Annotated in this window: 50 protein-coding genes; 18 read left to right on the forward strand and 32 right to left on the reverse strand. The window is 34.6% G+C overall.

What is annotated here, in order from left to right; genetic code table 11:
- The 3 genes from I3217_RS00015 to I3217_RS00025 all read left to right on the forward strand — a co-directional run.
- The coding region (locus tag I3217_RS00015) for a fibronectin type III domain-containing protein (protein WP_435047667.1) at positions 1-2,237 on the forward strand (2,237 nt) is incomplete at its 5' end.
- A 24-nt stretch (positions 2,238-2,261) separates the two neighbouring features.
- Positions 2,262-3,668 carry a tyrosinase family protein gene (locus I3217_RS00020; protein ID WP_435047668.1) on the forward strand — a complete coding sequence of 469 codons (1,407 nt, stop codon included), beginning with the start codon at positions 2,262-2,264 and terminating at the stop codon, positions 3,666-3,668.
- A 69-nt stretch (positions 3,669-3,737) separates the two neighbouring features.
- Complete coding sequence (locus tag I3217_RS00025; protein WP_435047669.1) at positions 3,738-5,054, forward strand: CoF synthetase; 1,317 nt, start codon at positions 3,738-3,740, stop codon at positions 5,052-5,054.
- Positions 5,055-5,125: 71 nt separating this feature from the next.
- Here I3217_RS00025 and groL read toward each other — a convergent pair whose 3' ends face one another.
- The 7 genes from groL to miaB all read right to left on the reverse strand — a co-directional run bounded on the left by groL (position 5,126) and on the right by miaB (position 11,938).
- The gene (gene groL / locus I3217_RS00030) at positions 5,126-6,757 is read right to left on the reverse strand and encodes a chaperonin GroEL (protein WP_435047670.1); all 1,632 of its coding nucleotides are present in this window, start codon (positions 6,755-6,757) and stop codon (positions 5,126-5,128) included.
- A 93-nt stretch (positions 6,758-6,850) separates the two neighbouring features.
- The gene (locus I3217_RS00035) at positions 6,851-7,129 is read right to left on the reverse strand and encodes a co-chaperone GroES (protein WP_435047671.1); all 279 of its coding nucleotides are present in this window, start codon (positions 7,127-7,129) and stop codon (positions 6,851-6,853) included.
- A gap of 147 nt (positions 7,130-7,276) precedes the next feature.
- A complete protein-coding gene (gene secG / locus I3217_RS00040; protein WP_435047672.1) occupies positions 7,277-7,630 on the reverse strand; it encodes a preprotein translocase subunit SecG in 354 nt (117 codons plus the stop codon).
- Complete coding sequence (locus tag I3217_RS00045) at positions 7,630-8,634, reverse strand: hypothetical protein (RefSeq protein WP_435047673.1); 1,005 nt, start codon at positions 8,632-8,634, stop codon at positions 7,630-7,632. The genes secG and I3217_RS00045 overlap by 1 nt, the downstream gene beginning before the upstream one ends.
- 7 nt (positions 8,635-8,641) lie before the next feature.
- Entirely contained in the window at positions 8,642-9,148 is a 507-nt protein-coding gene (locus I3217_RS00050; protein WP_435047674.1) for an LptE family protein, read from the reverse strand.
- A gap of 3 nt (positions 9,149-9,151) precedes the next feature.
- Entirely contained in the window at positions 9,152-10,420 is a 1,269-nt protein-coding gene (locus tag I3217_RS00055) for a sigma 54-interacting transcriptional regulator (protein WP_435047675.1), read from the reverse strand.
- Positions 10,421-10,492: 72 nt separating this feature from the next.
- Complete coding sequence (miaB, locus tag I3217_RS00060; RefSeq protein ID WP_435047676.1) at positions 10,493-11,938, reverse strand: tRNA (N6-isopentenyl adenosine(37)-C2)-methylthiotransferase MiaB; 1,446 nt, start codon at positions 11,936-11,938, stop codon at positions 10,493-10,495.
- A gap of 146 nt (positions 11,939-12,084) precedes the next feature.
- On the opposite strand from miaB, the gene I3217_RS00065 reads away from it, so the two are divergent.
- The 7 genes from I3217_RS00065 (at position 12,085) to gldN (ending at position 21,457) form a co-directional block, all read left to right on the forward strand.
- On the forward strand, positions 12,085-12,846 hold the full coding sequence (locus I3217_RS00065; RefSeq protein WP_435047677.1) for a hypothetical protein: 762 nt from the start codon (positions 12,085-12,087) through the stop codon (positions 12,844-12,846).
- A 140-nt stretch (positions 12,847-12,986) separates the two neighbouring features.
- Complete coding sequence (gene topA / locus I3217_RS00070; RefSeq protein WP_435047678.1) at positions 12,987-15,476, forward strand: type I DNA topoisomerase; 2,490 nt, start codon at positions 12,987-12,989, stop codon at positions 15,474-15,476.
- A complete protein-coding gene (locus tag I3217_RS00075) occupies positions 15,477-16,646 on the forward strand; it encodes a formimidoylglutamase (RefSeq protein ID WP_435047679.1) in 1,170 nt (389 codons plus the stop codon). It begins immediately after the preceding gene.
- A 158-nt stretch (positions 16,647-16,804) separates the two neighbouring features.
- Entirely contained in the window at positions 16,805-18,175 is a 1,371-nt protein-coding gene (gene gldK / locus I3217_RS00080) for a gliding motility lipoprotein GldK (RefSeq protein ID WP_435047680.1), read from the forward strand.
- 79 nt (positions 18,176-18,254) lie between these two features.
- The gene (gldL, locus tag I3217_RS00085) at positions 18,255-18,902 is read left to right on the forward strand and encodes a gliding motility protein GldL (protein ID WP_435047681.1); all 648 of its coding nucleotides are present in this window, start codon (positions 18,255-18,257) and stop codon (positions 18,900-18,902) included.
- Positions 18,903-18,954: 52 nt separating this feature from the next.
- On the forward strand, positions 18,955-20,517 hold the full coding sequence (gene gldM / locus I3217_RS00090; protein WP_435047682.1) for a gliding motility protein GldM: 1,563 nt from the start codon (positions 18,955-18,957) through the stop codon (positions 20,515-20,517).
- A gap of 49 nt (positions 20,518-20,566) precedes the next feature.
- Complete coding sequence (gene gldN, locus I3217_RS00095; protein WP_435047683.1) at positions 20,567-21,457, forward strand: gliding motility protein GldN; 891 nt, start codon at positions 20,567-20,569, stop codon at positions 21,455-21,457.
- Between the two features lie 68 nt (positions 21,458-21,525).
- Here gldN and hutF read toward each other — a convergent pair whose 3' ends face one another.
- Together hutF and I3217_RS00105 are read right to left on the reverse strand one after the other, a co-directional pair.
- Positions 21,526-22,905 carry a formimidoylglutamate deiminase gene (gene hutF / locus I3217_RS00100; RefSeq protein WP_435047684.1) on the reverse strand — a complete coding sequence of 460 codons (1,380 nt, stop codon included), beginning with the start codon at positions 22,903-22,905 and terminating at the stop codon, positions 21,526-21,528.
- A complete protein-coding gene (locus I3217_RS00105; protein WP_435047685.1) occupies positions 22,905-23,696 on the reverse strand; it encodes an N-formylglutamate amidohydrolase in 792 nt (263 codons plus the stop codon). Before I3217_RS00105 ends, hutF begins: the two co-directional genes overlap by 1 nt.
- Before the next feature lie 790 nt (positions 23,697-24,486).
- Here I3217_RS00105 and I3217_RS00110 point away from each other — a divergent pair.
- From I3217_RS00110 to I3217_RS00125, 4 genes are all read left to right on the forward strand, one after another.
- Positions 24,487-25,038 (forward strand): helix-turn-helix domain-containing protein, encoded by a 552-nt coding sequence (locus I3217_RS00110; protein ID WP_435047686.1) that lies wholly within the window; start codon positions 24,487-24,489, stop codon positions 25,036-25,038.
- A gap of 181 nt (positions 25,039-25,219) precedes the next feature.
- Positions 25,220-28,150, forward strand: coding sequence for a TonB-dependent receptor (locus I3217_RS00115; RefSeq protein WP_435047687.1), 2,931 nt, complete (start codon positions 25,220-25,222; stop codon positions 28,148-28,150).
- Between the two features lie 17 nt (positions 28,151-28,167).
- Complete coding sequence (locus I3217_RS00120) at positions 28,168-29,010, forward strand: tyrosine-protein phosphatase (RefSeq protein WP_435047688.1); 843 nt, start codon at positions 28,168-28,170, stop codon at positions 29,008-29,010.
- A gap of 30 nt (positions 29,011-29,040) precedes the next feature.
- A complete protein-coding gene (locus I3217_RS00125; RefSeq protein WP_435047689.1) occupies positions 29,041-30,132 on the forward strand; it encodes a tyrosine-protein phosphatase in 1,092 nt (363 codons plus the stop codon).
- Positions 30,133-30,290: 158 nt separating this feature from the next.
- Here I3217_RS00125 and I3217_RS00130 read toward each other — a convergent pair whose 3' ends face one another.
- From I3217_RS00130 to I3217_RS00175, 10 genes are all read right to left on the reverse strand, one after another.
- Positions 30,291-33,557, reverse strand: coding sequence for a T9SS type A sorting domain-containing protein (locus I3217_RS00130; RefSeq protein ID WP_435047690.1), 3,267 nt, complete (start codon positions 33,555-33,557; stop codon positions 30,291-30,293).
- 376 nt (positions 33,558-33,933) lie between these two features.
- Positions 33,934-34,905: a family 43 glycosylhydrolase gene (locus I3217_RS00135; protein WP_435047691.1), complete on the reverse strand. Its 972-nt coding sequence runs from the start codon at positions 34,903-34,905 to the stop codon at positions 33,934-33,936.
- A 203-nt stretch (positions 34,906-35,108) separates the two neighbouring features.
- Complete coding sequence (locus I3217_RS00140; protein WP_435047692.1) at positions 35,109-35,438, reverse strand: nuclear transport factor 2 family protein; 330 nt, start codon at positions 35,436-35,438, stop codon at positions 35,109-35,111.
- A complete protein-coding gene (locus tag I3217_RS00145) occupies positions 35,419-35,631 on the reverse strand; it encodes a hypothetical protein (protein ID WP_435047693.1) in 213 nt (70 codons plus the stop codon). Before I3217_RS00145 ends, I3217_RS00140 begins: the two co-directional genes overlap by 20 nt.
- 320 nt (positions 35,632-35,951) lie before the next feature.
- Positions 35,952-36,446: a thioredoxin family protein gene (locus I3217_RS00150; RefSeq protein WP_435047694.1), complete on the reverse strand. Its 495-nt coding sequence runs from the start codon at positions 36,444-36,446 to the stop codon at positions 35,952-35,954.
- Positions 36,433-37,851 carry a sodium:solute symporter family protein gene (locus I3217_RS00155; RefSeq protein ID WP_435047695.1) on the reverse strand — a complete coding sequence of 473 codons (1,419 nt, stop codon included), beginning with the start codon at positions 37,849-37,851 and terminating at the stop codon, positions 36,433-36,435. The genes I3217_RS00150 and I3217_RS00155 overlap by 14 nt, the downstream gene beginning before the upstream one ends.
- A 129-nt stretch (positions 37,852-37,980) precedes the next feature.
- A complete protein-coding gene (locus I3217_RS00160) occupies positions 37,981-38,835 on the reverse strand; it encodes a CPBP family intramembrane glutamic endopeptidase (protein WP_435047696.1) in 855 nt (284 codons plus the stop codon).
- 808 nt (positions 38,836-39,643) lie between these two features.
- Positions 39,644-40,000, reverse strand: coding sequence for a helix-turn-helix domain-containing protein (locus tag I3217_RS00165; protein WP_435047697.1), 357 nt, complete (start codon positions 39,998-40,000; stop codon positions 39,644-39,646).
- Between the two features lie 2 nt (positions 40,001-40,002).
- Positions 40,003-40,296, reverse strand: coding sequence for a type II toxin-antitoxin system HigB family toxin (locus I3217_RS00170; RefSeq protein WP_435047698.1), 294 nt, complete (start codon positions 40,294-40,296; stop codon positions 40,003-40,005).
- Positions 40,297-40,535: 239 nt separating this feature from the next.
- The gene (locus tag I3217_RS00175; RefSeq protein WP_435047699.1) at positions 40,536-41,534 is read right to left on the reverse strand and encodes a DUF6624 domain-containing protein; all 999 of its coding nucleotides are present in this window, start codon (positions 41,532-41,534) and stop codon (positions 40,536-40,538) included.
- Positions 41,535-42,051: 517 nt separating this feature from the next.
- Between I3217_RS00175 and I3217_RS00180 the strand changes: the two genes are divergently transcribed.
- Both I3217_RS00180 and I3217_RS00185 read left to right on the forward strand, forming a co-directional pair.
- Positions 42,052-42,819: a sensor histidine kinase gene (locus I3217_RS00180; protein WP_435047700.1), complete on the forward strand. Its 768-nt coding sequence runs from the start codon at positions 42,052-42,054 to the stop codon at positions 42,817-42,819.
- A complete protein-coding gene (locus I3217_RS00185) occupies positions 42,809-43,513 on the forward strand; it encodes a LytR/AlgR family response regulator transcription factor (RefSeq protein WP_435047701.1) in 705 nt (234 codons plus the stop codon). The genes I3217_RS00180 and I3217_RS00185 overlap by 11 nt, the downstream gene beginning before the upstream one ends.
- Positions 43,514-44,085: 572 nt before the next feature.
- On the opposite strand, the gene I3217_RS00190 is transcribed toward I3217_RS00185, so the two are convergent.
- The 5 genes from I3217_RS00190 to I3217_RS00210 form a co-directional block, all read right to left on the reverse strand.
- Entirely contained in the window at positions 44,086-44,337 is a 252-nt protein-coding gene (locus I3217_RS00190) for a hypothetical protein (RefSeq protein WP_435047702.1), read from the reverse strand.
- Positions 44,338-44,577: 240 nt separating this feature from the next.
- Positions 44,578-45,249: a DUF4304 domain-containing protein gene (locus tag I3217_RS00195; protein ID WP_435047703.1), complete on the reverse strand. Its 672-nt coding sequence runs from the start codon at positions 45,247-45,249 to the stop codon at positions 44,578-44,580.
- Positions 45,250-45,417: 168 nt separating this feature from the next.
- Positions 45,418-45,987 (reverse strand): hypothetical protein, encoded by a 570-nt coding sequence (locus tag I3217_RS00200; protein ID WP_435047704.1) that lies wholly within the window; start codon positions 45,985-45,987, stop codon positions 45,418-45,420.
- A 175-nt stretch (positions 45,988-46,162) separates the two neighbouring features.
- Positions 46,163-46,873 (reverse strand): hypothetical protein, encoded by a 711-nt coding sequence (locus tag I3217_RS00205; RefSeq protein ID WP_435047705.1) that lies wholly within the window; start codon positions 46,871-46,873, stop codon positions 46,163-46,165.
- Between the two features lie 144 nt (positions 46,874-47,017).
- Complete coding sequence (locus I3217_RS00210; protein WP_435047706.1) at positions 47,018-47,845, reverse strand: hypothetical protein; 828 nt, start codon at positions 47,843-47,845, stop codon at positions 47,018-47,020.
- Between the two features lie 389 nt (positions 47,846-48,234).
- Here I3217_RS00210 and I3217_RS00215 point away from each other — a divergent pair, with 389 nt between their 5' ends.
- Both I3217_RS00215 and I3217_RS00220 read left to right on the forward strand, forming a co-directional pair.
- Positions 48,235-48,711, forward strand: a complete 477-nt coding sequence (locus I3217_RS00215) for an Hsp20/alpha crystallin family protein (RefSeq protein WP_435047707.1) — start codon at positions 48,235-48,237, stop codon at positions 48,709-48,711.
- Positions 48,712-48,803: 92 nt separating this feature from the next.
- Entirely contained in the window at positions 48,804-49,292 is a 489-nt protein-coding gene (locus tag I3217_RS00220) for a hypothetical protein (protein WP_435047708.1), read from the forward strand.
- Positions 49,293-49,457: 165 nt separating this feature from the next.
- On the opposite strand, the gene I3217_RS00225 is transcribed toward I3217_RS00220, so the two are convergent.
- From I3217_RS00225 to I3217_RS00260, 8 genes are all read right to left on the reverse strand, one after another.
- Complete coding sequence (locus tag I3217_RS00225) at positions 49,458-50,006, reverse strand: hypothetical protein (RefSeq protein WP_435047709.1); 549 nt, start codon at positions 50,004-50,006, stop codon at positions 49,458-49,460.
- Between the two features lie 358 nt (positions 50,007-50,364).
- Complete coding sequence (locus I3217_RS00230; protein WP_435047710.1) at positions 50,365-50,832, reverse strand: hypothetical protein; 468 nt, start codon at positions 50,830-50,832, stop codon at positions 50,365-50,367.
- 188 nt (positions 50,833-51,020) lie between these two features.
- Complete coding sequence (locus I3217_RS00235) at positions 51,021-51,305, reverse strand: hypothetical protein (RefSeq protein ID WP_435047711.1); 285 nt, start codon at positions 51,303-51,305, stop codon at positions 51,021-51,023.
- A gap of 174 nt (positions 51,306-51,479) precedes the next feature.
- The gene (locus I3217_RS00240; RefSeq protein ID WP_435047712.1) at positions 51,480-51,947 is read right to left on the reverse strand and encodes a hypothetical protein; all 468 of its coding nucleotides are present in this window, start codon (positions 51,945-51,947) and stop codon (positions 51,480-51,482) included.
- A gap of 152 nt (positions 51,948-52,099) precedes the next feature.
- Positions 52,100-52,477 carry a lipocalin family protein gene (locus tag I3217_RS00245; RefSeq protein WP_240574632.1) on the reverse strand — a complete coding sequence of 126 codons (378 nt, stop codon included), beginning with the start codon at positions 52,475-52,477 and terminating at the stop codon, positions 52,100-52,102.
- Between the two features lie 168 nt (positions 52,478-52,645).
- Positions 52,646-53,068 carry a hypothetical protein gene (locus I3217_RS00250; RefSeq protein ID WP_435047713.1) on the reverse strand — a complete coding sequence of 141 codons (423 nt, stop codon included), beginning with the start codon at positions 53,066-53,068 and terminating at the stop codon, positions 52,646-52,648.
- Between the two features lie 189 nt (positions 53,069-53,257).
- Positions 53,258-54,466 carry an AlbA family DNA-binding domain-containing protein gene (locus tag I3217_RS00255; RefSeq protein ID WP_435047714.1) on the reverse strand — a complete coding sequence of 403 codons (1,209 nt, stop codon included), beginning with the start codon at positions 54,464-54,466 and terminating at the stop codon, positions 53,258-53,260.
- Between the two features lie 166 nt (positions 54,467-54,632).
- Positions 54,633-55,490: an AbiJ-NTD4 domain-containing protein gene (locus I3217_RS00260; protein ID WP_435047715.1), complete on the reverse strand. Its 858-nt coding sequence runs from the start codon at positions 55,488-55,490 to the stop codon at positions 54,633-54,635.
- Positions 55,491-55,611: the final 121 nt, after the last annotated feature.

Consider the following 55,611-nt stretch of genomic DNA (forward strand, 5'->3'; position numbering starts at 1 on the left):
CTTCAGGGGAGACAAGTCTGGATATTTCAGGCTTAACATCAGAAACAGTTTATGATTTTACAGTAGAGGCTATAGATGGTTCGGGTAATCGCTCGGGACAAAGCAGTGTTCTGAGTGTAACTACTTTGATAGAAGTCGATGAGGAAAACCCTTCAGTTCCAACTAATCTTGTGGTTAGTAATTTGTCCACAACAGGTTTAACTTTAAGTTGGGCGGCTTCCATAGATAATTTTGGTGTTACGAATTATGAAGTGTTTCAGGACGGATTGAGTGTCGGTTTTACAGCGGGTTTAACAAATATAAATATAACAGGATTAGTAGAAGAAACCACTTATCTTTTCACTGTAGAGGCGTTGGATGATGCAGGAAACAGATCAGGTCAAAGTTCGGGTCTAAGTATTACTACATTAGCTGCACCAGATACCGAAAATCCTAGCATTCCAACAGCTTTGATTGAAACTAATCTAACATTTAATAGCTTAACATTAAGCTGGAATGCTTCTACGGATAATGTAGGAGTAACAGACTATGAGGTGTTTCAGGACGGTGTAGGTATAGGGTTGACTTCAGGCGTGACAAGTTTGAATATTTCAGGCTTAACATCAGAAACTGTCTATGAATTTACTGTAGAGGCGATTGATGGTTCTGGTAATCGTTCAGGACAAAGTAATGGTTTAAGTGTAACAACATTGGCGGCTCCTGATTCGGAATCTCCTACAGTTCCAGATGGCTTGATTACAAGTAATCTTACATTTAATAGCTTAACATTAAGCTGGAATACCGCTATAGATAATGTGGACGTGACTGATTATGAAGTGTTTCAGAATGGAGCTAGTTTAGGATTGACTTCAGGGGTGACAAGTCTGGCTATTTCAGGGTTAACCCCCGAAACAACTTACGTATTTACTGTAGAAGCTATAGATGGGGCAGGTAACCGTTCAGGCCAAAGTTCTGGTTTGAGTGTGACAACTTTAGAAGTTCCGGATACAGAAGCTCCAACTGTACCTTCGGGTTTGTTCGCAAGTGATTTAACTTTTAATAGTTTGACGTTGAACTGGGAGGCTTCAACAGATAATGTGGCAGTGACTAATTATGAAGTGTTTCGAGGAGGAGCAAGTCTTGGGTTAACTGCTGGATTAACAAGTTTAAATGTTTCAGGATTGATAGCAGAAACAACCTATGTGTTTACAGTAGAGGCTATAGATGCTTCAGGGAATCGGTCAGGGCAGAGTTCAGACTTAAGTGTTACTACTATAGCTGAACCCGATACAGAGGCTCCAACAGTGCCAACAGGATTACAAGAGAGTGCTTTAACGTTTAATAGCCTAATATTAAGCTGGAATCCTTCTACTGATAATGTAGGTGTTGCAGATTACGAAGTTTTTCAGGATGGTGTGAGTCTGGGGGTATCTGCTGGGTCTAATAGTTTTAATGTTACGGGATTAAATGGTAGTACAGGATATAATTTTACGGTAGAAGCTATTGATACTTCAGGGAATAGATCAGGACAGAGTTTGGCTTTGAGTATCACAACGCCTGCGGAACCGGATACGGTTAGTCCAAGTGTTCCAACGGGACTAGGAGTTAGTAATCTGGCATCTACAAGTTTGACATTAAGTTGGGATGAATCTACAGATAATGTTGGAGTGACAGATTATGAAGTATTTCAGAATGGTGTGAGTCTGGGACTTACAGGGGGGATGACAAGTATTAGTGTTTCAGGTTTAACTGAATCTACAGGATATGGTTTTGCGGTAAGAGCTTTTGATGAAGCTGGAAATGTTTCAGCAAGCAGTAGTGTGTATAATGTTACAACATTAGCAAATGAGCTTCATTATACAGAATCTAATGCTAATTTGGATTCTGTAGACTGGATAGCTAGAGATGTGTATGCATATAGAAATTTAGGAATAGGTACAGTGAATACTCAAGGATATAGGTTGGCTGTGGCAGGTAATATCATTTCTGAAGAAGTAAGAGTAGCATTGCAAACGAGCTGGCCTGATTATGTGTTTAAATCGTCTTACGAATTGCCAACATTAACAGAATTAGAATACTTTATTTCTTCCAAAGGACATTTGCCAAATGTACCGAGTGCCCAGGAAGTAGAAGAAAACGGAATTGAATTAGGAAAAATGAATGCTGTTTTATTAGAAAAAATAGAAGAATTAACACTGTATATTTTACAACAGGAGAAGAGAATTAAAGCTCTGGAGGAGGAAATTAGGAAGAAATGAAATTAATGTAAAGTATTTAAAATTATGAAATCAATTAGATGGTTGCTAGTGGTGGGGATATTGGTTTGTTGTAAAGATTATTATGCACAAAGTATTCGGAAAAATTATCAGGAAATGACTGCTTATGAGCGAGATGAATTAGTGGATGCGTTTTATGCTATGCGTTCGGGAGCAGATTTGATGAATGATTTGGCTGACTTTCATGGAGATTTTTTTAATTTCGATGGAACTTCAGATCCAACGCGTTTGGATATTCACTTTAATCTTCCTGATGAGCCGGAAAGACAGATATTTTTTCCGTGGCACAGACGACAAATGTTTGAATTAGAGCAAGCGATGCAGGATGTGAATCCAGATGTTAGTTTACCATGGTGGGATTCTTCGGTAGATCAGTCAATCAATTCGCCTTTATGGGATCAGAATTTTATGGGACAGTTTGATGCAGCGTGGGAATTAGAAAGGAATTATGCGACCGTAAATAATGTAAGTCTTTTACCTACTCCTGCCGATGTTCAGAATGTACAGGCTATTCAGGATTTTTTGTTGTATTCAGATGTAATGGAGCGGGGTAGGGTGCATACAGGGGCTCATCGCTGGACTGGGGGAGCAATGCCAACACCTGTGTCTCCAAGAGACCCAATTTTTTATCTGCATCATACTTTTGTTGATAAACTGTGGGATGATTGGGAAACAGCTAATCCTGGTGGGTCATCTCATATAATTACATCCATGTTAAGGTATGACGGGACCTACAGGTTTAATGGACAGTTGTTACCTTTGGTTGATCCGGATGATATTGTGAATAGTAGGGCTCTGGGTGTATTTTATGCCGAAAATCAATTGGCACAATTAACTAATTACACAGTGTCAAACACGTATCATAATTTGGAAAATTTTTATTATCAGTACTTGATTAATGTAGGGAATAATTTTATCGTTCCAGACGGAAGAAATTGTGTGGTTAAGTCAGTGTCAGCCATAAATCTATTGCCAGGGTTCTTAGCTGAAGAAGGCAGTTTGTTTGTTGCTGAAATTGATGCAGCTAATATGGAATCCAAAGTGAATAATGTAGGTGTTTTGGCAACAAGATTAAATAGCCGAAATCCTTATGATTATAATCCTCATATTTTAAATAAGGAAGCTTATAATCCTAAGAAACCTAAGCGAGATAAGGAAAGTGTGTCTTTAGCTCCTAATCCTTTTGAAAACAGAATGGTTTTTGTTTTACAAGAAGATAAGGCTGTACTGAATGAAGAGTATAAGGTTAGAATATTTGATGCTTCAGGAAGATTGGTTTTAGAGCGTCTGTTTGTCTCAGAAAACGGGAAATTTGAAATATCTAATCTTAGTTATTTGAAAAAGGGAGTATATGTGATTGAGGTTTTTGATTCAAAAGGAGAGATTTTTAAAGATAAGATAATTAAACAATAGAAATTTAAATTTTTTTTGTAAATTACTGATGTGCAATTGTTTATGTGGTACTTAAAAGTGTTTAGTATTATGGTGAGAAATAAAATATTCTGGACTTTAGACTTGTTGAAAGGAGGGCGGATTAAACGAGAGTATAAAGAAATAAAATTTGTCCTCGAGAATTTAAATAGCAATGCCTCAAAAGAAATACAGGAGCTACGAAAATATGAAATTCTTCAGCATGCCATTTCAACAACACCTTTCTACAAAAATAGGGTGGAACGTTGTAGCTTTAATGTATTTCCTGTGATAGATAAGAATATCATTTTAAATCATTACGACGAATTTAAATCAGAAATTTTTTTAGATAAACCAAAAGAGTCAGCATATACCAGTGGTTCTACCGGAACTCCGTTTAAAGTGTATCACAATTTAGCAAAGAAAAACAGAAATTTAGCTGATGTTATTCATTTTGCTAAGCTTTCAGGGTTTGAACTAGGTGATCAGTTGTTTTACATTAGGCACTGGGATGAATATAATAGTCGTTCTAAATTCGAAACATGGAAGCGTAATATTTATATGCATCCGGTAGCTAAATTATCCGATCATGATATAGAAACTTTAATTAATGCTATAAAATCTTCAAAAGTTAAAAAGGGTATTTTGGCTTATGCTTCAGCACTTAATGTATTAAGAGATTATATTTTAAAGTATAATTTAAGTCCATTAAAGGATAGTAAAGTTAATTCAGTTATTGCAATGTCAGAAGCTCTGAATGACAGGACAAAAGAGGTTGTTGGTCGATTTTTTGGAGTTGAGGTCGTGTCGCGTTATTCTAATGTAGAAAATGGAATAATTGCACAACAGTTAGTAGGTTCTAATGGCGCTTTTCATATAAATTGGGCGAGTTATTTTGTTGAGATTTTAAAGTTAAACAGTGATGAACCAGCTGAAAGAGGTGAGTTGGGGCGTATTGTGGTAACCGATATGTTTAATTATTGTATGCCTATGATTAGATATGATACTGGAGATATTGGGTTAATGGGATATAATCAAAGTGAAATGTCTCAAGAGTATCCTGTTTTGATGCGTATTGAAGGACGAAAAATGGATATGATTTATGATGCAGATGGTAAATTTATATCGTCTTATGCGGTATACAATATTTTAAAGTATTCAAATATTAAACAGTATCAATTTATACAGGAAGATGATAAAAAATATGTTTTTAAATTAAATGTTGAACCGGAATTTAATTGTGAAACACAGATTAAAAATGAATTCAAGGCGCTTTTAGGTAAAGATGCTGAGCTAGAAATTGAGTATGTAAAGGAAATTCCATTGTTGTCTTCGGGTAAGAGAAAATTGGTTTTAAACAGAAATAAGAAAAATAAAGTAATTAACTAAAATTAGTATCATGCAAATAACAAAAAAAGGAACCCAAAGGTTCCTTTTTTTGTTCAATATGTTTAGATGTTTTACATCATACCTGGCATTCCGCCACCACCCATAGGAGGCATAGCAGGAGCATCTTCTTTAATGTCTATTAAAGCACATTCTGTAGTTAAGATCATTCCGGAAACAGAAGCTGCATTTTCTAATGCAATACGTGTAACTTTCTTAGGATCTATAATTCCTGCAGTTAACATGTCTACATAAGTTTCTGTTTTCGCATCGTAACCAAAGTTGTCTTTTCCTTCTAGTACTTTTGATACAACTACACTACCTTCTCCACCTGCGTTTTCTACGATAGTTCTTAACGGCGCTTCTATAGCGCGTGCTACGATTTGAATACCTGTAGATTCATCTGCATTTTCAGTAGATAATTGCTCTAATATAGCTTTAGCTCTTACTAAAGCAACACCACCACCGGCAACAATACCTTCTTCTACAGCGGCTCTTGTAGCGTGTAGCGCATCGTCTACACGGTCTTTTTTCTCTTTCATTTCAACTTCACTTGCTGCACCTACATAAAGTACTGCAACACCTCCAGCTAATTTAGCTAAACGCTCCTGAAGTTTTTCTTTGTCGTAATCGCTTGTAGTTGATTCAATCTGAGATTTAATCTGATTAACTCTGTTTTTAATCATTTCCTTATCGCCAGAACCATTCACGATTGTTGTATTGTCTTTGTCTAATGAGATACGCTCTGCGTTTCCTAACATGTCGATAGTTGCATTTTCTAAAGTAAATCCTCTTTCTTCAGAAATTACAGTTCCTCCAGTTAAGATTGCAATATCTTCTAACATGGCCTTACGTCTGTCTCCAAATCCTGGAGCTTTTACAGCAGCAATTTTAAGTGAACCACGTAGCTTGTTTACTACTAATGTTGCAAGAGCTTCGCCATCCACATCTTCAGCAATAATTAATAACGGTTTTCCAGATTGTGCTACCGGCTCAAGTACAGGTAGTAAATCCTTCATTGTAGATACTTTTTTGTCGTATAATAAAATGTAAGGATTTTCAAGGTCAGTAATCATCTTTTCACTATCGGTTACGAAGTAAGGGGATAGGTATCCTCTGTCGAATTGCATACCTTCCACAACATCAACGTAAGTGTCTGTTCCTTTTGCTTCTTCAACAGTAATCACACCTTCTTTACCAACTTTTCCAAAAGCTAAAGCGATTAAATCTCCAATAACATCATCGTTGTTTGCAGAGATAGCGGCTACTTGTTTGATTTTCTCTGAAGAATCTCCAACTTCTTTAGTTTGCTTAGCTAAATCTTCAACGATAGCTTCAACAGCTTTGTCAATTCCACGTTTTAAATCCATTGGATTTGCGCCAGCGGCAACGTTTTTTAAGCCTTCTTTTACGATAGCCTGAGCTAATACTGTAGCAGTAGTTGTTCCGTCTCCTGCTAAATCGTTGGTTTTAGAAGCTACTTCTTTAACCATTTGAGCTCCCATATTTTCAAGAGCGTCTTCTAATTCGATTTCTTTAGCAACAGATACACCATCTTTGGTAACGTTTGGAGCTCCGAAAGAACGACCGATAATTACATTACGACCTTTTGGTCCTAAAGTTACTTTTACTGCGTTTGCTAAAGCGTCTACTCCGCGTTTTAAACCGTCGCGAGCTTCAATATCAAATTTTATGTCTTTTGCCATAATACTTATAAATTTTTAATGTACTTCAACCGTATTAGTTGTTTTGAGTTAATTAGCCTGGGTTGAAGCGAAAGAGTTTGAGTTTTTAATGAATTAAATGATAGCCATGATGTCGTCTTCGCGCATCATTAAGTAGTCTTTACCTTCTAATTTTAATTCAGAACCAGAGTATTTTCCGTAAAGAACAGTGTCTCCGATTTTTACAGTAAGTGGTTCATCTTTTTTACCTGCACCAACAGCAACAACGGTGCCTTTGTGTTGTTTTTCTTGAGCTGAATCCGGGATGAATAATCCAGAAGCTGTTTGAGTTTCTGCAGGAAGTGGTTCTACAAGAACGCGGTCTGCAAGTGGTGTGATGTTTACTTTACTCATGTTATTATGTGTTTTTAATAGTTTAAAATTTCTGTGGGTTATAATTCTAAAATTGTGCCAAGCTAAAGGGACTGACAAACTTTCAGATATAAAAAATGCCAACTGTAATAGTTGGCATTTTTTATATAAAGATATATGAGTTTTTGTTTATTCAGCAGCGTCTTCTGTAGTTTCAGGAGTAGTGGCAGCCGGTTCCGGAGTTGTAGTTGGTAATGGTTGAGCTGTAGATTCAGCGTCTAAAGCTTTAGATTCTACATTTCCAGCTCCTCTGTTAATAGCTACGTTAGATAATAAAATTAATACTAACATTAAAGTAGCTAATGTCCATGTACTTTTGTCTAAAAAGTCTGTGGTTTTTTTAACCCCTCCGATTTGCTGAGAGCTTCCTCCGCCTAAAGATGAAGATAATCCGCCTCCTTTAGGGTTTTGCACCATAATTACTACTATTAATAGAAATGCTACTACAACGATTAGGAATAAAAATATTGTAAACGTACTCATTAGTTTTTATTATTTTGTTCTTGTATTTTTTTTATTGCTTTAATTCGGTCTGCAAAGAAACCACTTTTTTCTGGATATTTCAAACTTAATATGTTATAAGATTGAATTGCCTTTTTATAATTTTTTTGCTCGACATAAATTCTTGCCAAGGTCTCTGTCATCAACGACTCTGGCTGAATCATATGTGATTCAGCAAGATTATGACTTGTTGTGGAAGTCGATTTTTTTGGGTCGATTTTCGGACTTGAAGAAATAAATTTATCTATCAGTTCAAATTTTTTCGCTTTTTCCGGACAAGGTTTAGGGGTTGGTTTTGCCGGTTCTTCGGGCTTAACCTCTGTGACATTTAGACTGCTTTCATCTTCTTGAGATGGATTTGAGCGATCAATCGGATTAAATTTGGCAAGTTTTAACCATTCATTAAAGGAATGTGTTTCGCTTTTGTCGAATTTTAAAGGCTTACCTATTTCTAAGATAGTTTCAGGAGAATCAGATGCTGTAGCTTGAGTCTCTATGCTTTCTTCTGTATTTGTGACTTCAGGAGTAGGGGATAGCGTTTTTTCTAGAGTAAAAGCATCAATTTTAGAAGGGGTGACTTTGGGTTGAAACAGTTCCGGGTCTAATACGCCTTCAGTTTCTTCTATTTGTTGCGTTAAACTGTCGTCTATCGATGTTTTTTTGTTTACAGAAAGATCTACCGCATCTACTTCGATGTCTTTAATATGCTCTGCATTTTGTTTTATATATTCCGAAATTTCGTTTTGCAGAAACACTTCAGACGTAATAAAATCGAAAAGAATACTGCGGTCTGTAGTATATGCAGCTGTGGTTTTTAATTCCTGATTGTATTTAAAACTATCCTGTTTTTTTAAGCCTTTTAGGAATAATGCTCGTGCTGGTTGAAAGTAAGGAAATTCATTTAAAACAGTTTGCAGCTCCTCGGTTTGCTTTGCAGATAAAGCCTCCGGGTGTTGCAAGATGTATGTAAAATCTGTACTGGTCATAAATTAATTACCACTGTGCCAGAGAGGCGTTAAATATATCCTGAGTTAAACGTTCTAAAATTTCGTCGTGAGCTGTTGCCTTTACCGAACCAACCAACTGCGCACTACCTGCATAATCGTAAAAGAAAGAAAAGCGTTTTTCAAACTCTGCATTTTCATCCTGTTTGTTGTAAAATCTTACGTTTACAGCCATAGTTAACCTGTTTTGAGCGGCTGTATTGTTTGCTGTAGCCGTGGTAGGTTCAATACGATATTCAACAATCTCTCCTTCGTAAACCAAATCGCCATTCGATTTTACCAACTGTAAATTGGTTTGGTTTAACAATAAATCGGTTAAGGCATTGGTGAATTCCAGATCTAAGCCAGGTTCTATTAAATTAGAATTATTTTGAAAATAATTAACCTGAAACGTTTTAGTGTTCGGGTTTACTTTCGCTCCGGTAAAGGAGTATACACCACAACCTATAGCACTTAATGTAATGCAAATTAATAAAATATAATGCTTAATTTTCATGTTTTATAAATCGTACTGTTTTATTTTTCTGTACAATGTGCGCTCGCTAATTCCAAGTTCGGCAGCTGCCAATTTACGTTTTCCCTGGTGGCGCTCCAACGATTTTTTTATTAATTCCAGTTCTTTGTCCTGAAGAGAAAGTGTTTCTTCCTCTTCAATTTCTTCAGCAAAATGATACTTGTCCTGGTTGCTTGAATTGGAGTCTATTACAGCAGGGCTTGATGTCTCCGGAATTGAAAGGATTTCAAGATCGTCGTCAGATTCCTCATACTGGGCATCCGATTCGTTACCATATATTTTTTGAATAAGCCCTTCGTTGTTTTTCTGAACATCTTTGTCGTTACCATGTTTCATAAGCTCCATCGTAAGCTTTTTAAGATCGTTCAAATCGCTTTTCATGTCGAATAAGACTTTATAAAGTATTTCGCGCTCACTGCTAAAATCGCTGTCCGATTTTGTGTGCGAAATAACGGCAGGAAGATTAGAACCTGTGTCCGGTAAATAACTTTTTAAGGTTTGCGAATTAATTAATCTGTTTTCTTCAAGTACAGAAATTTGTTCGGCAATATTTCGCAATTGTCTGATGTTTCCGCCCCATCGGAATTTTAAAAGAGTTATTGCAGCATCATCGGTTAATTTTATAGTAGGCATCTTGTATTTAAGAGCAAAATCGCTGGCGAATTTTCTAAATAGCAAGTGGATGTCTTCCTGGCGATCGCGTAATGGAGGAAGATGAATTTCTACAGTGCTTAGCCTGTAATACAGGTCTTCTCTAAACTTATCTTTTTTAATAGCCTCGAACATGTTAACGTTGGTGGCGGCTACTATACGAACATTAGTTTTCTGAACCTTACTGGAACCTACTTTTATAAATTCTCCGTTTTCCAGAACACGAAGTAAGCGCACCTGAGTGGTTAAAGGTAATTCTCCAACTTCGTCTAAAAAAATGGTTCCACCATCGGCAACTTCAAAATACCCGCTTCGGGTTTGGGTGGCTCCGGTAAACGATCCTTTTTCGTGTCCAAATAATTCACTATCAATAGTGCCTTCCGGTATGGCTCCGCAGTTTACAGCAATGTATTTGCCGTGTTTGCGGTGCGATAACTGATGAATGATTTTAGGAATACTCTCTTTTCCCACCCCGCTTTCTCCGGTTACGAGAACCGAAATATCTGTAGGGGCAACCTGTATGGCTTTTTCAATGGCTCGATTTAATTTAGGGTCGTTACCTATAATTCCGAAACGTTGTTTTATCGCTTGTACTGATTCCATAGTATTCTTATCTAAAAATAGCTGGACAGAGAAACAGGAATTATTTTATACTGTTTCTCTGTTGAATTGTAATTAATTATTTTCTGAATATCCTACCGCTTCACCTATAAGTGTGGCTGCAGTACATTCGGTAATTTTTACATTAACAAAATCTCCTGGTTTATAATTTTCTTTAGGGAAAACTACTACTGTATTCTGGCTGTTTCTACCAGACCAGTGAGCGTCTGATCGTTTTGAAGCTTTTTCAATTAAAACCTCTTCAACTCTGCCAATGTGTTGCTGAGTGCGATAAAGCGCATGGTCTTGTTGCAGATTGATAATTTCTTCTAATCTGCGCTTTTTTATATCGGCAGGAACGTCGTCTTCCATTTTACGTTCGGCCATGGTTCCTGGTCTTTCAGAATAGGCAAACATAAATCCAAAGTCGTATTTAACATATTCCATCAGACTTAAAGTGTCTTTATGATCTTCTTCGGTTTCGGTTGGGAAACCTGTAATCATATCTTGTGAAATAGCACAATCAGGAATAAGACGTTTAATATTGTCAATTAACTCAAAATACTCTTCACGTGTATGCTGACGGTTCATTTCCTGAAGGATTCTGTTACTTCCGCTCTGCACCGGTAGGTGAATGTATTTACAAATGTTGTTGTGCTTAGCCATGGTTTCTATTACATCCAAAGTCATATCCTGAGGGTTGGACGTAGAAAAGCGGAAACGCATTTTTGGCTGCGCTTTAGCGCATAATTCTAAAAGGTTAGAAAAATTAACAGCTGTGGCTTTTTGCATATCCGAAGCTTTAACGAAATCTTTTTTAAGTCCGCCGCCATACCATAAATAGCTATCTACATTTTGCCCAAGAAGGGTAACTTCTTTATAGCCCTTATCCCAAAGATCGTTAATTTCTTCTAGGATACTTTGCGGGTCACGACTGCGTTCCCGGCCTCGGGTAAATGGAACCACACAAAAAGTACACATGTTGTCGCAACCTCTGGTAATAGATACAAATGCGGTAATGCCATTAGAATTTAAACGTACAGGAGAAATATCGCCATAGGTTTCTTCTTTAGACAGGATAACGTTTACGGCATTTTGTCCTTCGTCTACCTCTGCAACAAGGTTAGGTAAGTCTTTGTATGCATCAGGTCCTACAACCAGGTCTACAATTTTTTCTTCTTCTAAGAATTTGCTTTTAAGACGTTCTGCCATACAGCCTAAAACACCGACTTTCATGCCGGGATTTATTTTTTTTACGGCATTGTATTTCTCTAAACGCTTTCTTACGGTTTGTTCTGCCTTGTCTCTGATGGAACAAGTGTTCACTAAAACCAAATCGGCATCTTCAAGATTTTGAGTTGTATTAAATCCGTTTTCTAATAATATAGAGGCTACGATTTCACTGTCACTAAAGTTCATTTGGCAACCGTAACTTTCAATAAAAAGTTTGCGCTGGTTTCCTTCTTTCTGCTCTAATACAAGGCTTTCTCCTTGTTTGCTTTCATCAATTGTCTTTTCCATAATAATATTGAAAAAAAATATGTATTAGTCAATAAGGGTGCAAAGATACAATTATATTTAGGTTTAGTGACAAAGTGTCAGCTTTAATTTTGTTGTTTTTCTGTTAAAAAATAGTTCTTTTACAACTCATTAAACCATACGCTATTATGAAGTTTGAGAATGTGGAAACTATCGATTTTTCCAAACCTTTAGATTTCGGAACCATTTTTAACCAGTCTCTGGAATTATTTAAGAAAACCTGGCTACAGGGTGTTATTACAAATTTGTTGACTCTGGCTATTATTTTTCCCTTTTACCTTATTATTTATTTGCCGTTTATGGCTTTTGGAATTATAGATCCGGAAGCATTTCGAGATAATCCCGATTCGAATCCTTTAATGTTGATTCCGGTTGGAGCTCTGTTTTTAATTTTTAGTGTAGTTATTTCGGTAATAGCATTGGCTTTAAAATCGGCGTTTTATAGAATCTGTAGGCAGAAGGACCTTGGGATTGAAGGTGCCGATGATTATTTCTATTATTTCAAAAAAACTTACCTTATAAAATTACTAAAGTTGTCAGTGGTTACTATGGTTATATCACTTTTGGCAACTATGTTATGTTTCTTACCTATAATATATGTTATTGTTCCATTATCCTTTTTTAATGTCATTTTTGCTTTTAACCCGGAGTGGACAGAGTTAGAAATAACCAAAGCGAGTTTTAAATTAGGTAATGCAAAATGGCTAATTACCTTCGGATTAATGATAATCTGCGGATTACTGGCTCAGCTTGTAGGGATGATGATGTGTCTTGTCGGAGTTTTTCTTACGGCGTCTTTTGCTTATCTGCCTGCTTATTTTATTTATAAAGAAATGTTTGGTTTTGATGAATTTCAGGAAGAAGAAGATTTAAAGATTTTAGAAGCTTAAAATTGTAATTTTATCAATTTTAAGCTGACAAATTTATTGTAAATAAACAGTTATATTTTGCTAGAATGACTGTTGATGCGTTATAAAATTAGGATGATGTATTTTTTTTGATTTACATTTGTAACACCAAAAAAATAAAAATGGCGAAGAATTTAGTAATAGTGGAGTCACCTGCAAAGGCGAAGACGATCGAAAAATTTTTAGGTAAAGACTTTAAAGTAGAATCTAGTTTTGGACATATTGCCGATTTACCATCCAAGGAATTAGGTGTAGATGTAGAGGGCGATTTTAGTCCGAAATATCAGGTCTCGAGCGATAAGAAATCGGTAGTTAAAAAACTTAAAGACTTGTCCAAAAAAGCCGAAATGGTTTGGTTGGCAAGTGATGAGGACCGCGAGGGAGAAGCCATTGCATGGCACTTAGCGGAAACTTTAAAGTTAGACAAAGCGAAAACCAAACGTATCGTTTTTCACGAAATTACTAAAACGGCCATTCAAAAAGCAATTGAAAATCCACGCGGGATCGATTATCATCTTGTAGATGCGCAGCAGGCGCGTCGGGTTTTAGATCGTATCGTGGGTTACGAATTATCTCCGGTTTTATGGCGTAAAGTTAAAGGTGGCTTGTCTGCCGGTAGAGTGCAATCTGTTTCTGTACGTTTAATTGTTGAGCGCGAGCGCGAAATTCAGGAGTTTAAACCTGAGGCATCTTACAGAATTGATGCTGAATTTTCTAATGAAGCCGGACAAACCTTTAAAGCGAAACTTCCAAAGACTTTTGCAACAAAAGAAGAGGCGTTTGCCTTTTTAGAAGCTAATGCGGCAGCCGATTTTAAAGTTGCCGATTTGGAGAAAAAGCCAGCGAAAAAATCGCCTGCTGCACCATTTACTACATCTACACTGCAGCAGGAAGCTGCACGTAAATTATATTTCTCGGTAAGTAAAACTATGACCATGGCGCAACGTTTATACGAAGCCGGTCTTATTACTTATATGAGAACAGATAGTGTTAATTTATCTGATGAAGCTAGAAAAGGAGCTCAGGCAGAAATAGAAAATGCCTATGGTAAAAACTATTCCAAGCCAAGAAATTATACCGGAAAAACAAAAGGGGCTCAGGAAGCTCACGAAGCTATTCGTCCTACAGATTTTGCTTTACACACTGTAGATATCGATCGCGATCAGGCGCGATTATACGAACTTATTTGGAAACGAGCTATCGCTTCGCAAATGAGTGAAGCAGAGCTGGAGCGAACTAATGTTAAGATTTCGGCATCAACCCATAAAGAGTTGTTCACTGCTAATGGAGAGGTGATTACGTTTGAGGGATTTCTGAAAGTGTATCTCGAAGGGACAGATGACGAAGATTTAGAACAGGAAGGCATGTTGCCTGCTATGAAAGTAAACGAGGGCTTAAATAATAATTTTATTACCGCAACCGAGCGTTATACCAGAGCGCCATACCGCTACACCGAAGCATCATTGGTTAAAAAACTGGAAGAGCTGGGTATCGGTCGTCCGTCTACGTATGCACCTACAATTTCTACAATTCAAAATAGAAATTATGTTGAAAAAGGAACTGTGGAAGGCGAGGAGCGCGAGTATACTCAGATTACTCTTAAAGATGGAAAAGTAAAAGATAAGAAACTTACAGAGAAAGTAGGTTCAGATAAAGGAAAGTTAGTTCCTACAGATATTGGAATGATAGTGACTGACTTTTTAGTGAATCATTTCGAAAGTATTTTAGACTATAATTTTACAGCTAAAGTAGAAGAAGATTTTGACGATATAGCAGAAGGGAAAGAAGACTGGACGAAGATGATGAAGGAATTCTATACTAATTTCCATCCGCATGTTAAAGATGTTCAGGAAAATGCAGACAGAGAGTCTGGTGAGCGTATTTTAGGGACAGACCCTAAAACAGGTCGTCAGGTTAGTGTGCGTTTAGGGAAGTTCGGTCCCATGGCTCAAATTGGAGCAGCCGACGAAGAGGATAAGCAGTTTGCGAGCCTGTCTCCAGAACAACAATTAAACACCATAACCTTTGAAGAAGCTTTGGATTTGTTTAAGCTGCCAAAAATGCTGGGAACTTACGAAGGGGAAACTGTAGAAGTTAATAATGGAAGATTCGGGCCTTATATAAAATTTGGTAGTGCTTATGTGTCCTTGCCAAAAGGGGTAGAAGCTTTAGACGTGGAATTAAATCAGGCTATTGAGCTTATAAAGGAAAAACAAAAGGCCGATGCGCCTATTTATACCTATAAAGATTTACCGGTTCAAAAAGGAAAAGGTAGATTCGGTCCGTTTATAAAATGGAACAATATGTTTATTAACGTAAACAAAAAGTACGATTGGGATAATTTATCCGATGAAGACATTGTAGAGTTAATAGAAGATAAAATTCAAAAAGAAATAGATAAGGTCGTTCACAATTGGGAAGAAGAAGGGATTCGTGTGGAAAAGGCACGTTGGGGACGTCACAACGTTATAAAAGGAAAAATAAAAGTTGAGTTAGATAAAACAGTAGATGCCAAAAAACTAACCTTAGATAAGGCAAAAGCTTTAATAGAAGCTAAAACGCCAAAACGAAAAACTGCAACCAAAAAGAAAACCACTGCAAAAAAGAAATAAATGGCAGACCTTAATTTCCTGGTTCCTGTACCAGATGTAGTTTTAGCTCATAACGAACTACTATCTCCTCAGGCCTTCGGAAGAAAACTATTAATCCATTCAGCTCAAAACGGTTTGCCGGAACTCGAAGGTGTTTCAATAGCACTTTTAGGGGTTTTGGAAAATCGTAATGATGCCAACTATATAGGAGAGGCTTTTAGTCTTAACGAAATACGAAAAACACTTTATACGCTTTATCCGGGAAGCTGGAGTACTACTATAGCCGATTTGGGAGATATTCCAAAAGGTGAAACGATAGAGGATACGTACTTTGCGTTAAAAGAAACAGTAACCGAACTGGTTAGAGCCAATATTATTCCTGTAATAATTGGAGGAAGTCAGGATCTTACCTTTCCGGTATATCGTGCCTTCGATAATTTAATTCCAATGGTAAACATTGTAAATGTAGACCGAAGATTCGATTTGGGTGATTCTTCGAAACCTATGAAAAACGATAGTTTTGTTGGAAAAATTATTCTGGACGAACCTTATAATCTATTTAACTATGCTACTGTAGGCTATCAAACGTATTTCAACTCTCAGGAAGAAATAGATTTGATGGAGAAGTTATATTTTGAATCTTATCGCCTAGGAGAAGTATCTAACGATATTACTTTGGTAGAGCCGGCTATGCGCGATGCCAATATTGTGTCGGTAGATTTAGGTGCTGTAAAGGGATCTGAAGTAAGTTTAAACCAGAAAGTGTCTCCAAACGGACTGGATGGAAAAGAAATTTGTGCCATAACACGCTATGCCGGTATTAGTAATAAGGTAAGTGCGTTTGGTATTTTTGAATATAAACCTTCTAAAGATGATGAAATGACCTGTCTGTTAATTTCACAGATGATCTGGTATTTTGTAGAAGGATTTAACAATAGAGTGAATGATACAGATTTTAAAGATGAGAATTTGTATCAAAAATTTATTACCTTAGTCGACTCCCACGAACTCATATTTTATAAAAGCATCCGCACCGGAAGGTGGTGGATAGAAATTCCATTTTTGAGTGAAATCAATAATAAATTAAAGCGTCATACGTTATTACCATGCATGCATGAAGATTATTTAGACGCCTGTAACAATATTATACCTGAAAGATGGTATAAAGCGTATCAAAAAAACTGCGTTTAAATGCATAAAATTAGGATGAAATGTGCACTTCATCGATGAAATACATGATTTTTACGATGAAATGAGTAATTTTTCCTAAAAAAAGTTGTTTTTTAGAAAATATATAAATATGTTTACGCTCTTAAAATTAAGGTACTAATACTAACCTCGAGTTTTCTATGGATATGAAAAAGTTTGTTTTATTAACAGTTGTTTTAGCAGTATTAACCAGTTGTGGTTCCTCAGATAGAGGAGAATTGGTTGGTGTACAAGGAAAAAGGTGGCACCCGGAAAAGCCGTACGGAATGACATTGGTTCCAGGTGGGTCTTTCATTATGGGTAAAGCAGATGATGATGTTGCTGCCATTCAGGACGCTCCGTCAAAAACGGTAACGGTTCGCGCATTTTATATGGACGAAACGGAAATTACAAATAGTGAGTACAGACAATTTGTAAACTGGGTACGCGATTCTATTATCAGAACCCGTTTAGCTATTTTAGCCGATGAAGTTGGAAAAACACCAGAAGATGGTGGAATTGGTGAATATGCATTTACAGATGCCGATACCGCCAGCATGACAGTATACGAAAAGTATATGTTAGATAACTACAGCGGTTTAGGGCCAACAGGATATGAAGGTAGAAAATTAAATAAGCGTGTAGACCTTATTTATGACACAGCTGATTATCCGGATGAGTACTATACTGAAGTTATGGATACGATGTACATTCCTTTAGAAGAGTCTTACAACGGACAACGTACCTGGGATGTAACAAAATTCAAATTCCAATACACGTACTTAGATATACAAAAAGCGGCTAAGAATAAAAATCTTAAGCGTAGCGATGCCTTGGTTCAGGAAGAAATAGAAGTGTATCCTGATACTACAGCCTGGATTAGAGACTTCGCATATTCTTATAACGAGCCTATGCATAACGATTATTTCTGGCACGATGCTTACGGAGATTATCCTGTAGTAGGTGTAAGCTGGAAACAAGCTAATGCGTTTTGTCAATGGAGAACATTGTATAAGAATTCTTACCAGAAAGAAAAAAGAAAGCAGTATGTAAACTCTTTCAGATTACCATCTGAAGCAGAGTGGGAATATGCCGCTAGAGGTGGTCTGCAAGCAGCGACTTTCCCATGGGGTGGGCCTTATGCTAAAAACGACAGAGGTTGTTTTATGGCAAACTTTAAACCGTTACGAGGAGATTATGCTGCAGATCAGGCGTTATACACTGTAGAAGCTAAATCTTACGAGCCAAACGATTATAACTTATATAACATGGCAGGTAACGTTGCAGAATGGGTACATTCATCTTACGATCCTGCATCTTACAACTATTCATCTACTATTAATCCAAGTGTTAACGACCCTAGTAACCAACGTAAAGTGGTTCGTGGAGGATCTTGGAAAGATGTTGCTTACTTCTTACAGGTAAGTTCCAGAGATTATGAATATGCAGATTCTGCAAGAAGTTATATCGGATTCAGAACCGTACAGGATTATATGGGAACTGATATTACTAGTAATTCATCAAGAAAATAACAACAATCAAATATTTAATTAACCTATCAATTAATCAACCTATTTAAGGTGTAAACCTTAAAACTTAAATTTAGAAATTATGGCACAATCAAAAGCAAGTAAAAGATTTATGAACATGGCCTACGGTCTAGGGGCATCAGTAGTAATTATTGGAGCATTATTTAAAATTACTCACTTTGAGTTAGGACCATTAACCGGTAACGTAATGTTAACTATCGGTCTTGTTTCAGAAGCAATTATCTTCGCAATTTCTGCATTCGAACCAGTAGAAGAAGATTTAGATTGGTCTTTAGTATATCCTGAATTAGCAGGAGGACAATCATCAGTAAAAGGTAAAAAAGAAGAGCCTAAAGATGCTGAAGGGTTATTATCTAAGAAATTAGACAACTTATTAAAAGAAGCTAAAATTGATGGTGAGTTAATGGCAAGCCTAGGAAACAGTATTAAGAACTTCGAAGGTGCTGCTAAAGGAATCAGTCCAACAGTAGATTCTATTGCTGCGACTAAAAAGTACGGTGAAGAAATGTCTTTAGCTGCTTCTCAAATGGAATCTTTAAACAGCTTATATAAAGTGCAGTTAGAAAGTGCTAATCGTCAAGCTTCAATCAACCAGGAGTCTGTAGAGAATGCAGAGAAATTAAAAGTTCAAATGCAGTCTTTAGCGTCTAACTTATCATCTTTAAACGGTGTGTATGGCGGAATGCTTTCTGCAATGAACAAAAAGTAATCTAATTAGAATAGAAAGTTCTAAACAACCTTAACTAAAAACCTAATTAGAAATGGCAGGAGGAAATTTATCTGCAAGGCAGAAAATGATAAACTTGATGTATTTAATCTTCATCGCGATGTTGGCTTTAAATATGTCAAAAGAAGTGCTTTCAGCATTTGGAATATTGAACGAGAAACTGGTTGAATCTAACCAGGCGGCTACAGACCGTAACCAGGCAATGTTATCTAATCTGGATTTGAAAGCTGAAGAGCAGCCGGAAAAGTTTAAGCCACTTAAACTAAAGGCAGACCAGGTAAACACATTAGCTGATAATTTTTATGCTTACCTGGAAGAATTAAAGACTAAAATGTATGCTACCGTAGAAGATCCTAAGGATTACGAAACTATGGATAAAGGAGACTTTTTAGATAATTATTTCTTTATTGGTGATAACTACAAGCCAGAAGGCGAAGAGTTTTTAAAGCAAATTGCAACCTTTAGAGACGGTGTTTCTGAAATTTTAAAATCAGATCCTAAATTAGCACCATTAGCAGACGATGTATTAGCAACATTTAATACTGAGCCTGTAAAAAACAGAGATGGAAATGCTGTAAAATGGTTAGATTACCACTACAAAGGATTCCCTTTAGTAGCGTCTTTAACAAAAGTAACTCAGTTACAGGCAGACGTTAAAACTACAGATTCTGAAATTTTAAACAGAATGTTAGCAGGTCAGTTAGCAGCAGAAGCTTCTATGACTAACTATACAACATTGTTAGAAACTTCAAAATCGGCTTACTTTAACGGTGAAACGTTTGATGGTAACATTGTATTAGGTCGTAAAGATGGTTCTACAAAACCAAATAAAGTAGAATTAACTTTAGATGGTAGAGCTTTAACAGATAAAGATTATACTATCGAAGACGGTAAAGTAAAATTAAACTTTAATACAGGAAATCCTGGTGAGCACACTATCGAAGGAAAGTTAGTTTTCGAACAGGATGGAGAGGAAATCGAAGTACCTGTTAAATCTACTTTCGCTACAGTATCTAAGCCTAATTCGGCTACGATTTCTGCAGACAAAATGAATGTGGTTTATCGTGGAGTATCTAACCCAATGACAATTTCTTTTGCTGGTATTGCAGACAATAAAGTATCTGCAAGTGCACCTGGTTTAAAGAAAGGTTCTGGTGTAGGTAAATACGTAATGAATCCTGGTCAGGGTAGAGAAGTAACTATTAAAGTAACAGGTACATTGCCTGATGGGAAAACTGTGGGTGATAATGCTACCTTCAGAATTAAGGATATTCCAAGTCCAACTGGTACAATCCGTGGAGAAGATGGTAACGTTTCTATGCAACGTAACAGTTTAGAAATTGCTACTATTGGAGCGAAGTTAGACGATTTTGATTTCGATTTACCATTATCTGTAACATCATTCAAAATTAAAATACCAGGACAACCAACAATTTCTGTTGGAGGAACTAAACTTAACAGCCAGGCTAAAGCGGCTTTACGTAAAGCCAGACGTGGTGACGCTGTAACGATTTTCGATATTAAAGCTCAGATTAGTAATAATTCATCTTACAAACTGAAGAAAGTTTCTCCGGTTATTATTGAGTTAGCTAACTAATACAAAAGTATCTATAAGGATATTAGCACAACAATTAAAAAATTAGACAATGAATTATAAAAGTTTTTTATTAACCCTATGTAGCATTTTAGTCGCTTCTGCATCTTTTGCTCAAGCAAATATCTTAAATGCAAAGAGCCCTCAGGAGATTGGTTTGAGAACCGATGCCCAAAAGGCAATGGATAATGATAAGCCATTAGAATATGGTTATGTAGACGACCGTGACCTGTTGTTCTCTAAAATGGTATGGGAAAAAATTGTGCTAGACGAGCGTGTAAATTTCCCGCTGTATTATCCTGTAGATACCAACAATATTGGAACGAACAGACGTTCTCTGTACGATGTACTTTTAAAAAGTATAAAACAAGGTAAGATTAAGAATATTTACGACGATTCTTACTTTACTACAAAGAGAACATTATCAGATATTCAGTATGCTTTAAAGAAGGTAGATACTACAGACATCGGTTACGAACAATATAATGCCGAAGGTGTAGTAGATGCACAATATATTCAAAGAAGAGAAATTTCTTCTTACGATATTACAGAATACTGGATTAAAGGTTTATGGTATTTCGACAAACGTCAGTCTGAATTAAAGTATAGATTGTTAGCCATTGCACCAGTTGCTCCGGATGTTAACTTTATAGATTCAGAAACACCAGATTTAATTCCGTTATTCTGGGTATTCTATCCAGATGCACGTCAGGTGTTACACGATGCTAAAGCATTTAACAACGATAACAGTGCTATACCGTTCTCTTTCGATCATATCTTAAATGCGAGACGTTTTAACGGCTACATATTTAAAGAAGAAAACGTATATGGAGACCGTACCGTTACAGAATATATTGAAGATAATGCCTTAATGCAGTTGTTAGAATCTGACAGAATTAAGGAAAGTATCAGAAATTTTGAATTAGATATGTGGTCATACTAATTACAAGATATAAATCAAAAAAAAGGCTTACCATTTGGTGAGCCTTTTTTTTGTGAATACATTATAAATTATAATCGGGAACCTAAATCGTTCATTGTTGTAATGAAATTAGAAACGATAGATTCGTAATTTATATGTGCGCCTTGTTTTACAACCCATTTCCCATTGATGATGGTGCCTAATACATTCGAAACATCACTGGAATACACAAAGGTATTACACAGGTTTTTACTGGCTGCGGATGCAGTTAAAGGCGATTTAGCATCAAGTATTACAGCGTCCAGTGTAGCGCCGATTTCGAAAAAGTCGCTACGCGTTTCTCCCATAGCCTTCTTACCGCTTATCCAGGCTTGTTTTAGGGCATTAAAGCCACTGTCGCCTTGCCCCGGTAGAAAATACGTATTGCGTTTATGATTAGTTAAACGCTGACCGTAATCTAAAAGTCTTAATTCCTCAAAAGGATTTAAGCCCACGTGGCTATCTGTACCAATACTCCAGTTACCCTGTAATGCTTTATAGTCGGCAAAGCGGAATAAACCATCTCCCAGATTACCTTCTGTAGAAGGACAAATGACTACGTTCGCACCAGATTTAGCGATTCCCTGTACTTCCACATCATCCAAATGGGTGGCGTGAACCAAATGATAGTTTTCATTCATATCGGTATGATTCAATAACCATTCTACCGGGCGTTCCCCGCAATAATTAAGAGAATCTTCTATTTCCTTGAGTTGTTCCGATACGTGGATATGGAAAGGTGTGTGTTTTTCAAGGTTATTACACACACTTATAATGTCATTAGCTTTTACAGCTCTTAAGGAATGAATACCAATACCTACAGCGGCATTGTTATAGCGCTTAGCTGCTTTTTTACTGCTTTCCACTAATTTATAGTAGTCTTCAATCGTAGCAGAAATAAAACGCTTTTGTTTGTCTTCTGCAGGTTTTCCAAAACCACCTTGCTGATAGAACATCGGCACTAAAGTTATATTAATTCCTGCGCGCTGGGCAGCCGCGATTAAACGTTCGCCATGTTCTGCGAGATTGGAATAGGGTTTGCCATTTTTATCATGGTGTAAATAATGGAACTCGGCAACAGCCGTATACCCGTGACGGGCCATTTCGGCATACAGCATAGCAGCAATGGCTTCCAAATGGTCTGGAGACATAGTTAAGGCCAGGTTATACATAGCCGTTCTCCAGCTCCAGAAATCATCTGGTGTACCTTGTCCTTCGTGTAATTCGGCTAAACCGGCCATGGCGTATTGAAAGGCATGTGAATGTGCATTTTGAAATCCAGGTAGGGCATATCCATCAATATATTCGCCCTCGGGAATATCAGATGCTTTTATAGATTGAATTTTTCCATCTTCGTTTACTGTAACCACAGCATTAGGTATCCATCCACCTGTTGTTAAAAGTCCTTTGAAAGTATATGTTTTGGTCATTATAATATGTTTATTAATGCTTTAAACAAAACTATCAGATGTTCCCTTGTCTGCTTAGCTCTTGTTTCGTCATATTGTGTTTCAGAATCATCCATATAATTTGTTTTTGCCATTTCTAATTGCAAAGCATGGATGTTGTTTTCAGGGTTACCAAACGATCTGGTAATGTGTCCCCCTTTAAAAGGATGATTATGTGTAAGGTCTCTACCAGCCGCTTGTAATGCCTTGTATGTTGTATTAATTATTTCTTCAGAAGCAGAAGTACCGTCGTTGTCGCCTAAGATAAGATCGGGAAATGCAGTATCCTGAATACCTGGAACCATTTTTCGTATAGAATGCGCATCGAATAGCAAGGCTTTGCCAAAAGTATTTTTAGTGTCTTGTAATAACCTTTCTATAGTATTGTGATAGGGCTTGTAATAGGTTTGAATGCGTCGTTCAATTTCTTCCTGACTTGGAGTTTCATTTATATATAAATTTTCTCCGTTAAAGTTTGTCGTTGGAACTAATCCGGTTATTACGCGTCCATCATTATAAAGCGGTTTACTTTCCGGATTTCGGTTCAGGTCTATTACCCAGCGGTTGTAATTTGCTGTAATTAGCGTGATGCCGAGCTCCGGAGCAAAATCGTATAGCTTATCAATAAACCAGTCGGTGTCATCCGGATTATTAATTGTCTCTGAGCGAAAAGCTGGTGTGATATCTGAAGGGAAAAATGTTCCTGAATGCGGGGAACTGATTATTATTGGAACCTTTTGGTTAGTAGGTTCAGTAATGTTAAAAATGTCCATAAATATCTTCTTTGTGTCTATTAGTCAGGACAAAAATACAAGGAAATCATGAAGATGTTAGAAATATCAGTGTTTCATTTTAAAAAGCGGCTAAATGAAAAGGACCCGATAAAATTGTTTTTAAGAGAATATCAGATCCATTTAAATGGAATGGCTATTAATGTTAGGAAGCCTGCACGTATGGGGCTATTTTTACATTTATTTAAAGCAGATTTAATTTATGCTTTAAAACTTCCCCTGGTAATGTTAATATTTTTGCAAAAAATTAAAAAATATTAACATGGGATATTTAATAAGCATCATTGTGTTTCAGATACTGTTCACCTTAATGTTAATTTTGGTAACAAAAGATAAAAATAATGCAGTATTTGAAAAATTACTTACCATGTTGCTGCTACTTATGTCGGCTCATTTCTCCATAAAATTAATTTTTTTATTTACAAAACTCGCTTACTTCACGCTACCATCAAGCTTTTCGTTAGTTTATGGCCCTGTGGTTTATTTATTAATCAAGTCTTTGCTAAAAAAAACAAAACGACAAACCATCATTCTACATTTTCTACCGTTTATAGTAATGAGCATTGCCTATGTGTTTGTTCTATTTCAACTGCATGCGTTTCCGCTTAAAAACAATCTTTCGCTACCCTTGTACAACAAATTAGTGATTCTGGATTTTATTTCTATAACCTTCTACAACGTTGTTAACCTGTTTATACTGTATAAAAACAAAACGAAAATAGACCATTTAAAATTTAAGTTACTACGCTTTATCTGTATAACATATTTAAGTATGATTTTCGTCCCTTTTATATTTATGATTCTTGATGAATTTGGTATACACATAGATACCAGACTGGTTTATATCGGCACATTGGCTGTTGTATTAAGTATTGCTATTTATAAGGTGAAAGCAAAGGATGTAAAAGTTGAACCTTTATCTGAAGTAAAGCCACAGGATAAACTCCAAAAATACAACAGTTCTAATTTAAGTGAAACTGATCTTGATGCGTACCAATCGAAATTACAGGCTTATTTTAAATCTAGAAAACCGTATTTAGAACCAGAATTAACGCTGCAATCTCTTTCCAAAGAATGTCAGATTCCGAAACATCATTTAACTCAGCTTTTAAACACCCGATTTAATAAAAATTTCTATCAGTACATTAATGAATTTCGAGTGAATGAAGTAATAAAGCACATTTCTTCTAAACGTAACGAGGCTTTAGTGGATATTGCCTACCAATGCGGATTTAATTCTAAGTCTACTTTCAATAATTACTTCAAAAAAATTACAGGATTAACCCCTAGCGAGTTTAAAAAACAGAACGATCTGGCAGCTTAACATTTTCTTAAAGATAAGGTGTTTATTTGTTAAGACGTTGTTTGTTGTTGTAAATCAGGTGTTTAAATGTGTGTTTTGTGTATCTCACACGAGTTGTACGTTTAAAACGACCGCCTCACACAGCTAAAACCTGTATTGCAAATCGCCTGCAGATATTTGCCGAAAAATTAATTAAACAACAATGAAAACAACATTACGATTACTAAATTATTTAGGAATTATTATGGTATTATTTTCACATCTGGATCTAAATGCTCAGAGTGCGAATAGTACAAAACCGGAACTAAGAGACTTTAAAGTTTCGGGAGATATAATACAGAATTCGGAAATTATTGGGGTGGTTGCAGATAATCTGGGACCATTACCTGGGGCGAATGTTATTATAAAAGGAACCGATATCGGAGATGTAACCGATTTCGATGGAAACTTCAGGCTTGTAAACGCTTATGCAGGAAAACAGACTTTACTTATTAGTTATCTGGGATACGAATCTAAAGAAGTCGAAATTAATGTTAAAGACAGTAAACAAATTAACGTCGGTAAAATTATTTTAACCGCCGGATCTGAGAAGCTTGATGAAGTCGTTATAAACGGAGGCTATAGATCGTCTCAGCAAAAAGCCTTAAACCTTAAGAAGCAGTCTTTAGCTATTATGGAAGTTATGGCATCTGATGCTATTGGAAAATTACCGGATAGAAATGCTGCCGAAGCGGTACAAAGAATGCAGGGGGTTTCTATTGAAAGGGATCATGGAGAAGGTCGATATGTTATTGTAAGAGGAACACCTATTGCCTGGAACTCGACTTTAATGAATGGAGACAGAATGCCGGCTACCGAAGGAACTTCTGATAACACAGGAGGAACGCGTGCAGCACCTTTAGATATATTCCCTTCGGAAATGATTGAATTCGTTCAGTTATCTAAAGCCATTACACCAGACATGGAAGGAGATGCTATTGGAGGATCTGTGAATTTTATTACGCGTACTGCGCCTTCAAAAAAGACATTAAATATTAACCTGGGGTATGGAGAGAATTTCCAGGCTCAAAAACCGGTACAAAATGCATCTATCGTATATGGCGATCGTGTTGCAAATGGAAAAATAGGATTTATGATTTCCGGTACTTACTGGAACAGAAACTGGGGTACCGATAACTATGAGGTCGTTTACGAGGACAATCTGGCGCTTAATAATCTGCAATTGCGTGATTATTTAGGAAAACGTACTACAGCAGGATTTAATGCAGGCTTTGAGTACAAGCCAAACTCAAACAATAAAGTATATTTTAGAGGCTTGTATACTGATTTTACAGATGAAGAGTCGGCTGCCGAACATACCTTTAGCTTTACAGATAGCGAAATGTCTTTAAGAGTAAGACATGGTGTAACAGGAATCACCTTATTCGGATCTGAAATAGGAGGTAACCATAAATTCTTAAATGGTAAATTAGGATTAGACTGGAAAGCGTCAACCTACGATGCCGAAATGGGAAATAGAAAAATTCCTAATTCCAACTACGATGGCGAACCGTCTTACAACATGGTAACATTTTCAGCACCTGTTACCTATAATAATTTAACCAGCGACGGATTTAAATTTTTAGATATCGACTCACCTGCTGGATATAATGGTGATCATTTTGATAATATTCAACCGTATTTATCACAACCAGTAGATGGAAGTCAGCTACAATTAGACAATCAGATTGCATTTAAATCTTACAGTAAAGAAACTGATTATACCGGACAATTGGATTTAACCTTTCAGCCAACAGATAAATTAAAATTTAAGGCCGGTGGAAAGTATAAAACCATGAAGTTGGAGCGTGGTGCACCTTATAGTTACTACTTATATTTAGGAGGGAATTACGGCGCTCCGATCCCGATGACTAATTATAAGACCACTGAATTTCCATATAATGGAGGCTATTTATCAGAAATAGGAAGTCCGTACGATGATGTGTTATTAAACCCTATCGACAAAAAAGAGTTGTCTACATTATTCAGTACAGAGGCTTTAAGCAACCCGATGCTATACGAAATAAACTTTAACAAGGAAAATCCATCATCTGCCGGATCGTTCTATTCAGGTAGCGAAAATGTGGCATCGGCTTATGTAATGAGTGATATAAGTTTAAGCGAGAAATTAAAAGTAATGGCCGGGGTACGTTACGAACACACGTACTTAGATTATAAAGGCCATGGTGTTACACAAACAGCAGACGGACCAGTAATTGAAGAAGTAGAAAACGACAACGATTTTGGTTCTGTATTACCAATGTTACATGTAAAGTATATGCCAACAGATAAGTTAAATTTAAAATTAGCATATACCAGAACTTTTGCTCGTGCTAATTTTTCAGACCTGAATCCTACAGAAACTGTTAGTATGTTGTCTACACCATCTACCATCTCAAGAGGAAATATAAAACTGGAACCAACATATTCTAATAACTTCGATTTTATGGGTGAGTATTTCTTTGAAAACGTTGGCTTATTAAGTGGTGGTGTGTTCTATAAATCTTTAGAAAATCTTATTTATTCGGCAAGAAGTTACGAAACTATTAATGGCGAACTGTATCAGGTGACACAACCAACAAACTCGGAAGAAGGTTGGTTAGCCGGTTTTGAACTTGGAATATCTAAACGTTTTACTTTCCTTCCGGGATTCTTAAGTGGTTTTGGAGTTGAAGCTAATTATACTTTTGCAGATTCTGAAATGAATGTTCCTCTGTACACACTAAATGAAACTACCGGAGCTATCGAAACATCCACAACAACCGAAAAAATACCTAATCAGTCTAAACATATTTTTAACTCGGCATTATTCTACGAATATGGAGGTTTAACGCTAAGAGTAGCTGGGAATTATAAGGGAGAATCTCTCGCAGTTGTACAGGGTAACCCAGAAAATTACAGATGGTATGATAAAAACTTTACTGTGGATTTTTCATCATCGTATAAAATCAATTCCAAATTAAGACTGTATTTAGAGCTTAATAACTTAACCAACGAGCCTTTAAGATATTATCAGGGCAATACTAACCGACCAGAACAAACAGAGTACTATTCGTTAAGAGGACTGTTCGGTATTAACTACAACATATTTTAATTTAAGATTATAAATTCATGTATAAAAAAATAATATTCAGCCTTATGGTTTCAGGTATTTGCGCGGTAAATTTAACAGCACAAACCTCAGAACCTTATAAAATTTATGACACCCATGTAAAGTTGCAGGGCGAGGAGAATTTTAGAGATCTAGGCGGTTTTGAGGGAGCTGAAGGCAAACGCGTGTTATACCGAAAATTATTCCGTTCGGGAGATCTTTCTGCTTTAACTGAAGCGGATCAAAATATCATTAAAGATCTAAATCTGGAACAAGTTATCGACTTAAGAACAGCCAAAGAAATTGAAGACAAACCAGATAACATCCCTGCCGATATAAATAGGTATTTCTATCCGTTAATGGCAAACGATCCATCGGGGAAAACCACAAATGCCGAATCGTTTATTGCCGATGTCATTTCAGGAAAGTACGAAGTATCAGAAAAAATGACTGAGTTTTACGGCACTATAGATACCCAAAAGATAACAGGTTTTGAAACCATTTTCAACCTACTGGAAAGCGGAAAAACTACCCTTTGGCATTGCCAGGCCGGTCAGGATAGAGCAGGAATGACAGCAGCTCTTGTTTTGTGGTCTTTAGGTGTGGACAGGGAAGCTATTGTTAACGATTATCTTGCAACCCATAAATACCTTTCGGCGTCCTATAAGCAGTACGAATCTTATATAAAAACGAAATATGGCGAAGAAGCCTTAAAAAAGCTAATGAAAAATTCTGGCCCAAGAGCAGCATACATCAATACGTTTTTAGATAGTATTGAGAAAGAATACGGGAGTGTTGATGCGTTTCTAAATGCTATTCATGTAGATGTTGATGCCATGAGAGCGAATTATTTAGAACGATAGAAATGGAATCTGAATTAAAAAACTATTACAATGAAATTTAAATTGAATCATACTTTTGCGGTTATTACGGCCGCACTGCTGGCCAATGGTTGTGCCGATTATCAAAAATCGGAAAAGCCGGCTTATACCTTAAACGAAGCAGTTTTTGTTGAACGTCTGGATAATCACGATTATAAATTAACGCTGAATACTACAGGAGAATGGGATGTGTATTCAGGAACTGAGCGTAACCAGATGAATTGGAGTAATCCGCAAAAATTGTCATCTGAAAAAGCAACGTTACAGGTTAAAAATAATACACCGCAGCAGCGTATGTTTTTTGCCGCGGTAAAGGGGAAAGATACCTTATACCTGTCCGAACGTGAAATCAATCTGGAACATGCTTTTAATTTTAGAGATCTTGGAGGAATTGCTACTACCGACGGAAAGCATACAAAATGGGGTATGTTATATCGTTCGGGGGAAATAGCGGAACTTTCCAAAGCCGATTTAGCGTATTTGGAAGCCTTGCGTCTTAAAACAATCTTGGATTTAAGATCGGATGAAGAAATTGCAGATAAGCCGGATAAGTATCCGAGTCAGGTTTCCTGGAAACATCTCCCTATTGGAGATATGGGAAAAAAGAGTAAAATGAACGAGATGATGAAAACCATAAAAGAGGCCGATCCGGAAACCTTTAATGCCGATGACATTATGGAATTGGCTTCGGTTCAGTTTGTAAATAATACGGCTAAATTTAAAGAACTTTTTCAAGCGCTTTTAGATGAAAATAACGACCAAACACCATTGTTGTTCCATTGTACTGCCGGTAAAGACAGAACAGGTTTTTCATCGGCTTTTATTTTAAAAACGCTGGGGGTAGACGAGCAGACTATTATGGATGAATATTTACTTTCTAATTATTTTAGATACGATACTAACGAAGAAACCATAGAAAAGGCTGCGAAATATTACGGGCTGGATCAGCGTATTTTGCGTCCGATGATGGGCGTAAAGGCCAATTGGTTGAAACGCGGGTTCGATGAAATAGAAAAAACATACGGATCTTTCGATAATTACTTAAAAGTAATAGGCGTAGATTCTACCGCACAGGCTGCTTTAAAACTTAAGTATTTAAGGTAAGCTTTGTTGTTCATTTTCATTGAAAAAGCCATGGGAAACCATGGCTTTTTTTGTGTTGTTTAGGGGGAGGACTTTATTTTATTATTTGTAGGATAAATGAAAACTCTTTGATTATTTTGAATAAAAAACAAAGAAAAAAATTTCCTTGGTTTTAAATTTTAATGTTTTACAGTTATCTTTTTAGCACCGATATGGTTTCCTTCATTGTCTTTTACGACCAATACGTAAAATCCGCACGATAGTCTGTTAATAGGAATGGTATTAGGGTGATTTGTATAAATTTCAGATTGTGAAATTAACATCCCATTAAAGAAGTTATATAAACTTGCAGTTAATTTAGAATCCATTTTGGATTTAAGAGTAACAGTTATAGCTTTTGATGCCGGGTTGGGATAAACAGAAATAGAATGCTTGTTACTATCAGAAGTGTTCGAATCAGAAGAGTTACATGGTCCTATTGTTGCTCCTTTACTCAAATGTCTTTGTACCTGGTCAGCTTTAACACATAATTGCAATGTCGCTCCATTTTTTTTAGTGTAGCAAATTATAGTACCTCCTTTTTTACATTTGGTTTCTTCGCAATTATCGGAAGGATCGAACGGGCAGCTGTCTAAACAATCTGGTGTGCCATCTTCGTCTGAGTCTACGGTATCATCCTGATTTTTACAGACATCATTACAATCTGAGACACCGTCTTTGTCCTGGTCTTTATCCTCTTCTCCACAACCACATTGTCCGGGATCTGTTTTATTCGGGTCGTCAGGACATTCATCTTCGCAATTTGGTGTGCCATCAGCATCATTATCATCTTGACATTCAATGTATCCACAATCTTCACTAAAACTAGTTGTTGAATCTAAATAATGACTCCAGTTTTCAGAAGAGTATAATGCATCATCAACCTGAATACAAGTTAAATTAGGGTTGTTGGTAGCTTCCAGGTTTAAACTTCTACCGTTAGTATTTTGTATAATTAAACGACTTAGATTATTATTGGAGCAAAATAAATCTAATAAATAGGGGGAGCTAGACACATTTAATTCAGTAAGTTGATTATTCCAACATTCTAGGGTGTATAATTCAGTGTTTTTGGATAAATTTATTGAAGTTAAATTGTTGCCGCCACATTCGACTTCCCATAATGATTTTGATGGACTTAGATCTAAGTTTGTTAATGCATTGCTTTCACATTTTAAGTAATTTAATGTTGAGCTTTCAGGAAGAATTAGGCTAGTAAGGTTATTACCATAACATTCCACGCTAATCAATTCTGTGTTATGGCTCAGGTCTAAAGAGGTTAATTTACTATCAACGCAATATAAATATTTTAGTTGTGTATTTTTGCTTAAATCTATTTGCGTGAGTGGGGTTAAATAAAATTCTAACCTAGTTAATGATACAAAGGCTTCAATTCCTTTTAAGTTATAAAAGTCTTTAGATCCTAAATTTAAATACTTTATACCAATAATATTTTCGGTGAGAACATAATCATCCAGAACATTATCGTAGCCTAAATCTATTAAGGCTTGCTCAAAATTGTCGTCAGGAACGTGGGTGCTGTATAATGAACAATCTAAATTAAATACTGTTGATTCATCTTTATTGGTCCAGTTATAAGTGGAGTAAGTTACATCATCAACTTCAATACAGTTTAAACTAGGATTGTTAGAAGTATCGAAAGTTTTGAAATTAATGTTATTCCCGTTTTTAAGATTGAGTTTGAAAAGTCGATCGTTATTTTTAATCTCCAGATAAGTTAAAGATTTGTTTTGACTTAAATCTATGGCAGAAATTGGATTGAAGTTACAAGTTAAACTTTCTAATGCTAAATTTTTACTTAAATCCAGAGAGGTAATTTGGTTATCACTGCAATTTAATTGTGTTAAGGCTTTGAAATCTTCAATTCCTTGCAGACTACTTATGTTTAGACCAGAAAGGTCTAAACTTGTAACAATGCTATTAGTTGTAGTATTTGCATAGTTATCAAGCCTATTATCAAGATTTAAGTTTATTAATGCCTGCTCGAATTTGTCGTCAGGTATAAAAGTCTGATTGTAGGAGCAGTTTTCACTAAAATTGGCAGTAGAATCAATATTATTCCAATTGGATTTAGAATAATCTAAATTGTCTACTTCTATACAATTTAAGTTTGGGTTATTGGCAATATTAAATTGGTAGATATTAATATTGTTTCCGTTTTGGATATTTAAAATATTTAGAAGGTTATTTTGGCAAGATATTTCCCATAAATTTGAATTTTCACTTAGGTTTAAAGTGGTTAGCAAGTTGGAATCACAATATAGATAATTTAAATTTGAAATTTGGTTTACAACCAATGTGGAGAGTAAGTTATTTGAACAGTTTAAAATACGTAAAAAAGGGGTCTTGTTTATTATTAGAGTTTCAAGTTTATTATTGGAGCAATTAATACTATTTAAAACAGGTTTTTGAATAATCTCTAAGGATGTAAGTTGATTGTTAAAACAATCAATAGTATTTAGTTCGGGATTTGTCCCGAATTTCAAAATAGCGAGTTGGTTGTTTTCGCAATTTAGGTAGTTTAATTCAGTGTTTTCGGTAAGATTCAGAGTAGTAATTTGGTTGTTACTACAATTTAATCGGATTAAGGATATATTTTTAGTTACATCTAAATTTGTTAGTTTATTTTTAGATACACCTAAATTTGTTAATGTTGTATTTTCGGAAAGTTCTAAGTTGGTAAGTTGGTTGTCGTGGCAGTATAATGCAGTTAATGCTGTATTTAATGAGACATTGAGGGTGCTTAGTTGGTTGGAGCCGCATCCTAATTGCAATAATGAAGTGTTTTGGGATAGATTTAAAGCTGTAAGTTGATTCGAACTACATTGCAAATTAGTTAAGGCTTTGTTTTTGCTTAGGTCTAGTTCTGATAGCTTATTTCCATCGCATTGTAAGTTAGATAATAAGGGGGTTTGAGAAAGATTTAATTCAGTAAGTTTATTGCTAACGCAATTCAAATAAGTTAAAGATGTGTTTTGGGAAACATCTAATGAGGTAAGTTGGTTGTTTTCGCAATTAAGATTAATTAACGCCTTATTTTGTGTAATTTCCAGAGAAATAAGTTGGTTATTACTACACCTTAATGTTGTTAACAATTTATTTTGAGAAAAATCTAAAGAAGAGATAGAGTTATCATGACAATTTAGAGAAGTCAAGGAAGAAAAATCTTCAATTCCAGTAAGGTCTGATATATTTTGCCGGTAAATTTCTAGTACAGTAATATCTCTAATATTCTCTGTAAGTACATAATTGTCTAGTACATCGTCGTAGCCCAAATCTATAAGGGCCTGCTCAAAGTTGTCGTCTGGCACATAGGTGGTCTGAGATAAAGCCGGAAACCAGCTTAAAAGAACGCTTAAAAAGGCGAATGTGAATAACCGTTTCATAATGTTTTGGTTTTAGTTATTAATAAAACCCATAACAAGTTTAATTGAGCGCAAAGAGTAAGCGGGCATAAGACTGCTATCAATTAAACCATCATTAATCAACAATAATTCTTCTATAAAAGGGAGGCATAACATTTTAGCTAAGTTATGAGCTAAAACTCAGGTAAAAGTAGATTTACGGACGATATCTTTAACTTTTCCAATTGCAAAGTTATGGAAAATTAGTTTTTAATTGTTTGATTTTTAGTTAAATAAATTAATTTCTTTCTTTTTTGTAATGCTATTTAGTAATTAAGTGTTGGAAGGTAAACTATAAAAAAAAGCGGCTAAACATTTCAGTTTAAAGCCGCTCTATATTTAAAAATATATACTTTTATTATTCAACAGCAGGTACTCCGGTTGTTGTGCGAACCACTTTTTTCATTAAGCCATTTTCATCATATTCTATTTTGTCTACACATACACTTCTGCGGAACGGACCTCCGGTTGTAGAAGCAGCATTGTGGTAGAACATATAATCCTGCCCTTTAAATGTCACGATGGCCTGATGATTTGTAGGTGAATTATGAATAGTATCATTTATTACCCCCTGATATTCCCATGGACCGGTAATACTTTTAGACGTTGAGTATTCGGTTGTTGAAGGGTAGTGAGCGGCGTATGATAAATAATATGTGTCTCCTTTTTTATGAATCCATGGTGCTTCAAAGAAGTTTTTAGCTTCAACGGTGTGAACCGGCCCATCTGTTTCAATCATGTTGTCTTTCAATTTTACATAGCGCGCTTCGTTCCATGACCCCCAGTACATATAAACCTGACCGTCATCATCGACATTAACAGCAGGATCAATATTTAATGGTATAGAATTGGCCGTAGTATCGCAAATAATTGGCTTGCCCGAAGCATCTTTATATGGTCCAAGTGGGTGATCGGCAACAGCAACACCCATGGCAAATCCTTCATTTTTAATAAGCGTTGTGTCTTTCACAACCATAGGGACATACCACCAGAATTTTCCATGGTTTTCAACACAATGTCCAGCAAAGGCATTATGTGCAGCCCAATCGAAATCTTCTACGGTTAGTTTTACACCGTGGTTCGTCCAGTTTACCATATCTGGTGTTGAAAATACATACCATTTTTTCATGACAAAACCTTCTTTTCCCGGAACAGTTTCATCACTCCCAGTAAACAAGTAAAGGGTGTCTTTATATACTAATACTGCAGGATCTGCGGTTAATGGTTTGTCGTCAAATAGCGGATTACCACTGTATTGTACTTTAGGTTTTTGGCAGGAGCTAATTACTAAAGCTAGTGCTGCCACAAAGAAAAAAGTTAATCTTTTCATAGTCTGTTATGTATTTATGTTTGTTATCCTCGCAGGGTCTTTATGAATGCCTGGTAGACATTCAAATCACTAGTTACAAAAATAACGAAAATCGAGCTGATAAGAGGGGTAAACGAAGGTAAAATGACAGGGATATTGGAAGCAGGTCAAAATTATTTTCTGTCTTAAAGTTGTGGAACGTAAAGAGGCTAACAGTTTCTTTTTTATTCTGATTCCTCGACCTTCATTGGTGAAAAATGTTCATGAGTAATTCTCCAGACGCCTTTATTCTTTACAAAGACAATTGTCCCTTGTCTCCAAAGTTGAACTATATTTTCTCCTATTGTAAGTCTGAAATCTGCATTGAAAGTAACTATGGCAACTTTGTCAAAAATGTCAATTTTTAAGGATCCAAGGTCGTATTTAAATGCAGAAATTTTTTCGATAAGCGCTCTTTCATATGTTTCATTTTCAGATGAGCCAGTTCTTGGAAGTCCATCGCGAAATTCGGTAAACTTGTCCGAATACAAATGGTTAGGAAAGTAATTCTTCAATATTTCTATTTTGGATGCTGGCAAATAAACTATCCAAAACCGCCTTTACTTCTTTTTGTGCCTCAGGAAATTGCTTTGAGATTAGTTCAGTTTCCTTTACTTCCTCGAGAGTTTTCTGCTCTGGTTTTTTGCTGCAGCCGGCAATTACAATTCCTATAAGCATTGTTAAAATAAATACTGATTTAGTTTTCATGATGATTAATTAGTTGGTTATGAAGATAGAATATGTTGTAATAGCTGTGCTGTGTTTTAGATGGTTAAAAATGCATATGAATGTGATGATGAAAGCCTAAGATAATAAAAATGTAAGTTTTTTCCGAATAAAATTCAAAGGCAATGAGTTGCTGAATTTTCTGTTCAATATTTTATTTTTCAGGAGTTGGCTCTGTCCATAAATTATGAAGAGATATCTATTTTGTTTGGTACTGGAATTATTTGGTGAGCTTTTTATATTCAAATAATTAAGGTGTTTTTTCAATTTAGCGTGCTATCCTGCAAAACGATTTTTAGCAGTTATGAACCCGGTTTTTCAATCTTTTTAAGCATTTCAAGGAATTTAGGTTTGCCAATTTTTCCGACAGCGTAATCAAGTACGTTTCCCTTGGAATCAGTGAAAATTGTTATTGGTGTGGTCCCAATTTTATAATATTCCACGAACTCTTTCATGTCAGGGTCATCAATATCAATCATTACTGGTATAACTTGCGTATTAATGGCTTTCATGACTTCCTTATCCGCAAAAACTTCACGCTTCATAATTCGGCAGGGTACACACCATTTTCCAGTGAAAAACAGCAGCATATTTTTATCGGACTTGTCGGCAAGTTCACGAGCGGATATCATGTTGTTAGCCCATGTTACATCATTTGAAGGGACATAAAATGAATACCAGGCATAGGCAAGGGAAACCACCAGAAAGGTAAGCCAGAACCATTTCCAGAATGGTTTAGATTTAGGGTTCTTTATCTTCGATAGGTTTGTTTGTGTATAGTCGTTAGTATTTTTCATAGCGTTTTTTATTTTTCAGTTTTTTTTTATTTCGTTTATCCGGGAATAATATACTCCCAACGACGATACTTAAGCAACTTAATGCCGTTCCGTAGATGGTAGCGTCTATTCTGGTTTCATAAATAAAACAGAAGAACCATGTAAGACCTCCAATGATTATGGCAGCCCAGGCTCCTGACACAGAGGCTTTCTTCCAAAATAAACCAAAGGTAAAAGGCGCAAAAAGACAGACCAAAATAAGACTTAGAGAGGCTGCCACCAAACCTACAATATCAGAATCATCAAAAGCGAAATAACAGGAAATGGCTGCGATTAAAACAACACTTAATCTGGTATACAGCAGTAACTTTTTATCTGAAAGATCTTTCACGAAAGGCTTAATTAAATTTTCGCCTATAACTGTTGCAGGAGCAAGCATTGCGCCACTTGAAGTACTTAATATAGCTGATATCATAGCGCCATAAAAAAGTATTTGTACGGGTGTACTGGTCATTATTTTAACCAAAGACGGTATAATATCCTGACTATTACCATTATCTAATAATTCTGGATGCAGGTATACACCTCCTAATCCAATTATAAGAGGAATACTAGGAATTATAACCATAAGGATAGCTCCTAAAAAGAGACCATTGCGAGCGGTTTTCTCATTTTTTGCAGAAAATACCCGTTGATAGATTTCTTGAACAGGTATGGCTCCAACAGTAAATGCCAGTAAAAGGGCAATATAATCGGACCAGGCATCCAGGCCACCTTGAGGGGTTAAATTAAAAAAATCATCAGTTTGATTTTTAAAAACAGGCATTAGTCCATTAGTTTCATGTAATACTTCAAATAACAATATGAATAAGCCTGCAAGGATCATGATGCTTTGAACCATGTCTGTATAAGCTACGGCCCACATGCCACCTATATAAGTGTAAAAAACGACTATTGAAGCTCCTAATACAATGCCAATGTTAAAGGGGATATTCATTACGGCATTAAATAAATAGGCTAGGGCAACAAATTGTGCAGCAATCCAATGCGGATAAGAGAAAACCATTAATAGGGAAGAGGCGGTTTCAAGTTTTTTATTATATCGTATTCTGAAGAAATCGTTTATAGTAACAATTTGCATTCTGTATAGTTTTCGGGCATAGAACTGTCCGACAATATATAAGCAAATTCCGCCTGATAGCGTTAGTGTAATGTAAGACGAGAATCCATCTACAATGAAATAGCCTGGATTTCCCATGATTTGACTACTTCCAAACCATGTGGCAAATAATGTAACTCCAACAAGAGAAGTAGATAAACTTTTTCCGGCAAGGGCAAAATCGCCGGAAGTTTTAATTTTTTTGGAAGCCCAGAAACCAATACCAAGTGTAACCAATAGGTAAAATATTATGAAGAAACTTACCATATTTTGATATTTGATTGATTAGCGATGATTCACAAAAGCATTTGTAGGTTAGTTTCTAATTACCTTAGGAGTAATGCCGTTAGGAATTATAAGTAGACATGGATGCCTGTTAAAGGTAGTGTTTTTAGATTACAATTTTTCTTTAATTGCTTTTCTCCAAAAATAAATTCCGAAAACAGAAGTAACCATTGCAAACATAATTCCGTTTTCGCCAAGCCAATGTTCCGTTCCTTCTATTTTAGTTGTGAGAGGAGGCAATATTTTTTGAATATACACATTGCTTACTGCGTGAAAAATTACCGCGGGCCATAAACTTTTAGACTTAAAAGTATAGTAGGTCATCATAAATGACATTGATATAATTACAACATAAAATGTTATCAATTCTAGGATTACATTGTTGCCATAATATACTATTACGGGCCAATGCCAAGTTGCCCAGATCATGCCACTGAACAGTGATACTCCAGTGAATGAAAGGACTTTTCTTAATTCATAAATGAAAAAACCTCGCCAACCAATCTCTTCTCCTAAAGTGGTTGCTGCAGACCTGATGACTTCAACAGTTCCCAATAAGATGATAGATATAAATATTATGGGTGTTGGACTCAATGTTCCTATGCCAACTAAGCCAAGTTGGTTTGCCCAATCTAGAATGACTTCTGTATTCACTAAGGTTCCAAAACCTAAAGCCCAGATGAGTACATAAGTGATGATGCTATATAAGGCAGGAATAACATAAGAAAGTCGAATATATTTCCAATCGCCCCAATTCCAGTTTAGGGAAGAAATGGGGCGTTTCTTTATTTTTAATGTAATGATTGCAGCTATAGCAGGACACCACATTATAGCTCCAACATATATCCGTGAAGGATATAAATTTACTATGGCATAATGTAAAGGTGAAGTAAGTGCAACAACAAGAACAAGAAATAGAAAGATTGTTTTCCAAGCTTCTCTGCGTTCCGATAAATTTTTAAGCATTTGGTTTTTGAGGTTGGTCTCTGTTATTAAGACGAAGTGGTATGTGTTTTGTTACTTTAAACTCAAAGCAGGGGAGAGACTTGTTAAGTTGTAATTTAAAATCGTTTACTTGCGTTGGAGTATTGAAATTGAAGACATAAAAAAAGGGTTGTGAATACACAACCCTTTGATTTTACTAGCTTTACACTTTGTAGCGGGAACTGGACTCGAACCAGTGACCTTCGGGTTATGAGTTCAATCCTTGATTCTTAATCTATTGATTTTTAGTAGGTTGAAGAACTACATTTTCCAAAAACATATGCATAATCTTATGCATATTTATATATAGTTTGAAGTTGTTTGTTAAACAAATATTTCTACTCGAATATAGCAATTTTTTTACTTCAAAAATGAATAAAATTTATTAAAAAAAAGACTCTTATTAACCTTCCCTTAAAGAAAAAATAATTGAGGAAAACCCTATAAAGGCAACTTGCGTTTTTATTATTTTAGTGGAACCAACCCAAGCAATCAATGTTGTATATGATGGGAATCTGAACCATAAACAGCGGAAATAATGATCCAGTTTGCTACTAGACATGAATTGTTATTAAGCAGGGGGGGATTTCAAATTTAGGTTGCTCAGTTTTTCCGGCGCAGGTGGTCCTATACTGCCGTTTTTTGCATCATCCCATATAATTCCCTTGAATTAAGATGTTAAATAAATATCAAAACAACAAACGCCCTTAAAAAGGACGTTTTTATACTATGTTTCTTGAAAATTATAGGCTTGTGCAACGGTTACCATTGTTGGCAACTGGCTTTTTTGTTAATAATCCTGAATCAAAACTTCAGTAGGAATGTGAAGAGTCGTGTTCAATTTTCTAATCATATCCAAGGTCAGTTTACGTTTTTTATTTAAAATTTCGCTGACTCTACTTTTGAAACCAACAACCTCCGCTAAATCCTTTTGCTTCATTCCCATTTGTTCCATTCGGAACTTGATGGCTTCAATTGGGTCCGGCATTCCAATTGGAAAATTCTCATTTTCATATCGGTCAATCAAAATTGAAAGGATTTCTAATTCGTCTCCCTCCTCTGTTCCTTTTTTTGCATCAAAAATGTTCTCAAGTCTGTCGAGTGCTTTTTGATAATCTTTTTCATCTCTAATCGGTGCTATTTTCATAATCAGATGTTATTTGCGTCAATTTTATCATATTCTGGATGAGTTCCTATAAACCTTATCCAACATAGTTGGAATTCAAAGTTGAATTTTACAATCAACCGATAGTTGTTTCCTTTAATGTTGTAAACAATCCTGTTGTCTTTTAAAATACTGGCGCTTGGATAATCATTTTTTAATTCGTTAATGTTATTCCATTCCGATTTTTCTGTTTCCCGATACCATGACTTTAATTGTTCTTCACAGTCAGCGTGTTTCTCCCAGAAATCTCGTAAGGTTTTTTTTGCTATAACTCTCACATTATACTAGTTTGTCGCAAAAATATAAAATAAGTTACCAAATTGGTAATAAATATTGCTTTTTTAGCTTGTAGCCAACGGGAGGCTGCGCTGTAACTGGATATGACAGGAACCTAAACCATAAACAGCGGAAATAGTGATTCAGTCTGCTACTAGATATTAAGTGTTATTAAACAGGGGTTTGTCTCAAATTTAGGCATGCTCAGTTTCTCCGCCCTATCCATATATCTAAAAGTAAATTACATTTTTTTTTCATTTAATTCTTTCTCTTTTGCTTCTATAGTTGGTAGTTCTTTAATGTAGGTTTCTACATCCCAAATAAGATTCCATCTATTTAGATTTTCTTGCATGGTGTTAAGTCCCATTTGTGCTCTTCGCATATCAACATTAGTTGGGTCTTCTAATGGCAGGACATAAGGTGTTTTAAGTTCATTATTAATGGCTAATTGAGTACCATAAACTTGTCTCTTACCTCTTCTTAAAAGTAGTCTGTCATAAAACATAGCATATTGTCTTTTAGGAAGATTATCATCTTGAACAGCTTTTTCAATTAAGGGTAAATATTTTTCTTGAGCTTCTTGATTGGCATGCTGTATCACTAAAAATAGGGTAGAAGTACCTCGTTTGCCAATAAGTGATTTACTTGGCCATCCTCGTTCATCTAGAATCTTACTAACCTTAATAAGATTAATAGAATCTTTTTTAAGAATGGTTTGCCAAAAGTCATCCATTTCAATTGAATTCCTTCCATACTTCTCTTCCATAGAACGGATTTGATTTCGAGTACTTTGATCATCAAAATATATTTTGTCTAATATAGTTACCAAATCTTTGTCAAAGTGTGCTTCAGTCTCTACTTTATTTTGCATGACGATTGACTTTAATTCTTCCCATCGTTTTTCTGTATGTAAAACTTTTAAATCACTATCATTAATTAAATGATCATAATCATCCCACTTTAAATCATTTGCTATAATAAATAGATGGTGGAAAGCCGAATCTTTGTTTCCAGCTAATGCATAAATACATGATGCATTATATCGGTCACTTAATGGCACGTTTTTATTTAGTTTAAAAGCCGCTTCATAGAGCTTAGCTGAACTAGCAAAATCTTTTTCTAAACAAAGCTTCCAGCCATCTCGTATCAAATCAGAATATTCAGAACTAGTATTTTGAGAAACACTAATCATAATCGAAAAAAAAGTTAAAGTAAATGTTATTAATGCTTTACGTTTCATGTTATACAGATTTATAATTAATGTTGGCAAATTATAGAGCTTATGAATTCATAAATAAAAAAGTAGACCAAGCAAGACTAAATGAAGACAGAAGTATAATATTGAAGTAAAACCTATTTAGTTTGCGTATTATTACTTTCCGTTGCCTACAATCTAACTTCTGTCTATTAATAAACAATAGTTTACCTTTAAATTGTAGATTTACTAACACTTTAAAAATTAGTGATTACTGTTTATGTCTTTCTTTTTTAATAAAAAAATATTGGGTCATGTATTATTTTGGATAGTAATGCTCATTTATTTCATGAGTATATCTTGGCCTTACGAAAAGAATAAACTATTGTTATTTGAATCTGTTTTTTTAAAGTTAATACTGCAAATAATTTTAGCGTATTCTATCATAAATATTTTCATTCCTTATTTACTAAACTCTGGTAGAAAGTTTCTTTTTTTTGTTTGCTGTTTGACCTTAATCTATATTTTATTTATTAGCTATTCTGTCTATAAGTCATACATTATGATACCTTCATATCCCGAAGAATTTTCATATAGGCCACCCTTTATTCTAGCAGACAGATTTACTAACTGGCCAGCATATATAGGCAGTATTCCGGAATATCTTTTACCGACAGTAATTTTAGTTATTTTTAATTATTACAAAAAACAAAAAGAAACGGCTATTTTATTAGAGAAGAAAAGAACTTCAGAATTAAATGCTCTAAAAAACCAGTTAAACCCTCACTTTCTATTTAACACATTAAATAATTTATATGTACTGTCTTTAAAAAAATCTGATAAAGCGCCAGAAGTAATTGCGAAACTTTCAGAAATTTTAGACTATTTGTTATACCAATGTAATAGCAATTATGTGTCGTTAAAGCATGAAATATCACTTTTGCACAATTATATAGACCTAGAAGAAGTTCGCTATGGAAATCGCGTGAAAGTTAGTTTTAATAAGGAAATATCTAATGACGCTAAAATAGCACCATTACTTTTGCTTACTTTTTTAGAGAATGCATTTAAGCATGGGGTTACCCAAGAGATAAATGTAGCTAGCATTGAAATATATATTAAAGGTGACGCTCAAAATATTGAATTTAGAATTGTAAATACAAGGCCAGCAAATTCTGAAAACAATCAGGACGCAAACCGAGAAGCCATTGGTTTGAAGAATGTAAAAAAGCAGCTAGATTTATTATACCCAAATAGTTATAAATTAGATATTGATAATAAACCTAAAATGTATTCTGTAAACTTAAAAATCACTTCCAATGCTTTATAAATGTCTTATAGTTGATGATGAAAGTTTGGCAAGAGAGCTAATCGAAACTCATTTGTCTCAGCTCGATATTTTTAAAATAGTTGCATCATGTTCTTCGGCACTAGAGGCGCACAAGATATTACAAGTCGAAACTATAGATTTAATGTTTTTGGATATAGAAATGCCTGTATTAAAAGGAACTGATTTTTTTAAAAATTTAAAACATAAACCAAAAGTCATTTTTACGACAGCTTATCGTGATTATGCGCTTGAGGGGTTTGAATTAAATGCTGTAGATTACCTTTTAAAACCAATCACATTCCAACGCTTTTTTAAAGCGATTGAAAAGTTTATAGATACAAGTAAGTCATCAATTGAAGCTACAGAAAATTCAAAACTTAAAGATTCATATATTTTTGTTCAAAGTAACATGAAGAGTATTAAAGTCTTTTATGATGATATAACTTATATAGAAAGCATCAAAGATTACATTAAAATTCACTTACAAGATTCTTCTTTAATTATAAAACACGGGCTAACTGCTTTTCAAGAGAAATTAGATGCTCGTTTTTTAAGAGTGCATCGATCCTATGTAGTCAATTCAACAAAAATTTCAGCATTTACAAAGCAAGATATTGAAATTGGTAAGGTAGAGGTCCCAATTGGTGATTTTTATAAGGCTAATGCGATGAAGCAACTCAAAAATTATGAATAATACATCAATCAAAAATGAAATGTTTACAAATAGTACTGTTAATTATAACGTTGTATAGGACGTAAAGCTAAACCATAAACAGCAGAAATAGTGATCCAGTCTGCTACTAGACATGAAGTGTTATTAAACAGGGGGGTATCTCAAATTTAGGCATGCTCAGTTTAACCCGCTGCGGGTGAATCAGTTTGTCCTCCATATCCAGAATAGAATAAAACTTTTTTTGGAAATTAAGGGGGCTAGTCTTAAAATATGGATACAGGTTAAATGTTGTTTAATTATTTATGATATAGAGTATTGGTATTGTTGACAGTTTTTTATTTGTCTTTTACAATTCTAAATCCGAATCCATCATTTCGGGTATTTATTGGTGATTGATACCTTACTTCGACACTATCCCGAAAAGTGTGTAAGTTATAAATTGATAGCGGTTTGTAATAAACTGTTAAAACAAGCATTTGCTGTAGTGAAATCAGGAGTATTATATGACAATAATTACAGAAGTCAACTGCCGTTAAAAAGTTAAAAATTTACTTGGTTTTTACCACAGTACTTTGTTGGCAATAGTTTTTTTATTAGTCTAAATAATTATTGGTCTTTTTTCTAAAGTATGGTTTGAGAATATTTCTTAAGGTAATTACTGAAATAATAATAATCCAAATGGTTACCATTCCTCTTGGACTAATATTTTCATCTTTCATTCCATTTATGAAATAAAGTACCGTTCGTATTCCCACTAAGATTGCTAAAATCAAAGCGATTTTATATATGTATTGTATCAATTTCCAAATTGACCAATAAATAACTTCTTTATCTATTTTATCCAAGTAATTACTTTTTTATTCCGCTTTCAAAATCTTTAAATGATATTTTATTTTTTGTTTTGAGTATCATAATATTTTCTTTAAAACGGTTTTCCATAATTATTGCCAACGGTTTGGCTATGATTTCGGCGTGGATAAATCCGCAGGATTTGTCCGCAGAGAAATCAGCTAGGTTAAAGTAATAAATTTTTCAAGATAGTTCATAAGCCACGCTGAATTATAGCCGGTGTTGTGGGTAGTTTTTTATTCAATTGTTAGTTCTTTAATTTTATTTTCAAGGTGTCTTTCAGTTTCCCTATACGATTTGGTTTTTCTGCCAACTAATAGTTTCTTTCCTAATTCATTAACTCCTGCAATTCCGATTTCAGCAAATTCTTTGGCGATACTTTTGTTTCCAAGCAAGAGGTTTATCTCTTTTAAAAGATTAGCCAATTCAATGTCGTTTCCGACATAATATTTTCCAAGTATTTTATAATTGTCACTTGTTTGTAAATCTATCGGTTTTATTTTATCAAAAGGATGAGGAAAGTCCGCAAAATCATTGTAGAACTTTGCTCCTTGGTTTTGAAAAGCATTCCAAATTGAGTTTACTTCCTCGAGATTTTTTTCTTGGTCATTATGAATATCCCAAGCTCCACCTGTCCTTTCTAATGGGTGCAACCTTTTTCGAATTAGACAACTTGCATATGTGCTTTTCTCAAAAGATAAACCAGCTAAATCGTTCATAAAATCAAAGCAAATAGCAGTTTCACAATAAATTGTTCCGCCCCATCTACTTCCTTGAAGTCCAAAAATATTGATAATATGATTTTCTTCTGGTTTTCTGTAATGAAATCCAGAACCTTTCCATCCTAATTCACGAATTTTCGGTGAAAAATGTTTTGCTATCAATTTTCTAAATTCAGCCGAGTCCATAGTTTAATACTCTTTGTTTAAATTACCCACAACGGTTTGTATATGGAAAGTTGCGTGTTTGAGTGCGAGGATTTTCCGAAGGAAAATCGGATGCAAGCAAGCAAAGCAAATCACATTGGTTAAGCTAAAACTAGCAATTTTTTATATTCTTTGTTGTAAGCAGTTTTTTTATTTTTCTATTTCCTTAAATATTCTTTTTAAAGCACCTTTAATTCCATCGGGTACAGTTTTTACTGCATCAGGATAATCCAAATAAGAATTTCCTTTTTGTGTGTTGTGTTTTATATGCAAAACCAAATTTCCATCAGAGTCAAAATATTGCATTTGAACTTCTGTGTCCTGACTTTTGCCAATTGGAATAAGCATCATGCTATACTTTGTATTAATGAACTTAAGTTGTGTAAAAATGATACCGTCCAATTTATTTGAAGTACATATATCGGATATTTTTTGTTTTTCAAGGTCAGTCCATTTTTCAAAGTTTGGGTAATGTATGTTTTTAGATTCAATTTCCATTTTTTTTAGTTCAGAACTCATTATTTTGTCATAATTTTCGGAAGTTCCGTTTACAATTTGGTCAATTATTGGTTCATTTTCGAGTTGACTAAATCCGAGTGTTTTTGGTTTTGTCAGAACTATAGTTTCTTTTTTATAAAGCGTTTTAGTTCCGAAAGCAGCACAATTTGTTAAGAGAACAGTTATGCCTAAAATTAATGTTAGTTTAAGTAGGTTTCTCATTTTCTGAAATTGCTTACAACGGTTTGGCTATGCGCAGTGCGGGATTAAAAAGCCGAAACTTTCAAACTTGCACAAACGGTAGCCAAAGCTGCGTTTTGTGTTTTTAAATTTATTCAACAAAAACGTCAAAGCGGAGCTTTGGCGGGCTAAAAGCACCGACCTTTCGTTTATCTCGTCAACCCGCATTGCGTATAGGTTTTGTTGGCATTAGTTTTTCTTTTTCTTTCTGTCGTCCTAACATTAGCGTCAGGTAGAAATAAATCCACATTAATCCTGCTGCTGTCCACCAAAAGTCACCTTCATAAATCAAGATAAGTGTAAGGATTGTTGTCAAAACTATTAGAGTTAAATACCAATAGTTTATTGATTTCAGGTCGAAATCTGTAATTGATACAGAAGTCCTGAATGGTTTCTTTAATCCAATCAAGTTAACTGCAAACCAAACTGAAAAAATTAGCAACAATCCTGGAACTGACATTAGTGGAATTCCTAAAGAGTCCGCCCAAGGGGGATAACTGTCTCTTGTCATTTCTAAGAACAAATCACCAACATAACCACCAATGGTTAATAAGACTGCTAATGCCCCAATCAAGATTGTTATCCCTTTATATTTTGGTGATTTAAAGTCTTGCCATTTTTTTGGTATTAAAATCAGTGTGTATAGACCAAGAATTATGCAGACAAGTCCATAATTTTCTAACTCGAATTTAGGGGTTAAGTAAGATTCTCTAAGTTCAAAAAACTTTTGAGAGTTGTTTTCTTCCCCCATAATGGAATTCATTTTTTCGTAGAATTCATCTTTGTCCGTAAATGGGTCTAAAGTCATTGAATAGGCAAAAAGTCCAATTCCAATAGTTAGTATTATGATTCCTATATATTTCGTCATTTTCAAATTAATGCCAACGATGGCAATAACTGAAGTAGCGGTAAAGTTTGTAAGAATGATCGTCCGAAGGACGGTCAACTTGCACTGACCAAATTACCTGCACAATGCTGCTATTGCTGTTATTGTGTGTTGTGCTTATGTTGCTTATTCTTCATTTTCCTCAAATATAATAATCTCGGGTGGGTCAGGAAAAACTGTCAATCCGTAATGAACGGAATCAAGAAACGAAATCCGTTCGCTATCTTCATTCATTTCGAGACGAGTTTCATTGCTTAAAATGAAATCATCGGCTGAAACAGTACCCAAAAACACATTTGAAAAATATATTGTGTCCCGTCCGTGTATTTTTAATCGCATTTTTGTTTCTGTATCACCGAGTAGATTATTTAATCCAATCTGGATAGAGTTTTTTGGTGGCAGAATCAAATCCATATAACTGTTTCCACACCAACTAAACCACCAATATTGAATCGGCTTCCATTCACCTTTGCTGTCAATTGCCTCAATCAATCCAATTAAGCTTCCATCTTGATTTGGAAAAAGAATCGTGTCGTTTGAGTTATTCTGAATCCAAACTACCATGTCCATAGAATTTGAAAACTGGTTCTCCGCAAATGCCAATGAATCCCAAAATTCTGAAGTCTTTTTATGGTCAATTAAATAATCTTTATAACTCTTAAATTCAGTCCGTTTATATTTTTTGAAAAAATCTTTCGACCAAGGCTCTTCTTGAGAAAGTCGTTGATAGGATTCCTCCTCACTTGAAATGAAATCAATCGGTTTATTATTTGTATCAGCTATTATAAATCCAGATGATTCTTTAAATCTGATGCTATCAATAATCTGAAATGGATACCATGCTCTATCCATCGAGTCAATTTTCGTGACAGGGCGAGTACAATTAAAATCAGCCTGGGCAAATCCAGAAAGACTAATTATCAAGAAGGTTAATATGTGTACTATGTCTCTCATGCAATTAAGCACAACGGTGTGTGTATGATTTGTTGCGTGTTTCAGCAACTAAATTAGCAAATACAAACCGAATAGAAAATCCGCGAGGATTTTCGTAAGTAGGCGAGTACTAGCAATGAATTATACACGGTGTTGTGTGTTGTGCTTTTCTACAAGTTAAATTTATAGATTTTTATTTTATTAATTAGCCAGTTCTCATATAATCAATCGATTGCCGAATGCAAATATGTCAGTTAACTAGATTAAAATATGTCAAAATTTCATAAAATTAAGCGGGTTTTTTATATAAAAACTAGCTCTGTTTATTTTGGTATTTTTTTTGTTTTAATCAAATCGAAATCAATTAAGATTTCAAATTTGAAAAAATGTTTAATTTAAATTTTTTAATTATGAGCAATTTAGCAACTGTTCCTAAAAATGGAAGTTTAGTTAACAGCAATTCAAATCAAAACTTCCCAACTTTGTCAAATTGGTTAGATGACATTTTTAATAGAGACCTACCATCAGTATTTAATTCAAATTTCAATACTGGTATTACTTTACCGAAAGTAAATATTAAGGAAACTGCTGATGCTTTTGTAGTAGAAATGGCTGTTCCAGGGTTAAAAAAGTCAGATTTCCATCTTAACCTTGATAATCAAGTATTATCGATTTCTACAGAGATAAAAGAAGAAAATGAGCACAAGGAAGAAAACTATACTCGTAGAGAGTTTGGCTATTCCTCGTTCAAAAGAACCTTTAATTTGCCAGAAACTGTAAATGATGAAAAGATTAATGCAAAGTATGAAAATGGTATTTTAAACATTCTTTTACCAAAAAAAGAAGAAGCTAAACAAAAGCCTGCAAGAAGCATTAAGATTTCATAATTGTTTCACTAAATTTTAGAGTGAAATTTTGAGAAGGATGCTGATTTTTTCAGCATCCTCTTAGTATTAAGTTTAACTTAAAATCTAAAGTTATGAAAAAGTGTATTTTATTGTTTATGGTCGGCTTGTTAAGCGTTAGTTGCCAAGGACAAGAAAATGAAACTAAAGAAAATGAAAAAGAAGAAAATAAGACTAACATAGTCGAAGAGCCTAAAGGCACTTGGAAAGTTGATAAAGAATTTGACGAAAATGGAAATTTAATAAGATATGATAGTATTTATTCTTGGTCTTCCGACAGTCAGTATGACAATCTATCTTCTTTCGATAGAGATAGTTTGATGCAATCGTTTAAATCAAGATTTTTTACAAATTTTTCAAGGTTTGAAAATGAAGGATTTGAAGATGTTTTTTCTCAAGATTCACTTTTTAGCAAACGATTTTTTAATGACGATTTTTTTGAAAGTCCATTTGGAAAGGATTTTATGGATATTGACAAAATAAGGCAACAAATGATTGAAAGGCAAAAGAAGTTTTTAGAAAAATATCAATCAGAATTTATCAAGCCTGAAGACGAAAACTAAAAAGTTTTCGTCTTTTTTTCTTGTTAGTTCTGATTTTTCTCGCATTACACACAACGTGTTTGTATAAGAATAGTTGCGGTTTTGTGTGCGAGGATTTTCCGTAGGAAAATCAGATGTAACAAAACAGCAACGACCTTTGGTTTAGCCTAAAAATAGCAATTATTTTTATACGGTGTTAGCATACGTTTTTAGTCTTATTTTTTCGGTCAAATTGATAATTGCCGAGTCAAAATCAGAAACTCTTAACTTGACTTTTTCCTCTCCATATTTTAGTCTTAAAATATCAAATGCGTTTTCGATAATTTCTTTATTACCTTTTTTATTTAAAATGTCACTTAAAATTTGTTTGGTCAAAGAGTCGTATTCATTTTCAGGAGCACCGTTTCTAATCCGTTCCAAAAGGTCAGATTCGTTTATTAAATTTCTAGCAATTTTAAAATCATTATCGAGAGATTCTTTTGTTTTTTGGTTAGAGTTTTTTCTAACATAGATTCCCCAAATACAGTTTGAAAATTCTCCAGCTACAAACTCAATTTTTCTATTTTCTAATTCAATCCAAAACTTGGTAAAGGACTTTTCTTCTCCGTAATTTGGGTCTTTAATTAAAACAGACTCATAGTCAGATTTCCATTTGTAATCCCAAATGTTTATTCCGTCTAATCCACAATATTGGCTATCTCCAATAGTTGCATAATGTATCCAATCTTCGTTCATTTCAAAATGTATGCTAACGGTGTGTATATGGAAAGTTGCGGTTTTGTATGCGAGGATTTTCCGAAGGAAAATCAGAAGTAGCAAAACAAGCAACGCCAATCGGTTTAGCACTAAAATAGCAATTTTTTATATACGTTGTTACCTACAGTTTTATTACTTTCGTTTTATGAGATGGTTTTCATTTACCTTATTTATTTTTTCCATTTACATTTTTTTGTCTTACCATTATGAGTGGGAACATTCAAAAAAGCATTGGCAAAAAGGAGTTCCTTATTCAAGGTTTGACAAAGTATTTGGTTTTTTATTTTCTATAGCGATTTTAATTTTTGCCGTTTTTTTATTTATCAAATCATTTTGATTAAATAACAGAGTATTTTTTATTCAATTCGTCTAATTCAATTAAATGTTTTTTTGTTGAATGTTTATTGATTATAAACTGAGACCATTCGTCTAACAAAATCAGTTTATTAGTTTCTTTTATATTTTCAAATAACGGTTTTGTATTAATTATATTAATTCCATTAGGAATGTCATATTCTATAAATTCAACTTTTGTTCCTGCGAATTCTGAATTTAGTTTTGTTAGATAGTCTATTTCTTTTGTTGTTGCTAATGGATTTAAAATATATTCCCAGCCTTCAAATTCCGCAATAACTTCATAGAGTTCTTCTTTTTGATATTGGCGAATTACTTTTATTCCTCCATCCGAGTGTGAATTGCCTAATATTAGCCCACCAGGTGTTCCATCAATAATTCCATTTCCTTCTGCAATTGGTTTTAAATAAGATAAAGTGAACATTAATTTTCCGTTTCTCTCTATTGGCATTTAGTAAGTTTAAATTGTAGGTAACGTGTTTGTATATGGAAAGTTGCGGGTTTGCGTGCGAGGAATTTCCGAAGGAAATTCAGACGTAGCAAACGTGCAACGACCTTTGATTTAGCACAACACCAGCAATTTTTTATATACGGTGTTATACGTAGTTTTTATTTTTCAGATTATTATTTTTCAAAATGCTATGTCAAAAATATAGTCAAAATAATGATTAGAATTAAGACAGTCAAGGCAATTATTATTCTTTCCTTTTTTCGTTCCGATTCCGCTTTCTTTCTAATTTCAGTTTTAATTCGAGCAAGTTCTTCCTCGGAAACTTTTTTAAAGGTCAGTTTTTCAGATTCACCACTTGAAAAGTTCAAATCTCTATTATTAGATTTAAATTTCGGCTTGTTAGATGTTTTCATAGAACGATTTTGTTTCATTCTATTATTCATATCCGCAACGTGTCCAGCTCCTCCGCTCATTTAATTAATACTTTATTTTCTATTTCAGTTCGGTTTTTCTCAAATTACGTACAACGGTTCGTATATGGAAAGTTGCGGTTTTGCATGCGAGGATTTTCCGCAGGAAAATCAGAGTGAGCAAAATTGCAACTACCTTTAATTAAGCCAGAAACCCGTAATTTTTTATATACGTTGTTAGCTGGCGTTTTTTTCTTTATAATTCTGTTCGAACTCTTCTAATATTTTGTTCAATTCAGCTCGATGAGATTCCGATATATCATAATCCATGTCGTCTAAAACTTCCTTAATTACATAATATTCGTCAAGGTTTTTTATTTTTCCTTTTTCCAGTACTTTTTTTGGAACATTTCTAATTTGAGAAGTCAGAATATTTATTGATGGATAATTGTTTTCTATTAAACTCTTATTCATTTCAGATATTAAGTCAGTCGGCAATTCTTTAAGTCCAGTTAGTGTGTCTCTCAGTCCTTCTTTTAGTCCTCTTCTCGCTAAAGATAGATTCTGTTTTTCCCAACTTTCCAATACCTTTAATGGCGAATAATCAGCATTTGGGTCCATATTGGCATATTTTGCCTCAATTTCCCAAATCACTTTGAAAATCCCTTTGTAAAATTCGTAATTCGATTTATTTATGTTTATCATTTTTAAATGACTGCTAACGGTTCGTATAACCGTCAGTTATCGGTTTGGGTTATATTGTTTTTCGGTTTAGCACTGTCGTTAGCAATTCCGAGTGGATTCGGACCTAGTCGAATCCGCCGTAATTGCGGTTATATAATGTTGTGCCTAGTTTTTTATATATTTTTTGTCATTAGGAATTCCCCTAACCCAAGTTTTAAAGCCAACTCTTTTTCAGTTAGTTTTAAAATGGTTAACTCAGTCGTAGTTTCTTGGGGGATTTTGAGAATAATCTTTTTAGAATCTTTTGTCAATTCCCACTTGCCCTTTTGATTTTCTCCCATCATGTATGCTTCAAATTCACCATTATGATTAAAAGTAAAAGTCATTTTATTGATTATTTCCGATTGTAGCATTGCTAACCCAGCTTCATCAATTTTGTCTTTATTATATGCGTCTTTAAAAGTCCATTTACCAACAATTAATTCATTTGATTGAGAAAATGCCGTATTTGAAATACAGACAAAAAGTAGTAGGATAAGTAGTTTTTTCATATTTATATTTTTCAAATTAGGCACAACGGTTCGTATAACCGTCAGTTATCGGTTTGGTTTACTTTGTTTTTCGGTTTAGCACTGGCGTTAGCAATTCCGAGTGGATTCGGACGTAGTCGAATCCGCCGTAATTGCGGTTATATAGTGTTGGCAATAGTGTTTTTTTGCTTAAAATGGCCATCCATTTATTAATTTATAATCAGTTTTTGGGTCAAATTCAATTCCTATTTCTTTTTTCGGATTCCATTGTTGGTTTATAAATTCTGCTGGATTTTCTGTGATGTCAGTCCAATTAGTGTTCGGGAAAACATAAAGTTTCCAATGGTCAGAATCCCAAGTTCCGTACAATTTTTCATTCGGTAAGTAGAGTAGGATATATTCAGGATCATAATGTTCGCATTTGTCAGTCAGATTGATTGCTGGAATTTCGTAATAAGATTTTCTGCTAACAATTCCCTCAATCCATATTTTACCCATTTCCAATTTGTCAAAGTCAATAATTCCTACAAAGTCAGGTTCCACGGATTTATGGTCGTAAATTAATTCTGATTTTGATTTTAAAAATTCTGTTAAGTCTTTAGGTAAATCCATATTCTGTCCAAATATTGGAAAGGCAATTAAATAAATTAAAATTATGATTCTATTTCGCATTTTGGACATTATTGCCAACGGTCACTTGTAAGTTGTCGTTGCGGATTTCGGAGCTAGTTCCTGTCCGGCAGGACGGAACGATGTTGCGAGAATCCAGCGTACGGCACACAATGAACCCCGCAATGCAATTTACAATTTGTTACCAGTAGTAATTTTTATTTCTAAATCTTTCTTAATTAATGTTTTTATATTTTTTGCATATAATTCGCAATGCATTTTAAATGATTTTTGAGTGACTTTTAGTGATGCAAAAATTCTCAATGGAATATTAAAGAGTTCCTGGTGTAGTTGATGTTTTATGTCCCCAACATCATCTTTAACAACAAAATAATCTTCATCTTCAATTACTTCTGGATAATGCAATCCAGCTGCGTATCCGGTAAGGTTATCTGGGGCGCTATAGACTTCGTCGACTACAACTAAACCATCAAGTTTCGGAATTTTTAATATTATTGAAGCCTCTTCAATGTATTTATATCCCAAATTGAAAATAGAAATATTACATTTTGCAGAGTTTTTTTCAAATACTTCGAATAAATCATGCTTGTAATAAGTACTTTCTACATTTTTCAAGTTTTCTTCAAGAGTTTCAATACTTCTGCTTCTGTATGGTATTCCACCTCCTGAGATTGCAGCATTCATGTAATCCATTGAATTTGAAAGAGAATCAAAATTATAATCTTGCATTCCCAAGCTTTTATATTTTTCTTTCTCTTTTCTTTTTTTGTCTAAAATTGTTTGAATCTTTTCTTTCTTAATTTGAGAGGGTCTTTGAATATCTTCAAAAGATACAAGTTCAATTTGATTTTTTAGATTGTCAGCGATGAAAGTGATTTCAATATCATCATTAAAATATTTTTCATCAGCTTTGTTTTGCATGTACTTGTCAAAATCAGCTCTAACTAATCTCGTTTGATGAGTTCCTTTTCTAATAAAACCTTCTCCTTTAAATAATTTTTGCTTGCCATTTCCATAATCTTTTTTCATCAGATAAGGAGGATTGATACATTTTGAAATCTTTAATACTCCAAGTTTTGTTTTTTCGATTGGAAAGGGAAAGTAATCTAACGAGAGTTCAGGTTCTATATTTTCATGAACCAGTTGTTGAAATGTTGCTGAATCTGTAAGTTCTCCATCTATGCCTTTTATTCCTCTATCTTCAATAGATTTTGGTTTTAATCCAATAATTATAAACCTTTCTTGTGTTGAAAACGCATTAGCCATTGAAAGGACATCTTTTAATAATGAAGAATAGTCCTCTTTCCTGTACTCGTCACGTTTAAAATCGAGTCGAGTATTTTCGTTTTCATAAAGAATTAAATCACGAAGTTCTTCCATCGATGGCTCTGTATTTTTATTATTACTGGTAACGGCTCGTATAACCGTCAGTTACGGGTTAATATGCGTTAATTTTCGGTTTAGAACAGACGTTAGCAATTCCGAGTGGATTCGGACGTAGTCGAATCCGCCGTAATTGCGGTTATACATTGTTATGCACAGTTTTTTATTCAAATTTTACTCCGATTTTTTCTGCTTTAGTTACTAAATAGTTTATAAAAGCACTACACGAAATTAGCATATACTTTGCATCTGAAAAATCAGGTTCAATTGGTGCAATCACTATTGCGTGTCTTATTCCATTGTCCTTATCGTTTGTGTAGGCATATATTTTATCAAACCCAGATTTTAATTGATTGTTTAAATTCAGTCCTTTTGCTTCTAATTTATTTAATGCCTTTCCTAAAGTGTTTTCTCCAGTTATTATTCTGCAAGCAGATTCTACTGCTGAAATTGATTCCTTTACTGAATTTCGATAATTTGGATTTTTCTTGTCAGATATTAAATCAATAGCGTTCGTTAAGTGAATATTAGCACCTTCTAATGCTGTTAGAAATTTTGTTTTTTCTAGTACAGCAGTAACTTCATTAAATTCTAATTCATTTGCTATTGGAACTACTTTTTCATTAATAATTCTATATCCAGCAAATTCCTTTTCTAAAAGGTTATTTATTGATTTTATTATTTTGTTTTTAGTCATTTCATTTGATTGAATGCTAATTATAAATTCAATCAAATCATAAACTTCATACCATTCCGATTTAAAGAATTTATTACGTATTTCTAAATCAGTATCTCCATCGTAATATGGAATGTCATCAATCGGTAGTTTGTAAAAGTTATGCCATAACATTTTAGTGAATTTCTTAAATTCAGGAACACCATAATTGTGTGACCTTTCTAATTCATCTAAAAAAAGCATTTTCAATAAATTCCAAACGCCATTCCTTAATTCTTCATCAATCCAGTCAATTTGAATATCTTTTTTTGCTGGCGTTTGTCCTATTCTTTGTGAAAATCTCATAGTTTAATCAAATTGTGCATAACGTGTTTGGCTATGGTTTCGTTGCGTGAAAATCCGGAAGGATTTTCCGCCGTAAACCGAAGATAGCAAATTAGCGAGGACTTTCCGAAAGGAAAGTCAG

The organism is Formosa sp. S-31 (assembly GCF_051172795.1).
In the GTDB taxonomy this organism is placed as follows: Bacteria; Bacteroidota; Bacteroidia; order Flavobacteriales; family Flavobacteriaceae; genus Formosa.

Coding starts and splice junctions, on each gene's coding strand:
- I3217_RS00020 (WP_435047668.1), top strand. CDS start 2,262: ATGAAATCAATTAGATGGTTGCTAGTGGTGGGGATATTGGTTTGTTGT.
- I3217_RS00025 (WP_435047669.1), top strand. CDS start 3,738: ATGGTGAGAAATAAAATATTCTGGACTTTAGACTTGTTGAAAGGAGGG.
- groL (WP_435047670.1), bottom strand. CDS start 6,757: ATGGCAAAAGACATAAAATTTGATATTGAAGCTCGCGACGGTTTAAAA.
- I3217_RS00035 (WP_435047671.1), bottom strand. CDS start 7,129: ATGAGTAAAGTAAACATCACACCACTTGCAGACCGCGTTCTTGTAGAA.
- secG (WP_435047672.1), bottom strand. CDS start 7,630: ATGAGTACGTTTACAATATTTTTATTCCTAATCGTTGTAGTAGCATTT.
- I3217_RS00045 (WP_435047673.1), bottom strand. CDS start 8,634: ATGACCAGTACAGATTTTACATACATCTTGCAACACCCGGAGGCTTTA.
- I3217_RS00050 (WP_435047674.1), bottom strand. CDS start 9,148: ATGAAAATTAAGCATTATATTTTATTAATTTGCATTACATTAAGTGCT.
- I3217_RS00055 (WP_435047675.1), bottom strand. CDS start 10,420: ATGGAATCAGTACAAGCGATAAAACAACGTTTCGGAATTATAGGTAAC.
- miaB (WP_435047676.1), bottom strand. CDS start 11,938: ATGGAAAAGACAATTGATGAAAGCAAACAAGGAGAAAGCCTTGTATTA.
- I3217_RS00065 (WP_435047677.1), top strand. CDS start 12,085: ATGAAGTTTGAGAATGTGGAAACTATCGATTTTTCCAAACCTTTAGAT.
- topA (WP_435047678.1), top strand. CDS start 12,987: ATGGCGAAGAATTTAGTAATAGTGGAGTCACCTGCAAAGGCGAAGACG.
- I3217_RS00075 (WP_435047679.1), top strand. CDS start 15,477: ATGGCAGACCTTAATTTCCTGGTTCCTGTACCAGATGTAGTTTTAGCT.
- gldK (WP_435047680.1), top strand. CDS start 16,805: ATGGATATGAAAAAGTTTGTTTTATTAACAGTTGTTTTAGCAGTATTA.
- gldL (WP_435047681.1), top strand. CDS start 18,255: ATGGCACAATCAAAAGCAAGTAAAAGATTTATGAACATGGCCTACGGT.
- gldM (WP_435047682.1), top strand. CDS start 18,955: ATGGCAGGAGGAAATTTATCTGCAAGGCAGAAAATGATAAACTTGATG.
- gldN (WP_435047683.1), top strand. CDS start 20,567: ATGAATTATAAAAGTTTTTTATTAACCCTATGTAGCATTTTAGTCGCT.
- hutF (WP_435047684.1), bottom strand. CDS start 22,905: ATGACCAAAACATATACTTTCAAAGGACTTTTAACAACAGGTGGATGG.
- I3217_RS00105 (WP_435047685.1), bottom strand. CDS start 23,696: ATGGACATTTTTAACATTACTGAACCTACTAACCAAAAGGTTCCAATA.
- I3217_RS00110 (WP_435047686.1), top strand. CDS start 24,487: ATGATTTTCGTCCCTTTTATATTTATGATTCTTGATGAATTTGGTATA.
- I3217_RS00115 (WP_435047687.1), top strand. CDS start 25,220: ATGAAAACAACATTACGATTACTAAATTATTTAGGAATTATTATGGTA.
- I3217_RS00120 (WP_435047688.1), top strand. CDS start 28,168: ATGTATAAAAAAATAATATTCAGCCTTATGGTTTCAGGTATTTGCGCG.
- I3217_RS00125 (WP_435047689.1), top strand. CDS start 29,041: ATGAAATTTAAATTGAATCATACTTTTGCGGTTATTACGGCCGCACTG.
- I3217_RS00130 (WP_435047690.1), bottom strand. CDS start 33,557: ATGAAACGGTTATTCACATTCGCCTTTTTAAGCGTTCTTTTAAGCTGG.
- I3217_RS00135 (WP_435047691.1), bottom strand. CDS start 34,905: ATGAAAAGATTAACTTTTTTCTTTGTGGCAGCACTAGCTTTAGTAATT.
- I3217_RS00145 (WP_435047693.1), bottom strand. CDS start 35,631: ATGAAAACTAAATCAGTATTTATTTTAACAATGCTTATAGGAATTGTA.
- I3217_RS00150 (WP_435047694.1), bottom strand. CDS start 36,446: ATGAAAAATACTAACGACTATACACAAACAAACCTATCGAAGATAAAG.
- I3217_RS00155 (WP_435047695.1), bottom strand. CDS start 37,851: ATGGTAAGTTTCTTCATAATATTTTACCTATTGGTTACACTTGGTATT.
- I3217_RS00160 (WP_435047696.1), bottom strand. CDS start 38,835: ATGCTTAAAAATTTATCGGAACGCAGAGAAGCTTGGAAAACAATCTTT.
- I3217_RS00165 (WP_435047697.1), bottom strand. CDS start 40,000: ATGAAAATAGCACCGATTAGAGATGAAAAAGATTATCAAAAAGCACTC.
- I3217_RS00175 (WP_435047699.1), bottom strand. CDS start 41,534: ATGAAACGTAAAGCATTAATAACATTTACTTTAACTTTTTTTTCGATT.
- I3217_RS00180 (WP_435047700.1), top strand. CDS start 42,052: ATGATACCTTCATATCCCGAAGAATTTTCATATAGGCCACCCTTTATT.
- I3217_RS00185 (WP_435047701.1), top strand. CDS start 42,809: ATGCTTTATAAATGTCTTATAGTTGATGATGAAAGTTTGGCAAGAGAG.
- I3217_RS00195 (WP_435047703.1), bottom strand. CDS start 45,249: ATGGACTCGGCTGAATTTAGAAAATTGATAGCAAAACATTTTTCACCG.
- I3217_RS00200 (WP_435047704.1), bottom strand. CDS start 45,987: ATGAGAAACCTACTTAAACTAACATTAATTTTAGGCATAACTGTTCTC.
- I3217_RS00205 (WP_435047705.1), bottom strand. CDS start 46,873: ATGACGAAATATATAGGAATCATAATACTAACTATTGGAATTGGACTT.
- I3217_RS00210 (WP_435047706.1), bottom strand. CDS start 47,845: ATGAGAGACATAGTACACATATTAACCTTCTTGATAATTAGTCTTTCT.
- I3217_RS00215 (WP_435047707.1), top strand. CDS start 48,235: ATGAGCAATTTAGCAACTGTTCCTAAAAATGGAAGTTTAGTTAACAGC.
- I3217_RS00220 (WP_435047708.1), top strand. CDS start 48,804: ATGAAAAAGTGTATTTTATTGTTTATGGTCGGCTTGTTAAGCGTTAGT.
- I3217_RS00225 (WP_435047709.1), bottom strand. CDS start 50,006: ATGAACGAAGATTGGATACATTATGCAACTATTGGAGATAGCCAATAT.
- I3217_RS00230 (WP_435047710.1), bottom strand. CDS start 50,832: ATGCCAATAGAGAGAAACGGAAAATTAATGTTCACTTTATCTTATTTA.
- I3217_RS00235 (WP_435047711.1), bottom strand. CDS start 51,305: ATGAGCGGAGGAGCTGGACACGTTGCGGATATGAATAATAGAATGAAA.
- I3217_RS00240 (WP_435047712.1), bottom strand. CDS start 51,947: ATGATAAACATAAATAAATCGAATTACGAATTTTACAAAGGGATTTTC.
- I3217_RS00245 (WP_240574632.1), bottom strand. CDS start 52,477: ATGAAAAAACTACTTATCCTACTACTTTTTGTCTGTATTTCAAATACG.
- I3217_RS00250 (WP_435047713.1), bottom strand. CDS start 53,068: ATGGATTTACCTAAAGACTTAACAGAATTTTTAAAATCAAAATCAGAA.
- I3217_RS00255 (WP_435047714.1), bottom strand. CDS start 54,466: ATGGAAGAACTTCGTGATTTAATTCTTTATGAAAACGAAAATACTCGA.
- I3217_RS00260 (WP_435047715.1), bottom strand. CDS start 55,490: ATGAGATTTTCACAAAGAATAGGACAAACGCCAGCAAAAAAAGATATT.